Source organism: Bacteroidia bacterium, from assembly GCA_033391075.1.
In the GTDB taxonomy this organism is placed as follows: domain Bacteria; phylum Bacteroidota; class Bacteroidia; order J057; family J057; genus JAWPMV01.
Genome location: JAWPMV010000001.1, coordinates 2,305,106 through 2,362,776 on the forward strand (window position 1 = coordinate 2,305,106; position 57,671 = coordinate 2,362,776).

Sequence of the window (57,671 nt, forward strand, 5' to 3'; positions counted from 1 at the left end):
ATGAAAGCTGCTGTCCGGGCTACTGGCAAAGCGGAGGGGATAGTAGCGATAATGGGAACAGGTAGTAATGCCGCCTACTATAAAAACGATAAAATCCTCCAAAATTATGGGGGACATGGTTATCTGTTGGGAGATGAAGGATCGGGCATGGACCTGGGAAAACAATTGCTCAAGGCTATGCTGGATGGCAAGCTCCCTCGGGAATTGCATGAATACGTACTGGAACGTGAACAGATGGAGCTGGGAGAGCTTAGGACCTCTGTATATCTACATAAACAACCCAACCGCAGATTGGCGGCTTTGGCTCCTTATCTCAAAGAAGGGAATGACTTGCCGGAAGTTCGAAGCCTAATCCGTAATCGATTTGAAAAGTTTATTGAAACCAGCATTCAAAGAGTTGCTAATTATCAGCAATTGCCACTTGATTTTGTTGGAGGAATAGCCTGCCATTTTACTAAAGACCTCCTGTATGTGTGCAAAAAATATGACTTACAGGTCGATAACTTTATCCCGGCTCCTATTGATAAGCTTGTTGAATATCATTCGAATCCTTAGAAATCAGTTAAAATTATCTTGTAAAGTATAAGAATTTTATAATCTTTGGACTATGGAAGTAGGACGCCAAGGACTTCGCCAAGCAAAACGATCTCCACAACTAGTTAAATCCTGGGAACAAGACAATAACAAGTTTTATCTACACTGCCCACAAACCAGTTTGGAGATAATTGTGTGTAGTGCCCGGGTATTCAGATTTCGATTCTCCCCAGAGGGATTCTTCGAACATGATTTTTCCTATGCATTAGAGGTAGAGGAAGGCTATCCTACGGAGGAATGTTACTTCGAATTGGTGGAAGTTCAGGACGAATATCATATCCTTACTGATTGTATTACCTGCAAAATTTCCAAAACCCTCCATATATCCATTTTCAATAAAGAAGGGAAACTCATATCCGAGGATGAAAGAGGCTTTCATTGGGAAAGACATGAAAAATACGGAGGAAACATCGTTTACTCCAGCAAAAAAATTCAGGAACAAGAATCCTTTTTTGGCTTGGGAGATAAACCCAATGTGCTCAATCTGAGAGGACTGAGATTTGAAAATTGGGGGTCGGACACTTATGGTTTTGAGAAAACCTCTGATCCTTTGTATAAGAATATTCCCTTCTTCATGGGTTTGCACAACAAACTCGCCTATGGGATATTTTTTGACAACAGTTTCCGGACACGTTTTGACTTCGGACATGAAAGGGGAGACGTCTGTAGCTTCTGGTCGAAAGGGGGAGAAATGAATTATTACTTCATTTATGGTCCGGAACTGACAGAAGTAGTGGAATCCTTTGCTTTCATAACAGGCAAACCTGAACTGCCTCCTTTATGGTCTCTGGGATATCATCAATCCAAATGGAGTTATTATCCGGAAGAAAGGCTAAAAGAAATTGCTGCCCAACTTCGAGAGGAAAAAATCCCTTGTGATGCGATCCATGTCGATATAGATTATATGGATGGTTTCCGCTGCTTTACCTGGGATACAAAAAGATTTCCTGATCCGGAGCGGATGACAGCGGAGTTGGAAACAGACGGTTTTAAAACGGTAGTCATCATTGATCCGGGGATAAAAATTGACAAAGACTACGATATCTATAAAGAGGCAGTTGAAAATAAATATTTCTGCCGCCGGGCAGATGGCCCTTTGATGCGAGGAGAAGTATGGCCAGGCCTTTGCCATTTCCCTGATTTTACGGACCCCAGAGTTAGAGAATGGTGGTCGGGACTCTTTGAGAAATTTATGGAAGCTGGGATGCATGGCATTTGGAATGACATGAATGAACCAGCCTTGATGGATATCGGTACCTTTCCCAATGATACGCGGCACAATTATGACGGACATTTCTGCAGTCATCGAAAGGCACACAATGTCTATGGAATGCAGATGGCACGTGCTACCTATCATGGAATTAAAAAAGCCATGTTTCCTCGCAGACCCTTTGCATTGAGTCGCTCCGGGTATGCAGGAATTCAGCGTTATGCGGCGGTTTGGACAGGGGATAATCTGGCTACCTGGGAGCATCTTTGGATGGCGAATATTCAGGTGCAAAGACTGAGTATCTCTGGCGTTTCTTTTGCGGGTTCTGATATTGGAGGATTCATTGGGGATTCTAATGGAGAACTTTACACGCGTTGGATGCAGATGGCTGCTTTTCATCCATTTTGCAGAGCTCATTCATCCAAAGACTATACAGATCAGGAACCCTGGTCTTTTGGCCAACCCTATACTGCTGCTATCAAAAAAGCCATAGAATTGAGGTATCAAATTCTTCCCTATCTCTATACTGTATTTTGGAGACATGCGGAAAGTGGAACACCTATGATTCGACCCTTGGTTTTTCTGGATCAGGATGATGAGCAAACCTACCACCGTATGGAGGAATTTGCTTTGGGAAATAACCTCCTGATTTGTCCTATCGCAAGAGCTGGAGCAGATGGAAGATATATGTACCTGCCTAAAGGACAATGGTATAATTACTGGACGGATGAATTGCTGGAAGGAGGCAAAGAAGTTTGGGTAGATTCCGATCTGGAAACATTCCCGTTTTTTGTTCGTGCAGGGACGATTTTGCCTCAATATCCTGTGATGCAATATGTAGGAGAGAAACAGATCGAATCTCTTGACCTGCATGTCTACCTAAGTGAAAACAGCTGCACCAGTGAATTGTATGAAGATGCAGGTGATTTTTATGATTATGATCAGGGAAATTATCGCTTGAGAAGCTTTATTCAACTGACCGAGAAAAATCGTTTATATCTACAACAGCTCAGTCAGGGGCGTTTCAATTCCGAATACTCAACTTATCGAATCATTGTTCATGGCTTGACCTTTACTCCAGCCGGCTTCAAAATTGATGGAAAACAGGAAATGTTTGAAGAAGTCATGGAAGATATTCCAGAAGTCTTTATTTTTGAAGTGGATAAAGGTTTTGAAGAATTAGAGCTGCTGACTTTATCAGGATTCGCAGCAGATTAGTATCCCCTCAACATGCTTTTAAATACAAACTACCAGGGAATGAGAATTCTCTAGAATAACACGCTTGTTTTTTTAATTCATTTTTACTGGATACCTATCCTAAAACACAAATTATGCTTAGAAAGAACGGACCCATTTTTCTGCTTCTAATCTCTATTCAGTTTTTATACTACCCACTTCATGCACAGATAATCAGTATTGATCCGGTATTCCCTACAATGGATGATACCATTACTGTAGTTTATGATGCAACACAGGGAAGCGCAGGATTATTAGGAGTAAATCAAGTCTATGCACATGCCGGACTCATTACAGATCAGAGTACTTCTCCCAGTGATTGGAAGTATGTACAGGGAAATTGGGGTACAGATGACCCGAAAGTGAAAATGACTTTTCTGGGCAACAATAAACATGAGCTTAAATACCATGCAAGGACCTTTTATGGGGTGCCTGCAAACGAGAATGTACAACGTCTTTCATTTGTATTTAGAAATGTAAATGGTAGCAGAGAAGGTAAAACATCCACAGGAGGAGATATTTTCTATGATGTTTTTGATGCTAGCACCTTTAATGTTGCACTTTTGGCTCCTCAAGGGGCCAGTATCATAGAGCCCAGTGAAAGCCTTAGTGTACGCTTTGCTACCTCGGCTAATTCCAGTTTGAGCTTATATAAAAATGGGGCCCTTGTTACCCAGGTAACAGGAAGAGAAATCAACTATACCATACAGGAATCAGTGGCTGGAGATTATTGGTTCAGGGTGGAGGCAGATAATGGAAGTCAGGTCAAAATGGATTCCTTTTTCGTCTCTGTAAGAGAGGCGGTCCAAACCGTCAATCCTCCCGCCAATACGCTTTCCGGAGTAAATTACCTCGATGATAGCACGGTTATTCTTTCTTTGGTCGCACCCTCCAAAAACTACGTTCACCTCATCGGAGAATTTAATAATTGGACCCCATCCAATGCTTCTCAAATGAAAAGAGCCAGTGATGGAAATAGCTGGTGGATTCAGCTAAATGGACTTAGCCCAGGCGAAGAATATGCCTACCAGTTTATGATTGATGGAGATTTGAAAGTGGCTGACCCTTATGCACACAAAGTTTTGGATCCCTGGAATGATAGCTTTATCCCTTCATCTACCTATCCCAATTTAAAAGCATTTCCTTCGGAAGCGGACGGGATCGTATCTGTCCTTCAAACAGCACAAACTCCTTTCAGTTGGCAAAACAATAGTTGGCAGGCTACAGCAAATGAAGATCTGGTCATCTATGAATTGTTGGTGCGAGATTTTCTGGCCCAAAGTGATTTTCAAACTTTATTGGATACCCTGGACTACCTGGAAAACTTAGGAGTCAATGCCATCGAATTCATGCCTACTACAGAGTTTGAAGCCAATGACAGTTGGGGCTACAATCCCAGTTTTATGTTTGCCGTGGATAAATATTATGGTCCTGCCGATGCACTCAAGGCTTTTATTGATGAATGCCATGCTCGTAACATAGTTGTGATTCTGGATATGGTGCTCAACCATCAATTCGGACAATCTCCATTGGTACAGATGTATTGGGATGGTGCGAATAATCGCCCAGCTGCTAATAGTCCCTGGTTCAATCCTATTGCCAAACATCCTTTTAATGTGGGCTATGACATGGATCATGCTTCAACTTTTACCCAGGATTTTGTGGATGATGTACTGGATTACTGGGTGGAAGAATTTCGCTTTGATGGGTATAGAATGGATTTGTCTAAAGGATTCACCCAAACCGACTACGGCGATAATGTAGGTGCATGGAGTAGTTATGATCAGGGGCGAATCAATATCATCAAACGGATGTATGATCAATTGCAAGCCAAGCATCCGGGCAGCTATTTCATCCTGGAGCATTTTGCGGATAACCTGGAAGAAAGAGAATTGGCAGATTATGGGATGATGCTTTGGGGAAATCTGGGTCATGCCTACAATGAAGCAACCATGGGCTACCACGACAATAATAAATCCAATTTCGACTGGATCAGTTATCAACAAAGAGGCTATAATGATCCCCATGTAATTGGCTATATGGAATCGCATGATGAAGAACGCTTGATGTATAAGAACATCACTTTCGGAAACGTAAATGGAAACTATAGTACCAAAGATCTCAATACAGCATTGGAGCGTATGGAAATGGCTGCGACTTTCTTCTTTCCTGTTCCCGGCCCAAAACTTCTCTGGCAATTTGGAGAATTGGGCTATGAGGTAAGCATCGATCAGGGAGGGAGACTTGGGCGAAAACCTATCCGGTGGAACTATTATAATCAGGTTCCTCGTAGACGCTTATTCGAAATCTACAGCGCCCTTATCAAGCTCAAGCAAGAGCATGAAGTCTTCAGAACCCGGAACTTTAGCTTGAATGTAGCATCAGAATTTAAGCGCATTAACCTGGACCATCCGAGCATGAATGTAACCATCATCGGTAACTTTGGGGTTCAGACTCGAAGCGGCAATGCCAATTTCCAAAACACGGGTTGGTGGTACGACTACTTCACTGGAGACAGTATAGAAGTAACTCAAACCAATGCTTCCATCAATTTACAAGCAGGTGAATACCATCTCTATACCGATCAAAGATTAGAAACTCCTCCCGTAAATGTGTCTAGCCGAGATATTGAGCTTGATTTGAGTCTGGACATCTACCCAAACCCTGCACAGGATCAAATCAGTATCGATTTTCTATGGGAGGATAAAGGTACTTTGACTTTGGAAATGATGGATATGACAGGCAGAAAGATTTCAAGCCTTTTGGAAAATGAGTTATTACTGCCCGGGCCTCAAAGCCTGAATTGGACTAGACCAGAAGGACTCAATGCTGGATTGTATATTCTTCGCTTTGTAAGTGAGCGAGGTGTGGCTTCGAGGAAGGTGATTTTGGAGTAAGACGTGTTTGAGTATTTGGGTGTTAGCGTGTTAGGGTAGAAAATTCTCAGGCACACTAACACCCAAACACACTAACACTTATTCCTTTACTTCTCCCCAAACACCTCCCACTTAAAACGCTCTATTTCCGCAGGCACATGTTCCTGCTTTAGAATCTGTTCCATCTGGGCAACTACATCCAGATGCAGATGAGCGACATCGATTTGCTCTGTAGAATCTGTTTCCAGATCATATAGTTCAAGTCGTAGGTTTCCGTCGAACATATCCTTCCTGATGCCTTTCCATTTACCCATGATGAGGGCTTGTTGACCTTTGTATGCAGGAAATTCCCAATACAAAAATTCGGGAGCAGCTTGATTTGCTCCTTTTAAACTGGGAAGAAAACTTTGGCCGTCTATATCCTGAGGAACTGGGGCACCAGTAATTTCTCCTAAAGTAGGCATGACATCATAAAAGCTGGAGGGATGATTACTTTGGGTATTGGGAGAAATGACACCTGGCCAGGAAGCAATCATAGGCACCCGGATTCCTCCTTCATGCACAAAACCCTTGGCGCGTCCATATTCAGTGCTGAAAGGAGAAGCACTTTCGAAGAAAGGCGTATCTGCTCCTCCTACATAAGTAGGTCCATTATCGCTTGAGAAAATGATAAGGGTGTTTTCGTATTGACCAATATCCTTGAGCTTTTGGACCATAGCACCTACTTGTTCATCGAGATAGGAAATCATGGCGGCATATGTAGCTTTGGGGTAACGGCAAGGAAAATAGCCTTTGTCTCCAATGTAAGGTTCTTCATCCCCAAATTTCTTCCGATAGTGATCTACCCATTTTCGGGGTGCCTGTAAAGGGACATGGGGAAGGGGAGAGGCAAAGTAGAGAAAGAAAGGCTCTTCTTTATTTTTATCCATAAAGCCCAATGCCCGATCCAACATAAGCTCGGGAGCATATTCTTTCAATTCATAATCTGCATAACTGCTATCCTGCATGGGATCAGCTCCTTCTGCCAATTTTTGTCTGGGGGGAACCAGTTTATTATCCAGCCAGACTTTCTCTTCATTTTCCCAAAGATGTTTAGGATAAAGGGTATGGGCCTGACGTTGACAATTATATCCAAAGAAATAATCGAAGCCTTTTTTGGTAGGAATTCCTTCTGTCAAAGGCGCTCCAAGCCCCCATTTTCCAACAATGGCTGTTTTGTATCCAACCTTCTGCAGCATACTTCCTACGGTTTCAGTTCCATTAGGAATGGGTCTTTGGCCTTCGAGATTCGGATCCTCTACGGCTTTGGCAAAATTCCAGACTTCTCCCCGGGAAGCCCATTCATCATTTCCACGTATATGTGCATGTCCCGTATGTTTGCCCGTCATCAAAACGCAACGGGAAGGTGCACAGACCGGTGAGCCGGAATAATGCCTGCTAAAACGTAGCCCGTTTTTTGCTAGTTGATCTATGTTGGGAGTCTCTATGTACTTTTGTCCATAAACTCCTAACTCATTATAACCCAAATCGTCAGCCAGCACGTATATGATGTTGGGTCGTGATCTGTCATGAGTCGGTGCTTGCTCGCAAGCAGCGAAAAAGATGAAAATCAATAGGAGAGAAAAGTAGGGTTTTGTAGTAGTCATCCCTCAAACTAAAAAAGCCTGAAAGAAAAGGCAAAAACAGATTTGACCCATCTCGATTCAGCTATTCTATCCAAACAGCAGCTAATCAAAAATTCAGCACTCATTCCAACCCTGTTAAGGACGAGTCGTCCTTAGGTTGACGGAATAAATGTATTCAGGATATCCAAACGAATCCTACTCGAGCAACTCAGAACTTACAAACCTGAATCCTTTATTCACCAGGTAAAAACTCATTCAGCTATCCAAACAAGATAAGCACCCGACGCAGGTACATAGCAGGGAGCTTAGGAAAGACCATTTGCTCAATTTTTTTGGTCTTCCAGGCAAGCTATGTCCATGCGCCTAATGATAAGATATCCTCTTTCCCTTCTCCGAAATATTTTTTTCGGAATGCGTGATAGAAATATGATAGAGATCGCGTGTAGAGGGAAAGATTTGGAAGAAATGAGCACTTAACCCCCTTAACTCGGACATTGGCTATGCCCCAGCGTATCACAATTTTTGCTCCAGGTAATACCGATCTCTGGAACCGATTTTGGAAAGAAGGCGATGTCTCTGCATTGATTAGCTTATTTGAGCACAATAGTCGAGAATTCTCAGCCACCTGTTTTGGTATCCTCAATGAGGACAGAGCTGTTGAGCCTAAAGACCTCATCTCCGAACAAATCTTAAAGTTCATTGAGTACCGGAAACGTGGTAAAGATTATTCTCACCGCAAAGATCCCAAATCCTTCATCAAGGTTTGTCTTTCCAATGCTTGCAAAAGCCATTTAAGAAAAACCAAAATAAAACGCAGCGATGTGGATATACCAGAAAGGGACCCGGATCGAGGAGCTGAATTTCGGCAAATAGAATCCAGAGAATTGATGGAATACCTGCAAGGGATCATTCGCCACATGGAAGACAATGAAACCAAACAATGCAGGGTATTTGTCCTCTACCTCATGGATGTTCCGGTAAGAGAGATTGCTGAAAGAGTAGGAGTAGAAGAGCCCTATGTTCACAACTCCATTTCAAAGATTAGAAAAAAGACCTTCTTCCAACTTATGACAGATTTGAGAGGAAGAGAATTGATAGATACTTATCCCGTATTCTTTAAAAAATATTTCAAAAATGAATACAGATAAACATCCGAATATCAGCTATGAGCGGCTTCTGGCCTATGTGCAGGGAGAGCTTCCGGATGAAATAAGTCTGGAAATTGAAATGCACCTCATGACTCATCCTGAAGACAGAGCAGTAGTGGATGGTATCATAGCCATGCGCAAGCGCTTTGCCAATAATGAGGCCCAAATGGAGGCCTTCATGAACGAGCAAGAGGATGCTGTACGCGAACTGATCCCACAGAATGAGGAGGAGCCTGCCCGCCTGTATGCAATGGCAGGAGCACCTGAACCCGCTGTAGAAAACAAAGTACTTCCCCGCAGAGAAAGGAATAAATCGGACCTGCACCTGCCTGTTCCCCCAAAAAGGGAGCCCATCATTACCCCAAGTATTAGTCCCAACAGACATGAAGCAAAGAGGCTGGAAAATGAATTGACGAGTCGGCAAGCTTCATATCTGAACTATTCAGAATTCAATACCATGAGCGAATCATCTATACCTCCAACGCAGCAAGAAGAAGAAAGCAAGACCATCTCTATACCAGAAACCAATTTAGGTATGCTTTCTCCGCTGGATGAAAATGAATTTTTGCATCAGGTACTTTCCCGCCGGAAAGCTGCCAGTCGTATTCAGAAAGGTGAAAATGACTTTGAGCAGGACCTGGGTGTGAGAACCAGCCTTTCTTTTGACAGTTTTCCCATTGTGCGTCATACCCTTGAACGGATTGAGTGGCTGAAGGAAAGGATAGGCGAAAGAAATGAGCACAGCAATAATGGGATTGTACGCGATGCCCTCGATAAATCTCTAAACGGAGACGGCTGGCTCGAAAAACTGGGTTCAGAATCTGACAATGAAGAAATAAATAAAAACTTTGACAGCGCGGAAAAATACCATAGCTGGAAACGCGAAGTTTTAACCAAATATGTAGGAGAGCAAAAGGAACAATGGGCCAAATTCTTTGCAAGCGATTATTCCCTGCAAGATGAACTTAGGGATCAGGCCATGTACAAAGAGAACAGCGGTAAATTCTTCTGGAACTCTTTCGGACTGGGATTGATTTATGTTTTCTGTTCGGTTTATCTCTGGTCAATGATATCGGCCTTTAGCTTCACCCATCTACTACTGGCTTTAGGCTATGTCTTTATACTGGTCATCTTTCCCGATAGATGGATGCAACAATTATTTGGTAAAGGCCAGGCTCCCATCAGCAATTCCGAAGGGGATATTATGGACGAAACGCCTCCTTCCAAATCACTTTTCTGGGTAAGGTTAATGCTGACCTTCTTCCTGAGTTTATCTCTGATTTATGTTAGCGAAGGTTTGCCGGTTTGGACAGAATATTTCAGCTATTTTGCAGAATACAGTCCTTACTGGCTGATGATCTGGGCCATGAGTTTTGCCCTCCTTCATTTCCTGCCCGCCTATAGAAGGAAAACGACTCTCTTGTATAAGAATACCATCACGCCTTATCGACGCTTTAAAGCCAATGAGCGAAGCCTGCAACAGCAAAGGTTGATGGAATTGCTGGAACAGGGCGACAGATGGAGCAAGGAAATGCTAAGTGATAAAGAAAGGCTCCGCAATGAACGCAATGAAGCCCTCTTCAATGGAGAACTCGTTCGCCGCAAGCGTATGTACGAAACCCAATTGGAACGACTGGGCTATCTCTATGATCTCGGTATGGGAGGAGAAGAAAGTAGCCTGAATGCTTCTTTCCGCAGACCCAGAAGTAGAAGAGCCTATACCCAGGAAGATTCCTTAAGAAGCGAATAGACAAACAACACAGTAAATAATCATGGATAAAATATATCAAATCACCCAACAAGCGGATCAGGAAACCCGTGAAGAGGTTCGCCGCGAAGGGAGTGCACAAGCTGAGCTCTATTATGAGTTGGCAGATCGTAGTCGACCCAGTTTCGAAGCGGTACAAGAGCTCTATTACCTGCTCTCCAAATCTGACTCAGGTGCAGAACTCGAGGAGATGGGGATTGCTTTGCCACCGGATTATTTCCAAAAGCATAAGCAGAAATACCTCCATAAGTTCTATGAGAGCATTCGGATGTCCAAGGATGAAGCCGTGCGCAATGGGGTGAATCCGGACATCGCCAATCTGGAGCATTTCATCAATGGCAAAGAGAATGAATTGCAGTTTCGCAAGAATTACAATAATGATATAGAGGAAGAAAAGAAGAAACTGGAAGCAGATGAATTTTCTGCCAAAAACCTCTGGTTGTACATCGTCTTTGGAATCCTCCTTTGCTCGGGTGATCTCCTGATGGGAGAGTTTCTGGCAAATCAGGTTTTAGGACTTGGAGCCACCTGGTGGGGAGGAATTACCCTGGGGATCTTCGGGATTGCTCTGGGAGTAGTCATGGAGATTGTGTTGAGTATGCTCTATAAGAGTTATAAGTGGTTGGCCAGAACGATTATGAGTAGCAGCCTTGTCTTTACCATTATCATGTTTGTGGCAATGGGAGTACTGCGCTCCAGTCAGTTTGATATGGCTATCAGCGGAACGGCTTCTTTCGATAAAATGTCTCTGATGTTGTTTTTCGTGGGAATGTCCCTGGCAGCTCCGACAGCTTTGGGTTCTGTGCTCTTTATCATACAGAAGAAGTGGGACTGGATGAGGCGAAAGAAAGAATTAAATCTTAAGCAGCAACATCTCGGATGGTTGATGAATCTTGTCGTGCAGTTTAGAGAACAGTGGAATGAATATGAGCAGATTCTGGTTTCAGAATTTATCAATGGATATGTATCACGACTGAGTAGCATCATTAATCCCCCTGCTCCTGAACCCCAAATGCAACAAGTAAGTGGTGGACAACAAGTAGTGGAAAGTGGAGGTGATCTGGTAGCTAGAATGAAAAAGAACGTTCGCCAACATTATAAGTTCTCTATGATCTCTCTCTTGCTCTGTGTGAGTCTGGCTTCTTGCGGCAACTATGTGAAAGGGGAAAGACAGGACAAAGGCATAGACATTTCTTATATCCTAATGCCAGATCAGGATACAGATCAAACCGCTCTGATCAAAAGCCAATTACCTAAAGAAAAAGTGGAGGCTATATCCATTCACCTTCCCTCCGGTAGTGTTGCCAGTTCCTTTGGAGGAGACAAAGAAGTTTCTTTGGTAGCCAGTCATTATGATGAAAGGAAGACCAATCAGGACCTGAATGCCTTTATCCGGGAAGTACAGAATATACGGGAGAATGGTAGTGAGGAATACGATCTCCAACTTTTGGGAACCCTGCTCCACAATGCTTCTGAACAAAGTAATCTGGAAGCCGATCAACGCAAAATCGTGATCTACCTGAATGAAGGCCCAAAGGAAATCCTCAGTCTGACTGACAAGGAGATACAGGAACAAGCGAAGAAAGACGCTTCCATGTTGAAAGAAAGTCGCTCGCTTCAGTTGCACAATCTTATCGGAGCCAAAGCCAATCTGCTCTTGGAGATAGAAGAATTACAGGATTCTTATCCGGTAGCAGAAGTTCTCAGAAAGAACAGACTTTATTTCAGAAGACTCCTGAGCAGTTATCAGGTCTTTCTGGATCAGGTATCAGAATACAATGGCTAGAACATGCTAGACCATCAAAGATATTATCTCATATTACTCGGGGCTTTGGCCCTGATAGGTGGCACGATCTATCTGGCTTTACCCCAACTGAGTTATGCCAGTGGTAAACTGCTGGATGCTGAAAAGGATCGCTGGGAGCGTCATGAATTGGGACCTCGCAATGTCTCTGTACTTCATGTAGACTTTACCCAAAGCGATACCACCATTGCCTTGAAAAATGGCCCCTATCGAAAACTACTGACCCAGGTGCTGAAAAAGGACCTGCATAGTGAAAGGGATGTCATGGCAGCCTATTTGGTACACAATGAAACCCACAACAATCAACCTTTCTATGCAACTCATTCTGTTTTAATGGATGAAGAATTATTAAATGAAAGTGCCGGGAATGTTGTGGCCCAAATCCATCAGGATATGTGTCTGGAGCGCTTTGACTCTCTTTCCAATCTCTATGCACATCAGGAAGCTCTGGTAATCGAAGATTCCAGTCTGATGCGCTACACCAATGTGATTGGAGCATTACAAAATGCGGCAAATTATTTTCGGAGATATGCCATAGACAAGGATCAGAAGAAAGTCTATTTCCTCTCAGATATGCGAGAGAACTCGGTTTTTCTCACTCCAGTTGCGAGGGTAGATAATTTGACGGCCAAAGATCAGATCGATAGTCTCGTTCAGGTTTCCTTACATAGACTCAGTAATCTCACGGATGTGGAAAGCGAACTCGAAGGAGCTGAAATCTATATTCTAACGCCTAATGAACATCTATACAGTTCCAAAGGCAGAAACTTCACCCGCATGTTTTGGGAGAAATTTTTCCTCGAAGAACTTCAATGCAAAAGTGTCTTTTTCCAATAATTCAGAAAGCATTCAAAACGAATATGAAAACCCATAGTCTTCTTATTATTATCCTAAGTATCCTCTGTTTGCCTGTATTCCAGTCTTGTGAATCTCAGGGAGCCAGCGAATCAACAGAGATCGTATGTAATCCGCAGATGGTCTTTCCTGAAGATCATGGAAAGTCCCAAAAGCACAGCCTCGTATTTATAGACCTGACAGATCCCAGCATTTATGGGGAGCAAGCGAGGTCTTACTTGAAAAAAGTAATGGAGCAAAGGCTTTCTACTTCGGAGGATCGTCGTGCAAATACCAAACAAGAGGCGGACAAACTGCAAATCTTCTTTATTACGGCCAATACTGCCACGACCCAAACCATGTCTGCCGCGAATCTTGATCTGCGGACTATGCCATTGGGAGAATTGGTGGAAGGTCAAACCATTATCAATTCCAGCAAGAAGCGCAGATATACCTGTGAATTGCAGGACTTTATTGCAGGAAATTTGGGAGTTGTAGACCAGAAAGTAAAAGCTGCCCAACAGCAGAACGAAGATGTAAATAGTGATGTGCTGGGTATGTTTTATCTGGCTGATCGAGAATTCAAACGCTCAACAGCTGAGGATAAAGCCATTTTCGTGATTTCTGATATGGAGCAGTTTTGCCAGAATGGAGGCTATTTTCAATGCAAGAATACCCGAATTTGCTCTTCGGGATGTAGAGAAGTACATGCGCAGGGAGATGCCAAATCCGATGCAAACATTATCAAAGACAAATTAGGCGCAAAGCTGGCCTTGAATGGAGTGGGTTTCCATTACATGAGAGGTGATCGCGCCATTGGAAATACAAACCAGGGGGTTCTGAATTTTATCCAGGATTACTGGTCAGGCCTTTCCGGAGAATTAGGACTGAAAAGCTATGATAAAATTCATTAGCAGATGAACATACAGCCACTTGATACGCATATTCAATGGGGCTTTTATTCCTCCCTTGCGCCGAAGCGGCAGGGGGGGATGTTCCCTTTTATTCTGAAATTACCTCTGCTCTTTATCCTGATATTCTTCTCCTGCACTAGCGAAGAACCGGTTATGCAGGATCATAGCAAGACCTATTACAATGGAGATATGGGCCTGGTTTCTGAAAACGGGGTCATGCTCTTTGTTCCTTCGGGTACCTTGATGAAAGGAAAAAGTGTTCATGAAGGGCCTTTGTGGGTGGATGTTGCTGAATATGAAAAACTCAAATCCACCTTTGCCCCAGACGATGATCAGTTAATTCAGGCCATACAAAATCCGCGAGACCTTTTTGTGCTACGTTCCCAGAAGGATTCTTTAATCTCGGATTTACACATATCAAATGGCAAGGAAATATTACTTTTTTTGCCCTATCATGGAAAAAGAGGGGATGAATATGAATTGATGACTTCACCCAAAGAGTGGATTGATGATCTCTTTCCGGAAGGCTTCATGGGTTCTGAACATCATTTGAGTGGTTTTAGCATTACGGATCATTCAGAATCCAATCTGGAGCGATTGATTTACCATGCCACAGACAAAGACGAAAAAAGAGCTGCTCGAACTTTTCTTGAGAAAGAAAAAAGTTTCAAGGAATTGCAAAACTTCTTAAGTGCCAATTGGACGCTTGCTCAGCGACGATTTAAGGCCAGCCAGGAAGATTATCAGGACGAAGGAGATGTCCCCAGAGATGTAGGTTATTATGTGCTCTCCATGAACTATCTCCGAGATCCACCTGCTGATTCTACCCTGATCTATGCCTTTCGTGATCATTTGGGAGAAGAGGCTTTTGTGATGATGGACTGGACAGGAAGTATGTATGCCTTTCGGGCGGAATTGACGGAATTCCTTAAGCACAATACAGAAGAAAAAAAGCTGAAATACCTGACTTTTTTCAATGACCGCTACTGTGACTTTCCCCGAGAGCCGGGCAATTTTGAAGGAGTCTTCACCCATGAGGATTCTTTCCCTACTAATTCAGAAGCCAGTCAACTCATGCATCTGTGCGAAACCACCGGAAGTGGAGGAGGGGAGCTGGAAGAAAATGATCTGGAGGCTATTCTTACTTCGATGGAACGTGTGAAAGCGAATCAATACAAGGAAATTGCATTGGTCATCGACAATAATGCACCTCCCAAAGACATGGTCCTATTACCCCGTATCAAACTCCCTAAAGGCATGATATTCAATATGTTTGTCTGTCGGGCGAACTCGATTGATGAAGTACATCCTTCGTACATGGATGTGGCGAGAAAGTTTGGAGGGAATATAATTGTAGTGAGTACAGAAGGTATTGTGAAGAAGTCGATTTTTGAAATCGATTCAGAAGGGATTTAGAGAGATTGGTGTTTAAGTAAAAGAAAGTGCCATGTTTTTTACTCCCGTAAAATCTCAGCAGGATTTCGAGTATTATTGAGGAAAATCTGCATCCCTACAGTAGCAAGTACCAAACTTATCAATCCCAATATGGAAAACAGGAATGCCCAAACGGAAATATCCGTATGGTATGCAAAATTCTCTAACCAGTTTTTTAGTCCCCAATAACTGAAAGGAATTGCAAGCATACTTCCCAATCCCAAGATCAGCACATATTCTTTTCCAATAAGGAGGAGCAAATCGACAAAACCAGCCCCTGTTATCTTTCTGATCGCAATTTCCTTCATTCGGCTTTGCAAAGAGTAAGCTACCAGACTAAAAAGTCCCAGGAAGGCAATGATGATGGCTATCAAACTTAAATAAATCAGCAGGCGTAATTGCACACGTTCCTGTTTATAAAGCTTATTATAAAGCTCATCTACAAATTGATATTCAAAAGGATAAGTGGGAAATAGCTCATTCCAGTTTGATTGAATGCCTGCAAGGGTTTTGGAGACATCTTTCGTTTCCAATTTCAGTAAAAAGGTCCGTAACCAGATAGGCTCCACTACCATGATAGTCGGATCAACTTTATTTTTCAGGCTTTCCTGGTGGACATTTTCTACGATTCCGGTAATAGGACCTTCTTTTAGGTTAAAGCCTCCGATAGACCAGGAAATCTGTTGACCGATTGCTTCTTGAGGATCTTGCCAGCCCAACTGGTTCATGGCTTCTTCATTTATCAAATAGTTTCTCTCCTGACTCGCAAAGTATTGGGCTGGGCTGAACTCTTCGCTGAATTCTGGAGGCCCTGTAAATATAAAATTACCTGAGCGATCCTCTCCGGCCAGAAGCTTTATGCCCATTGTCTCAAAAAAATCCGGGCTGATCACCTGCATATCCAGCATGGGAGCTTTTTGAGGATCCTGATTCCCTCCCACGACCAGAGTAGGGCCTACGTCTCGAATTTCTCGGGAGGGAACTTCCATGCACGCACTAACAGATTTTACTCCTTTTATTTTTTTTGCTTGCTCCCGGAATAACGGGTACTTATCTGTGACTGGATTTGGGACGGCAGGAATGGCTAGCACTTGTTCTGTCTGCATCCCCAATTGCTTATTGTGTAGAAAGCTGACCTGATTATTGGCAATCCAGGTGCTAATGAGCAGCAAAGTCGTAGAGGCAAATTGGATACCGACCAGAAATCTTTTGAAACGGTAAGCAGCTTTGGTTTGGCCAAATTTGATATTTTGACTTGCCCGGAACATGCTTCCCGAATTTGAGTAAGCCAAGACGAATGCAGGGTAAATACCCGCCAATAAACCGCCCATGAAAGCCAATCCCAATAAACTTGCTCCTAAAAACCATGGATTGATAAGTACCGGAATTTCAACTAGGTCGAGGAAGAAAGGCATTACTATCGCACTCAAGCCTATGGTTATGATAGCAGCCAGTAAATTGTAAATGACTGATTCCGCAATAGCGAATAGAATTAAGTTTTTGCGACTTGCACCCAAGACCAATCTTAGTCCAACCTCTTTGCCGCGACTCATGGCCAGGGCACTACTTAGGTTGAGGTAGTTAATGAGGGCAATCAGCAAAATAAAAATCCCTACAAAGAGAAAAACCCGAACATAGAGTTTGTCTCCATTGGGCTTCAATTCCCGGGCAAGATTCGAATTCAGGTGTATATCTTCCAATGCCTGGAATACGATCTCTGTTCGCCCATTTGTATCATCCTGATTATGTCGGGAGAAAAAGTCCTCCATTTTACCTTCCACCTGATGAATGTCGGTGCCTTCTTCAAGCAGGATATACACATAGGCCCACCATCTTCTATCCTCTGGACTTTGGAAAGAGAGGAGGATATCAATTGGCATATGGGTATTATTCGGCAAGTCTTGCATGACTCCTGTAACCGTATAAAGCTCCTCTTCGGTCGTATAATCTCCCACTACATATAATTCTTTGCCAATCGGGTTTTCCTCCCCGAAATATTTACGGGCTATGCTTTCTGTGAGAACAACAGAGCTGGGAGCTTTCAGGGCCTCTGAGGGTTTGCCGTATATGAGCTTGAAATCAAATACTTCGAATACTTCGGCATCCGTAACAAAGGTATTTGGTGCACGAAATTTATTCTGATTTATCCGTATGTAGCGACGCTGGTGGTTTTGAAAGCGAATGAGATGCTTGACCTCAGGCATATCAGTGGGAAGCTCATTGATAATATCCAGATAGGTCCTTGCCCAGTGAGATTCGAAGCCGCCATTTGCATAATAGTGATGGCTGGCTCTATAAATTCGCTTTGATTGTGAGTGAAAGCTTTCAAAAGATGTCTCATGAATCAGGAAGGCTCCTATCAGTAAACAAGAGGTATACCCGATGCTTAATCCCAATAGATTGAGGCTGGCGTATAGCTTGTTTTTGCGGTAATTACGAAAGACGACTTTGAAATAGTTGAGGAGCATGCGTAGATAACTTTTATATACATACAATTTACTCCCCAATCCGTTCAATTTTTCTGTGAATAATTACAGCTATCTATGCTTTAGCAGGAGTGAAGGGATTTTTAGGTACTATTTTTTATTTTAAGCACATGAAAAAACTATTGCTCTTTTTGATTTTGTGGGTCATTTTATCCTCATGTACTCAACCCTCAGAAGTAGAATCGAAACCCAGACCCAATATCCTGTTCGCTATCGCTGACGATCAATCTTTTGGACATGCAGGTGCCTATGGTTGTAACTGGATTAAGACTCCGGCCTTTGATCGGGTCGCAAGAGAAGGCCTCCTTTTCAACAAAGCCTATACTCCCAATGCCAAATGCGCTCCTTCTCGTTCCTCTATTCTGACAGGCAGAAACAGTTGGCAATTGGAAGAAGCCATGAATCACTGGCCCCTCTTTCCGGAGAAGTTTAAAACCGTAGCTGAAGCACTGGCTGATCAGGGATACTGGGTAGGTAAAACCGGCAAGGGCTATGCACCGGGAATATCTCGGAGGAATGGAGAATGGAGAGAGTTATTGGTTAATAATTATTCGGATATAAAATTGACTCCGCCTGCCAGTCATATTTCAGACAATGATTATAGTGCCAATTTCGAAGCTTTCCTCAAAGACAGAAAAGAACAGCAGCCCTTTTTCTTTTGGTATGGGTCAACGGAGCCTCATAGAAGGTATGAGTATGGAGTTGGATTGGCGAAAGGAAATAAAACCCTAAGCGAGGTAGAGGACATCCCTGACTTTTGGCCCGATTCAGATACGGTGAGAACGGATATGCTGGATTATGCCTACGAAATTGAATACTTCGATTCTCATTTGGCAAAAATGCTGGACATGCTTGAAGAAGAGGGCGAACTGGAGAATACCCTCGTAGTAGTAACCTCAGATAATGGTATGCCATTCCCCCGAATCAAAGGACAGATATATGAATATGACAATCATTTACCCCTCGCTATTATGTGGGCGAAAGGATTGAAGGATGCAGGCAGAGAAATCAATGAGTATGTAAATTTTATAGATTTTGCACCAACATTTCTCGAATTGGCAGGGGTGAGCGAAGAGGCTTCAGGGATGGAGAAGATCAGGGGAAAGAGTTTAGTCCCTTATTTGTCTGGAGAATCAAGAGATCCCAATCATTCGGATTTTGTGATCTTGGGGAAAGAAAGGCATGATGTAGGCAGGCCCGATGATCAAGGCTATCCAGTGAGGGCAATTGTTAAGGATGGCTATGCATTAAGTGTGAACTTCGAATCGGATCGATGGCCGGCAGGAGATCCAATTACCGGATACCTGAATTGTGATGGAAGTCCAACCAAAACACAAATACTCAATGAAAGAAGGCGAGAAGGGAAAAGTAATCTATGGGAATTAAACTTTGGGAAACGAGCGGAAATAGAATTGTATGATTTGGAAAATGATCCCTGGTGTGTAAAGAATCTGGCCAGCGAAAGTTCTCAAGAAGACAGGATTGAGTCCCTGAAAACATTGTTATTCTCAGAATTGGAAAAAGATGGGGATCCACGCATACTGGCTAAGTCAGCTTTAATCGATTCTTATAAATACATGGATAAAAATACCACGGATTTCTACAATCGATTTATGTCAGGAGAAAAAATGAAAGCTGGCTGGGTAAATCCTTCAGATTTCGAAGCTACAAATCTTGAAGAGGATGAATAAGTTTTGGCAGAAAACATCAGGAAAATTCAAAACATGATTTCTTTTCCTGATGTTTCCTTTATAATTTATAATCCGAAAAAATGCGTCTTGGCCATCAAGATTCGGTCTTCGAGTCTGATAGGGCCAGACTGTAGAATTTTGACGGTTTCAGGGCAGCGATTTGCCGCCAAAAAGCTGCAAAAGAAAATATAAACCAATTAAGCCTAATGTTTAAGCTACACCCTCTCAGAATCATTATCCTTCTGATTCTCCCCCTAATTTTTTATTCATGTGGTCAAAAAGGCTATGTAGATGAGCCCGAGGATTTCGAAATCCCGGTAGATCTATTGGTCAGTAATTTTGGACTGTATGATCATACCGGTGATTTTCACAACCTCTACTATCATTCAGATGCTGCAGCTATTGTTATCATGATTCAGGGAAATTCCTGTCCTATCGTGAGAAATGCAATTACAGATTACAAAGCTGTCAGAGATCAATTTGCCGATCAGAATGTACTTTTCTATATGCTGAACTCCAATATTCAGGATAATAGAAATAGCATTGCGGTTGAGGCCGCAGACTTTGGAATAGATATACCCATATTGGTAGATGAAACACAATTGGTAGGAGAAAGCCTGGGACTCTTCCGTACGGCAGAGGTGTTGGTCATCAATCCTAAAAATTGGAAGTTGGCTTATCGCGGGCCTGTCAATGACCGTATTGGTTATGAAAGCCAGAGAAATGAAGCCAGTAATAATTACCTGACGACAGCTATCGAAGCTACGATCAAAGGTGAAGAATTGCCTGAAAAAATGATCAAAGGAATGGGCTGTCTCGTCAATTTCCCCAACAGAAATAAAAGAGAACATTCAGAAATTTCTTATGAGCAGGACATCGCTCCTCTGTTGATAGAAAACTGTACCAAATGCCATGTGGAAGGCGGTATTGCTCCCTGGGCCATGACAAGTTATGAAATGGTCCGAGGATGGTCTCCCATGATCAGAGAAGTGCTACGTGTACGCCGTATGCCTCCCTGGCAGGCCGACCCACATTATGGCCAATTTGCCAATGATCTCTCTTTGACAAATGAAGAAATTCAAACCCTGGTACACTGGGTTGAAGCAGGTGCCAAAAAAGGAGAAGGAGAATCTGATCCTTTGAAAGGAGTAGAACAAAACCCTCCTGAGTGGTCCATGGGTGAGCCTGACCTGGTATTTCAATTGGATCCTGAGGTTATTCCTGCTACCGGAGTATTGGACTACCGCTATCAGGAATTCGAGATCTCATCAGATAAAGATCTTTGGGCAAAAGCAGTACAGATCATTCCCGGAAATACCTCTGTTTTACACCACGTTTTGGTAAGTATAACTTATCCCGATGGTTTCAAAGCACCTATGGAAGTGAGAAGTCGCTGGCTGGATGGTCTTTTTGCTTCCTGGGCGCCAGGTGGCGAGGCTGAGGTCTTTCCTGAAGGAACAGGAAGAGTTATCCCTAAAGGTTCCAAAATTCTCTTCCAATTGCACTATACGACTTCGGGTAAAGAAGAAACAGATGCACCTAAATTGGGCATTTATACCCAGGATCATGCACCTGAAAAAGAATACATGATCGTAGGACCTTTCAATACCCGCATCCAGATTCCTCCCTATGAAGGAGATTATCGGGCTGCTGCCAAACAAGTCTTTGAAAAGGACCTTACCCTCTATGGAATGGCTCCTCATATGCATTTCCGCGGAAAGAGTATGAAGTACACAGCCAAATATCCGGATGGTACAACTGAGGTGCTGTTAAATGTTCCGAACTACAATTTCAACTGGCAGCGCTATTATCAGTTGGATGAACCCAAATATATGCCTGCTGGATCCGAAATCATTGTTGAGGCTGTTTATGATAATTCGAAGTTAAACACCTTCAATCCTCATCCTGACCAGACGGTTACCTGGGGAGAGCAATCCTTTGATGAAATGCTGATTGGTTATATGAGTTTCCACTATGGAAAGGCAGTCGACGCTGGTGCTGGTGATGCGATTGCGAGTAAGTAGGAGAGAAGGAAAAATACCTTAAAATATAAAAGGGATCATCCAGACATAAAACTGGATGATCCTTTTGTTTTTATACTAGCTAGCTGGCAGTTAGCAAGTGATTTTAATCTCAATTACCCTCATTACTCTCTTTTCAATTGATTCTGTTGTTCTGTGTCTCAGCATCACTAGCTTAGGTGGCAGATTCAAATAAATTCTGATCTATTCATGTACTAGCCAGAAATTTTGTGCAAATCCAGACAGGCAGAGAAAGAGAGGATAGCTTCGTAATTATGAATTTTCGATTCAAATAGAATGCTCTGCCCGATAGGAGGAAGGGGAGCTCTTGAGTTTCTTTTTAAAGAGTCGGGCAAAATATAAAGGATCCTGAAAACCGACTTCATAGGCGATCTCGCCAATAGGTAAATCGGTAAGCACCAATAATTCTTTTGCCTTTTCAAGTTTTTTCCCTGTGATATAGTTATTGGGACTGTCGGAGTATTCCTTTTTGAATTCCCGCTTGAAGGAGGATAAACTCAGGTTGCAGAGTTTTGCCAACTGCTCCAATTTCAAATTGGAATACAGATGCAATTCAATGACTTTTTTTAATTGAACCTTTCTACTAGAGTATAAATCAGAAACCAGTTCTAAAATAGAATCTATATTTTTCGATTGGACGAGTAAAAGGATCAATTCTTTGATCTTTAGCTCTAAAAGATCATTATTTACCAGAGCCGGATTTTGGAAATAAAACTCAAGGGAATCTATAAACTTTGCAATAACATCGCTAGAGGCTACCACCTGACTTGCTTTGTTCTCACTCTGCTTTTCAATAATGGTTGGTAATTCTTCCAGGTAAAGTTTTTTGAGTATCTCCGGATATAAATGAAAGATGATTACCTCTACTTGTTCATTTTCTTTCTCCTTCAATAAATCGAGGAAGTGAATCCCGCATTTAAGTAAAATCGCTTCCTGACTTTTTACCTGAACCTTATTTTCGGGGGAAAGCAATTGTGGGCCTTTCTCTTTAAAGTATATGAAGCATCCACTATTCTCGAAAACAGTTTCGTACAGCATAGGCGGGGCAATGTTCATTCGCTCTATGAGAACTCTGCCCTGGTAGCTAAAACTTGATTGATCTATAATCATAAGGAGCTAAAATAAGTCCTATCGGATGTTTTTTTATCGGCAAAAGGCCCGGATTTATCCTAAATAATAAGAACTCTCAAAGCTAAGTTAATTTATAGGTCCTTATAAGGATAATCAGTTCAAGATGATGGATTTTGGGCTCGCATCACTTATTGGATAGTTGTTTGCCGGATAAACCTAAATAGATGATTCAGGATGGAAATATTAGACTTTACTGCGACTTTAAGAGGACATTTTTAGGACTATCAGAGCTAATGATTGGATGCTTTTTGCTTATTCTGTATTTTATCTAAGCGTATCATTCTTCTTAGGAAAGCACATAATGAAAATTAAAAATATTCTCATTCTATTTTTGTTTGTCTCTTTTGCATGCGAGGCTGAAAATCCCCCAGAACCTCCCATTCCAGATCCCCAGGACCCTTTTGAAGTAGAAGCTTTCCTTCCCGACAGAAGGCTTGATAAGTATGTCATTTCAGATAAGTTGATTTATCTGGGGATAAAAGACCGTCCGAATAGAAACTATATCGAAGTCTTTGATATCGAATCTGAGCAGTTGATAAAAGAGATTAGTTACGATCCTCCTTTTCATAGATTTTTAGGAAAATATCAGGACACTTTGTACATCAGTGGGCATAGTTGGCAAGCCAATGGAAAGTTAAAGGCTTCCCTCATTCTTCTTGATTTGGAAGGACAGTTACTTGCTGAATACTCTTCTGATAATTCCTGCCTTCCTCCAGGTTATGAATTTGGGGATGCCCGGGCGATTGATGAAAAAGGAAATCTGTGGTTTGATTTGGAAGATTATGATGCGCTTTCCGGCAATCCCCCGATTGGTCCCGAATTGGGCCTACTTCGTTTCCATCCTCAGACCAATACTTGCACTTATTGGAATATTGATAATAGCAATATCCCCGCTAACCATATATTGGAAATCCTGCCTGATAAGGACATGATTTATCTGACAAGCAGAGGAGAAAATGACAGCTTACATAGCTTGTCGAGTTTTGATTTGCAAAATTTCACGCTCATAAGGCAAGCTAGTCCGGATTATCCTTCGATTGAAGATTTACAACTTGGCTCAGATGGATTTTCTTACTATTCACAAAGAGGAGCTTTTGATCAACAGTTGATCCGAGCAGATGGAAGTGAGATTCAAACCGCTTTGTCTGCTGAATACAAGCAAAGATCCATGAGATACTGGCAAGATCCCTCAGGGCAGCTTAGCTATGTTTTTGGTACAGCAGAATTTGATTTTCCTGATGGATCATCTTCAGTTACTTTCCCCTTTTTTAGTAAGAATGGCGAGGTGCTCATCGACTACAGAACGGAATTTCAAGCCTTTACAGGAGGACTAAATGGTGAGATGCATGAGTTCCCTGGCCAAACAAACCAAAGATGGATTATTGGAGGGAATTTTGATGGACTTATTTTGAAATTGACCTTCAATGAATAGGAGATATCCTTTTTCTCTTGATAACATCCAGCTTTCAGATCAATAAATCTCCCAATGGAATCGCAGTTTTTGGCTAAATAGTAAGGACCCTGATTGAACAAGATAAAGCTAAAGGAATGTAAGTCGATGGAATCCAAGACTTGGCCTCCTTCAACAAATCGCCCAATAATTGGCCGCAAGATTTCTTCGCCTTTTCACTCCATATCCAGTATACATCGTAGTTTTTCCTTTCATCCAGGACATCTTATAAGCATTTTCCTTAAGCTCTTTGATTATTAGATGTCCAGAAAATATCTCTTGGTCATTCCTGCAGATTATAACCTCATACTTGCCTGCCAGGCTCTTGCGATTTCGTTTTAACGGTGTAGCGATCTCTATGCCTAAGGTCCCGTCAGAAGTACCAGGAGGATGAGCCTTGTCACTAGCGACTGTCCATTTTCCATGTAGGCTTCCGTTGCGCTTTATCTTATACAGGGCAACTCCAATTGCTGTTGTTTGCATTTTTTATTATTAAAGGATTGTGTGTTTATAATAAGGTAAGCTTTAATTATATGCCTTCATAAGGCATCAAGGAAAATTTTCTGCTCTTGATTAGCGTAGGATGAAGATTAGCAGATGTATCTAATTTATGATTTTTCGCGAAGGCAGGTTTTAAAACTACATACGTCATTCTGGAGGGATTAACTGTATCAAGATTTTTTTTCTTAGATTGCTTCTTATGAAGATGCCATATCTTCCATTGACCTTTTGAATAGCGCCTTGTTGACGTATATGAAACTCAGTAAAAGTTTTTGGGCTTTATTTTTACTACTGCTACCGCTTTTTCTGAAAGCCCAAAAAGTCAATTTCCAATTTTATACCACTGAGGACGGCCTTACCGGCAATTCTTCCAATTCCTTCATGCAAGACTGGAAAGGCTTTCTCTGGCTGATCAATGATAGCAAATTACATCGATTTGACGGAAGGAAGTTTGAAATGCTATTGCCTCCTTCTGATTTGGAAGGGAGCGATGAACCCCTGATTGATGGAAAAATTATCCAGGATTCTCTGCTGGTAGCTTTGGGTAAAAAACATCTCCTGATATTCAATATAGAAAAGGGGAAATGGAAATCCTGTCCTTTGCCCCCTTCAAACAATAGACTTCGCTTTTACAGTCTTCTGCCAGGCAAGGGCCAAAAGAAGCTTTTTCTTCTTGAGTTTTCAGAAGGCCTGGGACAATTTAACATTTGGTCTTTTTCAGGGGATAGACTTGGGGTTTCTCCTGTGCATGTAATTGAAAACCCTGATTTCGATACTCATATTATTGGTTCCGATGGAAGCGTTTATTTTCTAAACGCGAATTTAGAAGGAAAAGGAGGCAATCAGTTTGGAGTTTGGAGACCTAATAGAGATAGTATTAAAAAAAATCAGATTAAAGGACTGGCAAAGGAATCCTATATCAGGGATATCAGCCTTCAAAAAGATGGTTCTTTCCTGTTCAATGTTTTCTACCCTAATGAGGCTTCGGCAGCCGATTCCTTTGGCTACATTAAGTTTTATACCTGGAATCCTGTGACTGATGTTTTAAAAGAACATCCCATAAATCGCTCTATCCATTTTTCTGGTATTTATTTGTTCCGCTTTCTCGCCCTGAATAATGGAGATATTTGGATGTCGGGAAGAAATCGTCAGCTTTTCTGGTACGAGGCTGCGGAGGATTCACTTCACAATTTCACTCCTCAACTGCAGGAAGTTATTTCAAGCAATCTCGATATAAATGAACCTTACGCTGACCATAGCGGATCGATTTGGTTCGGTACACATCTGGGCTTTTTTAAAGCCGACCAACTTGAAACTCCTATCGTTAAATACTTTCATGCATCTTTAGATGTGTGTAAAGGGAATTGTAGTTTTCGAGGAATTGAAGAGGATTCTGTAGGAAATATAGTAGCACAGTTTTATCAAGGCCTGGTATATTTTAATCCAGCAAAAGCAAAGGACGCGCTTTTTTTCGATTATGAGTCATCCAATGTTCCCTTACCTTCGGATGTGGTTCGTTTTAAAAATAAACTTTGGTTACATAATGGTTGCCAACTTGATATTGAGCAGCGGAAAATTATTCCTATTCCAGGGGCTAAAGAAAATCATGTTTGGGAAGAAGGCCTATTTGCCAAAAGCTTGGAAAATCGCTTATGGTGGGTGCAGGCTAATGAATTACTTGTATTGAGCGAAGGAGAAGAAGGTTTTCGTTGGCAAAAAGTAAAAAGCTTTCCGAATCCTGATTTCGCGGCAAACGAAGCTTTTCATTTCGGCAAACAAAGTGGTATGCTATATATCGGCCGTGAAGGCAAACTCTTTCAATATGCCCCCTTAACGAAAGAGGAAAGATGGTTTGATTTTAAACAGATATATGGCAGGGAACTTCGTGTTCTGGCCATTGAAGAAGACAAGCAAAGAAATTTGTGGCTGGCTACCGATGCGGGATTGATGCATTTTAATCCACATACAGAGGATGTAAAGCAATACACAAAACAAGAAGGCTTACCCCACGATTTTGTATGCGGTATGCTCACAGAAGGAGACTCCGCTTTATGGCTCAGCACCAATCACGGCCTTTCCCGTTTTAGCAAAACCAGCGAATCTTTCATCAACTTTTATAAGGAAGATGGATTGACGGATAATGAATTTAACCGTAAATCCTATTTCAAAGCCAAAGATGGGCGAATGTATTTTGGGGGCTTGAAAGGCATCAATGCTTTCTATCCGAATGAATTGCTCCGCAAATTTCAGCAACAAAGTGAGCAGGCCCAACTTTCTCTTGCCTCTTTTGAATATACTGATGAAAAGGAAGGGAAAACGCATCATCAGCTAAATTTCCCCGCAAAAGCTGAAATCGAAATTTACTATCACCACCGATCCTTTACCTTCGAATATACATTGACGGACTATCGAAATGCTTCTGAAGTAGCTTATAGTTATCGGATGAAAGGATATGAAAATACCTGGTCCCTACCTTCAAAATTTAACTTTACCCGATTCAGCAGTTTACCTGTAGGTGAGTATGAGTTTGAAGTAAAGGCCAAAGACAGCCATGGCATCTGGCATCCCAATCAACTAAGCGTAAAGGTCAAAGTTCATCCTCCCTGGTGGGCCAGCTGGTGGGCGTATATGATGTATGCCTTGCTTGTCTTGGGAATCTTGTATACCATTTACACTTTCCTTAGTAAACGCTGGGAACTCCAACAAAAATTGCGGGTAGAACAAGCCGAAGCTATCCGTCTTAAAAACCTGGATAGCTTTAAAAGTAAGTTGTATACCAACCTCACTCATGAATTCAGGACTCCCCTTACCGTCATTCTGGGCATGGCGGATCAAATCAAAAACCAGCCTGAAAAATACTTGGAAAAAGGAACAAATCTCATCAAGTCCAACGGGATGAACCTGCTTCGGCTAATCAATCAATTGCTAGATCTGTCAAAGCTGGAAGATAAATCTTTCCAATTGCGCCTGGAGAATGGAGATTTTGTTTCCTACCTCCGCTACATCACGGAGTCTTTCCAAACCTTTGCAAATACCCAAAATATATCCCTTCGCTTTCAATCCCGGGAAGATGAATTGCTCATGGATTTTGATCCGGAGCAAATCAAACAGGTGATGACCAACCTGATTTCCAATGCCATTAAATTCACGCCTTCAGGTGGCGGAGTCCAGGTAGAACTAATGAAGCTAGATGAACTGGCTACTGCCCAGATCGTGGTAAGGGATAATGGGATAGGCATAGAAAAGAAAAATATCCCCCATATTTTTGATCGTTTCTATCAGGTAGATGGCTCAATTACACGAGAAGGAGAAGGAAGTGGAATTGGGTTGACGCATACGCTCGAATTGGTCAAGTTGATGAATGGAACGATAGAGGTTTCCAGCGAGCCGGACCAGGGAACTTCTTTCATTATCCTGTTTCCAATTCAGGATCGTTTGGAATACAATCCGAACCTGATTCAGAAAGAATTGCGCTCAAAAGTTGATTCGCAAAAAGCTATACATACAGAATTAAACATAGCTGATCCTGTTCCTGATGCTAGTTCTCACCCTTCGATTTTAATTATTGAGGATAATGTAGATGTAGTTGATTACCTGAAAGCTTGTTTGGAAGATCAATTTCAGCTGTCTGTCGCCTTTAATGGCAGGATAGGAATCGAGAAAGCCCTGGAGGAAATTCCCGATCTGATTGTAAGTGATGTAATGATGCCGGAAAAGGATGGTTATGAAGTATGCGACAAATTAAAAAATGATATAAGAACCAGCCATATCCCGATTATCCTTTTGACCGCCAAAGCAGATATTTCTTCCAAGATTTCAGGATTACGCAGAGGTGCAGACGCCTACCTTGCCAAGCCTTTCATAAAAGAAGAGCTCATTGTTCGACTTGAGCAACTTATTGAGCGTCAAGAGCGGATGATCCGACATTTTAGTGCTCAGGTACCTCTTTCATCAAAGACTTTCGGAAATGGACTAAATGAAGCTATACAGCAGGAAGATCTGTTCATTCAAAAAGTCCGAAACATCATAGAAGAAAACTATGCAGATGAGGATTTTGGTTTGCCACAGTTGTGCCGAAAAATTGGGATGAGTCGTTCTCAGCTATATCGCAAAATGAAAGCCCTCATTGATATCCCGCCCTCTGATTTTATCCGTAATTACCGATTAGAACAGGCGAAACTATTACTGCAAACAAGTGAACTTACAGTTTCTGAAGTCGCCTGGAAAGTTGGATTTAAAGACCTTTCCCATTTTTCCAAAGCCTATCAGGCAATGTTTGGGGTTCTGCCTAGTGCAACCAGCAAATAATTGATTGTCAAGTATTTGTTCGCTGATCACGAATTGCGAATGCAACGATTTGACTAATCATAATTCCCCAAACGCTACGAATTTTCGAACATTTGAATCCATTAGACAAAGGCTGATAGGGATTTTGATCCATATTGGGAACATCGATTTTACTTTCTCCTTAGACTAGGTGAATAATTAAATCCCTTGTTTCCCTTACAGCATAAAGAAATCATGAAGAAAATTCTCAAATGGATCAGCCTGGCATTGGTAACACTTGTTTTGGGACTATTCATTTTTATCCAAACGAGCTGGGACAAAAGCTATGATGCGCCTTATCCTAAAATTACAATCAGTATGGACTCGGCAGGTATTGCCAGAGGTAAATACCTGGTGTATGGACCCGGACATTGTGCTACTTGCCATGTGCCACTGGATCAAATGCAGGAGATAGATAAAGGAGTAGAAGCTCCCCTTATAGGAGGCTGGGAAATTTCAATCCCACCTGGAACCTTTAGAGCCCCTAATCTTACGCCTGATAAAGAGACAGGTATTGGAAACATGAGTGATGAAGAACTTGCCAGATCGCTAAGGCATCAGGTGGCTGCAGATGGAGGTCTGGTTTTTGGATTTATGCAATACCAGAATATGAGTGAAGAGGACCTTGGTGCCATAATTTCCTATTTGAGATCTACACCGGCTGTAAGCCATGAAGTGGCTCCTTCAGAGCTTTCATTTTTAGGCAAGGCTTTGATAGCCTTTGGTATGATCAAACCGGAAGGACCCAAGAAAGTTCCTCCTAAATCAGTTGAGAAAGGAATATCAATAGACTACGGAGCTTATATAGCCAATGATGTTGCCGCTTGTAAAGGTTGCCATACCAAAAGAGATATGTCGGGTGCCTTCATAGGCGAGGATTATGCAGGAGGTGAAGTTTTCCCGCAAGATGACATATTCAAGGGATATGGTTTCATTAGTCCCAATTTGACCTTTGATTCTGAGACAGGCCTAATGGCTAATTGGACAGAAGAACATTTTATTGAACGCTTTCGTGCTGGAAGGGTCCATAAAAATTCTCCCATGGCCTGGGGTTCCTATGCGAATATGGATGAGCTTGAGCTTAAAGCTGTGTATAAATACCTGAGATCTATAGAAGCGGTACAAAACCTGATTAGTAGATCCGTTTATGAGCCGGGCGAGAAAATGCCTGAATAGATTATCCGTTCAATTTAAGGCTTAGCAACTTAATCCCATGAATTTCTTAAATCTTCAGACTAAACAAACAACTGACTCACCTAGCACTGAGCAAATTATCAGGGAGGAACAGTTGCGGGGTGACAAATTGGCAAATAGGTTTCGATACCTATTGTTCATGCTCATGCTTCCTACCTATAGCCTGGCCGTTGTTGGGCAGACATGGATACTGGTCTTTAACGTTGGCATGTTATCAGCTTTCCTTCTGATCACTATTTTACATAGCTGGGTGATTTTGAAAGGGAATGATTCGCAAAGAAACAGCATGAGTTATGTAGTGGTGATCTTTGATTTTCTGATGATATTTGGATCCGGGGTGTACTATGCATACACATCTAGTCCTGATAATTTGACCATTTATTTCAAGATACCTGCGATATGGTTTTTTATTATCATCGGATCTATCGCGGCCCTCCAATTCCGTAAAGAGCATATTTTAATCTTGGGGGCTTTGACTTTCCTGGGAGTAGGGCTGATGTCCTACATTGGTTTGACAGGGAATGTGAGACTAACCAATGATTGGGTAGAATATGGATTGGGCGATGCGATCATTTTCCCCGCCTTCATAAGTTCCTTTATTTTGGTTATGCTCTCCTTTTTCCTGACGATTTGGTACATCATTAAAAGGGTCCAGAGGATGACTCAGAAAATTGCGAATCTTGAGGTGCAAAAGAGCTCTTTGAGTCGATATTTCCCGCGTGCTATCGCAGAAGAAATCATTAAAGATCCAGAGAAGCTTAATCGGGGCCAACGCCTTAGGGCTGCGGTGCTGTATTGTGATATTCGTGATTTTACGAGGAAATCAGAGCTTCTTTCGACGGAAGAATTGGTGGAACATCTTTCCGAATTCAGGAAAATAATGGTCGATGAGATTTTTCGGAATAATGGTACGGTAGAAAAATTTATAGGAGATGCAATTATGGCAGTTTTTGGTGCGCCTACTCCTTCGAAGCACGCACAGCAAGATTCATTAAATGCACTAATTGCTGCCAAAGGCATGCTGGAAAGAATTAATCAATTCAATCATAACAGGCAACTTGAGGGGGAGGACAGATGGGAGATTGGCATTGGTTTGCATATCGGGCAGGTGTTTGTGGGCAATATTGGACATGAATCAACCTTTGAGTATTCGGTAATCGGAGATGCAGTAAATACCGCAGCCCGGATTGAAGGACTTTGCAAACCCCTTAATGCAAAGCTCTTGATTTCAGATGAGGTATATCATGAATTTGAGGAAGAACCCCAGGTATTACGGACCGGGGATTACGAGCTAAAAGGCAAGGCAAAGGCCTTAAAGATTCATCAATTGATATGAGTAAAATAGAAAGCTTTTGAAAATTTCCTGATTTCATCCAGGCGCTTATTTATAAAAAGTATGCGAGAGGAATCCACAGGATTTGGTTCCACATAAATTTCAGGAAAAAGTGGATAGCTTGCTGAAGGATGGCATAACAAAAGATTGGACGGATGAGGAAATAAGAGGGAGATGAGGGTTATGTAGACCCTATACTTTATTCCCCTTTTTTATCAAATTTATCGAAACAAATATCAAGAGAATTCCCATTTTTATGTATGCAGGCGCAAAAATCCAGACAAGGAGTGTCATCTTCATTTTTACATTGGTTCCTACAATCAGAAAGGGTATTTCTAGGCATAATGTCATAGAATATCCTCGTATGAAAGGCCACAAAAATGACGATCGCAACAACTCCTGCAAAAAACCTGCTGGGAAATTTATTTGTCAATTCATCTGCTTGAGGTAATACAGAATTGGAAGGGCTTTGCTTGAAGGGGAAAATACCTTTGAATTTGTGGTAGTCCCAGGCTAATAGATACAATACAGCCAATACCATCAAAGGGGAAGTGATTTGAGACCCGTCAAACCTGACTGCAAAAGATAAAATGCAAATGTTGAGAATTATGGGCAAATAAATGAATGCTCCGAGGGTTACGGTTCTGGGGATCAGCAAAAGGACAGCTGCCAAGACCTGGAGAAGACCCACAAAGGTGTAATAATAGCCGGTATGGTAAAAGGCCTCCAAAAAATTGCCCATGGGATGATTCACTGCCAGAACCGTAAATCTTTCTCCCAAAACTTTCTGCATGCCTGAGGGAATGAAGCCAGCCGCTAAACTTATCCGGCAAAAGATGGCAAAATAAGCATGCCACTTGTTCTGCCTGACTTTGAAATGCAAGCGGTCAAGCTTTTCAGCTACCTTCATATGGGGATAAGTTTAGGGGCTAATTTTCCTAATTATTAACTGCCTGCCGAAATAGAAAACCAGAAAGCACAAACAAAGACGCAAAAAATCCACTCATGATAAATATGCCCAATACGCTAGGCGACCAGGAAGTTTCAGGAGGAGACCAGATGAAATAAGCCGCTACGGGAACCAGCATTTGAACGGCTGCAGCAATAAATAAGGTTATGGACATGCCTCGAGCCTTAAAACGAGAAATGATTGCTCCAATTAATCCAACTACAAATACTGCCCCATATAATAAGTTTGCATCCTGTCCCTCATTTCCAATGATTCCTACTGCTGCATTTACCCAAAAAAGCAGGAAGGCTCCCAACAGCCCAATAGCAAATGCTGCTTTGTAAACCGTATTCTCAGATCGCTGGGCGATAAATTCATATAAGAGCCCCAGCCCTAAAAGGACAGCGCCCATGATGAGGAAGTCTCCCAATTGCCAGTTGACCTCTTCGGTAAATTGCATGGCAATCAAGGGGATCGATAGAAGGCCTCCAATTCCGGCCAGCATCCATAAGATTCTTTTCCTTTGTACTAGCATATGTGTATAAATTTAGTACTCAAATTCTGTGATAAAAAGTACTTTGTATTGCAAAGTTAAAAGAATATTCCTTAAATCCAAGCAAGCTCTCTTGGAAGTATCTATCTGAGATGAAAGAATTTAGGGGGTAAATGCTTAGCTGGGAGGCTTATTCGTGGAGCTTACATTCTCGATTTTCCATCCTTCAGCTGTTTTTCTATATATAGCCGTCCATGCAAAATGGGTTTCTCCTTCTATTTCTTCTCCTGTCCCATTGTTATATCGGGTTCTGACAATTTTATCAACGATAGTATATGCCAAACTTCCGTCTTCTGAGAATTTTATGATAGGCTCATTCACATCATCCCATTTTACAAATTCGACAGAGGAGAAATAGGCATGATAGCGGGAAAGGGTTTCGGCTTTTTTGGGATGTGTAATTTCGCCTCGATTGACAGAGATGAAATTCTCCGACATCTGATTTACAAAGGCATTAGAATCTTTATTGAAATGGTAATCTCTTTGAAGATTATGCAATTTTAGAATTGCTGCTGTCTCTTTGAGCTCGTCAAAAGAAGTTTGGCTATTACATGCAAAGAGTAGAATACTTGCAATTATAAAGGAGAAAAGTAGGCTTAGTAGTTTTTTCATGTGATGGAGTTTTGTAATCCTACCTTCCCATACGAATTGCATCCATACTTGTTAGTTGAGCAATTCCAAATTTATGATATTCGATAGTTTATCATCATCCAGGCGTATTGATTTCCGACTTTTTAAATCAAATACCAAAAACTTTAGGAGCGACTCCGCCAAAATAATGTCTTGATCCGGATATTTCATGATTTGTTTCAGGCTCATTACTTTGGCATTCCTTTCCACAATTTCACCAAAGATCTCAATTTCTTCTCCTTCAAAACATTCTTTTAAATACCGATGATTGAATTCTAAATAAGCTACTCCTAAATCTATTTTGAATAATACAGCATCCCCTAATCCTATTTTCGGAAGAAAAACATCAGCGGCTGCATAGAATTTATCTATGTACTTGAGCGTATTCATGTGGCCGTAGAGGTCACAGTCTTCTTTGTTTATTCTGCCTACGTATGTTTTAATGAGTTTCATTGGTTTGATTTTATGTAGTGTTTCTTCTTTTCCCTTGATGGAAAAGAAGCAAAAAATCAAGCTGCTGCAAAGCCTGCGCACTGTCCGGCCCCCGCACCCGATGCAGCAGCCTGGCCCCGTCGCGCGAAAGGAAGGTGTTGGTGTGTTTGAGTGTTAGGGTGGGCGTGCATAGAATAGTTGCCCTTACAAGTACTAACCAGGCGCGTAGGCCCTGCAGAGCCCATAGGGAGCTGGGGCAGTGTGTGCGGTTGGCTTTGGGCTCTGCGATTTTTGACTCCATCTTTTTCTAAAAAAGATGGAAAAACAACCCTGAAAATTAATTAAAAATCATTATGCCCCAGGAGGTCCCATCAAATGAAATCCACCATCAACCGGTATAACCGTCCCATTCACATAAGCACCGGCAGGAGAAGATAAAAAGAGGGCTATTCCCCCCATATCACCAGGAGCACCAATACGACGCATCGGATTCATCTGCTCTACTTGCTGCTGAAATTTGTCCAGCATAAATTCAGTCATTTTACTAGGAAAAGGCCCAGGAGCAATTGCATTAACCGTGATGCCTTTGCCCGCAAATTTCATGGCCAGCACTTTACTCATATGATGTACGGCAGCTTTACTAAATGCATAAGGAACATTGTCCATACCCGGTACTCTGATTCCGTCTATAGAACCAATATTGATAATTCTTGCAGGATCTTCATTCGATGCACTTTCCTTGATCAATGGCATCAATGCCTGAGTCAGGTAGAAGACGGATTTAACATTAAGATCCATGACTTTGTCGTATCCATTTTCTGGAAACTGTTCAAAAGGAGCGCCCCAGGCAGCACCGGCGTTGTTGATAAGAACATCAAGTCGGGATTCACGATTGGACAATTCCTCAGATAGGAGCTGAATGCCTGCTTTGGTAGAGAGGTCAGCAGGAATGGCTGTACAAGATCCAATCTTTGATAGTTCGGCAGCTACCTCAGCACAAACGGCAGCCTTTCGAGAGGAGATATATACTTTAGCTCCGTTTTCAACAAAAGTACTGGCGATCATCAGACCGATTCCCCGGGAACCACCCGTTACCAAAACGACTTTGTCTTTTACAGAGAATAATTGATCGAGAAGTAGTTGGGACATATTATAATTGTATTAGAGGACTAATTGTGTGTTATCATTATGATGGAACCAAAATTACACTAATTTTGCTCAGGTTTATTCTGACTTTCGGAATAAGCCGAAAATATAGTTAGAAAGACATAACATCAGCATTTTGGCCACTGAAATCCTTATAAATATTGCTCGGGCTCTCTTTGGAATGATCGTTCTGATTGGCTTAGCTTACCTATTGTCAAATAATAGAGCAAAGATTGATTGGTCATTGGTCTGGAAAGGCCTGATGATACAGTTGGCTATAGGTCTGGCTATTCTGATTGGTGGTCCGGGCAAACAAGTCATGGAGGGGATCAATGCTGGCATCACTTCTTTGGTAAATATGTCGAGCGTAGGGTCTGAATTTATGTTCGGGACTTTTAAGATTGTTCCTGTAGCACTTTCTGTGAGTGCTACCATCATCTTTTTCTCCTCCTTTATGGCTATGCTCTTCTATTTTGGTGTGATACAGTTTGTGGTGAAATGGATGTCGAAAGGAATCATCAAGGTGCTTTCTGTCTCAGGAGCTGAAGCTCTGGCAGCCTGTGCCAATGTATTTATCGGCCAAACAGAGGCTCCTTTAGTCGTCAAACCTTACCTGCCAAAGATGACAAAATCTGAGTTGATGGCCATGATGGTAGGTGGAATGGCAACCATCAGCGGAGGCATGCTGGCTATTTATGTAAGTATCGGCGCAGATGCAGGACATTTGGTTGCTGCATCGATTATGGCGGCACCCGCTTCTTTGGTAGTTGCTAAAATCCTTTTTCCCGAAACGGAAGAACCAGAGACGAAAGGGCTAGTTAGCTCAAGCATCAAATTTGAGGATGTGAATGTATTTCAGGCTATGAGTAGAGGAGCAGTAGAAGGATTACAGCTTTCATTAAATGTAGTAGCTGTAATCGTTGCATTCGTCTCTATTGCCGCCTTATTTAATCTCTTTCTGGGATACTTACCAGAAGTTGCAGGAGCGCCCTTAAGTTTTGAGCGGATATTGGGATGGGTGTTTGCACCTCTCGCTTATGTGATCGGAGTTGATTTTGCAGATGCTTCTATAGTAGGAGGGATGCTGGGGAAAAAGATGTTCCTCAATGAGTTTTTGGCCTATCTGGATTTAGTTCCCTTGGAAGGCACCATTTCTGAACGCTCCTATATGATTACAACCTTTGCGCTCTGTGGTTTTGCCAATTTTGCTTCTATCGGAATTCAAATTGGAGGTATAGGTTCATTAGCCGAAAGCCGAAAAACGGAAATTGCCAAACTTAGCCTTAAGGCCATGTTTGGGGGAGCGATTGTGAGTTTACTCAATGCGAGTGTGGCGGGAATGTTTTTTATAGGAGGCTAAGTATTTTTTTCGAAACCTGGTGCAATACTTAAAGTCTATCCCATAGATAAAATTTTGATGACCTGTTTTGAGAATTTGCCAGGTCCATTTTTATTTTCCTTCTTTAGCGGGAACCAGGGAACTTATCCCCCAAAATATAAGTAAGGCCCAGGGAAATCCATGGAGAACTACGTCCCACCAATCCATGAGTCCCATTCCTTCAGCACCGCCTGCGATCCATTTTAGTTTCCCCCAGATATGAGGCTCCGGACTGAAAGGAGCCAGGCCCAAAGTGAGGCAGAGGAGTAGTATGATGCGGATATCTTTGATAGATTTCATGTGAGTAAATTAGAAAAAAGCCTGAATTATATAAGAAAATCCAGGCTTTAAATCCGTACAATATGTCTTCTTATACAAGACTGTTTACTGATCGCCAACTTCCACCGTTGATACAATCAATGCCTTTAGATTTTAGAAATTTTACTGCTTGTCCACTTCGGTTACCGGAGGCACAACAAAGAACTGGAGCCTTATCCAGTTTTTTGATATTATCCATATATCGTTCAAGATCCTGCAAAGGATAATTCACAGATCCAGCTACATGCCCTCCCTGAAATTCTCCTACGGTTCTCACATCGATAACACTTGAACCATTCTGAAGCATTTCCTTTACTTTGTCGCTTTGCTGAAAATTGCCAAATATAGAATCTAAAATTCCCATGATCTTTGTTTTTAGTTTAGTGAAAGAGTCTTTTTCTCCCTTTCTAATACAAGGATCGGGAATTAGTTTGAGACCTTCCGTTACTTGAGTTACATAAGGGGGACTTAGTTGATCATTTCCAGAAATTCGATTCGATTTCTATGTTGCCGAATCTTTCCATCTATTTCCAGTTTTTTCATCAGGCGAGAAATAACAACCCGGGAGGAATGCAGATCATTGGCGATTTCTAAATGGGGGACATGCAAATCCGGATTCCCGTTTACCATGACTTTATTTTTTAGGTATTTATAAAGCCTTTCTTCCATATTCTCGAATGCAAGGGTGTCAACGGCTTTCAACATTTCCCCTAATCTCTCATGATAACTTTGTAGAATAAAATTGCGCCAACTTTTAAAGCTGACCATCCATTCCTCTAGTTTTTCTGCCGGGATAAAGACCAATTGACAATCGGTTTCGCAGGTTGCGCGGATGGTACTATTACTGGCTTTAGAACAACAGTTTAAGGTAACTGCACAGGTGTCACCCAATTCGAGGTAATATAAGAGTAACTCATTTCCCTCCTTATCTTCTGTCATGATCTTGATGGAGCCAGAAAGAATAAGGGGGATATACTCTATCTTTTGACCCAGATCAATAAGCATATCTCCCGCTGAGAAATTTCCCAGCTTTCCACTTAAACAGATCTCTTCAATCAATGCTTCCTCAAAAATAAAGGAGAATTTCTCCGAGAGCATTTTCATGAAATCCTTCTCAGATCGCTCTTGCTGCATAACTTAATTTGCGAAAAATTCCTGAGTTTTTCCTAGGATTCCTGAGCATGAATAGCAGCAATACCCACCATATCAATGATTTGTCTCACACTAGCTCCCAACTGAAGGATATGAACCGGTTTTTTCATGCCTAAAAGAACCGGGCCAATGATATCCATTTCCGCAGCTGTATTCAGAAGGTTGTAGCTGATGTTAGCAGAGGAAAGATTGGGGAAAATGAGAACATTTGCACTATGTCCTGCCAGTTTTGAAAAGGGATAAAACTGTTCTAAGCCCTCTTTATTCAAGGCCAAATGTGCCTGCATTTCTCCATCAGCCAACCAGTCCGGATGTCTTTGGTGAAGGATTCTTGTTGCTTCCCGCATCAGCATAGCTGATTCACCATACGGAACCGATCCAAAGTTTGAATAGGTAACAAAAGCTATACGAGGCTCTATATTAAATGCCCGAACCTGCTCGGCTACCAATTCGGCGATGCTGGCAATGTCCTCTGCATCGAGGTGATGATTGACCGTGGTATCTGCCAGGAACAAAGGACCTGACTTGGTCATGAGGATGTGGGTAGAAGCCACCTTTTTGACTCCTTCCTTCGCTCCGATGATTTGAAGTGCAGGCCTGACAGTATAGGGATATTTTTTTGTCAATCCCCCGATCATCGCATCTGCATCATTCATCTCCACCATCATAGCTCCATAATAGCTATTGCGGACCATGATATCCTGTGAGTCTCTGACCGTAACTCCCTTTCTTTTCCGCTTTTCATAAAACTTCTGCATATAGCCTTTGAGGGTTTCTTCCTCGGCTTCATTGGCAGGAGCTTTAGGATTGATAATTCGAACTCCGGGAAGGCTAAGTTTTTGTTCTGCCAAAATCCGTTCGATCACAGCCGGACGTCCAATAAGGATAGGATGTGCTATTTTTTCTTCTAATACTACCTGAGCTGCTTTCAGAACAGAAACATCTTCCGCATCTGCAAAGACCACACGTTTTACGTCCTGTTTGGCTTTGGTCTCAATGATCTTGGAAAGGCTTCTGTCCAGTCCAAGTCTTTTGGATAATTCGTCCTCATAGGTTTCCCAGTTTTTGATGGGATGTTTAGCCACTTTTGAATCCATGGCTGCTTTGGCAACAGCAGGAGCCACTGTGGTAATCAAACGTGGATCGACCGGTTTAGGAATTATATAGTTTTTGCCAAAACTGAGGTTTACATTGTTGTATGCCATGTTTACGATATCCGGGACCGGTTTTTTTGCCAGTTCCGCCAGGGCATAAACAGCTGCGCACTTCATTTCTTCATTGATCTCAGTAGCTCCGACATCCAAAGCGCCTCTGAAAATGAAGGGGAAGCCCAAAACATTATTGACCTGATTGGGATAGTCTGAGCGACCCGTCGCCATGATGCAATCTGGCCGGGCATCTTTCGCATCTTCATAGCTGATTTCAGGTGTTGGATTGGCCATGGCAAAGATCACAGGTTGATCCCCCATAGATCGAACCATGTCTTTACTCAAAACATTTCCCCTTGAAAGTCCTATAAATACATCTGCATCTTTCAGGATATCTTCGAGTGAAGTGTCAGCTGAAACCGAATTATTGATAAACTCAGGTTTCTTTCCATTTAGGTTGTCCCTGTCTCCATGGATCAAGCCTTTGCTGTCATACATAAAGACATTTTCCTTTTTCGCTCCCAGCGAAACATAGATACGGGTACAGGATATAGCTGAAGCTCCTGCTCCATTTACCACAATTTTCACATCTGCTATATTCTTCCCAACAATCTCCAGTGCATTGAGGAGGGCAGCTCCACTGATGATGGCAGTCCCATGCTGATCATCATGCATGACTGGGATATTCAATTCTTTTTTCAGCCGTTCTTCAATTTCGAAACAGGCGGGAGCGGAAATATCTTCCAGGTTTACCCCACCGAAAGTAGGTTCAAGAATCTTTACAGTTCGGATAAACTCATCTACATTTTTGGTATCCAATTCCAGATCAAAGCAGTCAATGTCTGCATAAATCTTAAACAGGAGACCTTTTCCTTCCATCACTGGCTTGCTGGCCAAGGCTCCTATATCACCCAATCCCAGAACAGCTGTTCCATTACTGATTACCGCAACCAGATTACCCTTGGCAGTATATCGATAGGCATCATCTGCATTTTCATGGATGGCCAGACAAGGGTCTGCTACTCCTGGAGAATAGGCCAATGAAAGATCTCTTTGGTTAGAGGTTGCCTTGGTTGGGATTACCTCGATCTTACCGGGTCTACCATCACTATGGTACTTGAGGGCTTCTTCGCGTAAGGATTTTTTGCTCATAACAGCGGTCTAAAATTTTGGCCATCTAATGGGGCCTCAAAAAGAAGGGCGAATATTACGAAGAAAAAATGATTTGATAGGCAAAGGAATAGACAATATGCCTTTCTTTTTGAAACAGATTGTACAGGGAATATTTTTGCCTCAATTGGGTTTCAATCGCAAAAGCTTTTCTATCTTTATGTATAGCCAATTATCAATCTGAAAGTCATGTCTATTTCTACTGCTAATCTTGTCAATGAACTCATCAAGGAAAACAAAGATCACAGTTTTTTTTCCTGGGCGATTCAAGGAATACATAATCCTACCTTGATTGATCATGCCAAAGGAGTTTATCTCTATGCTAAGGAGGGGAAACGATACCTTGATTTCTCATCTCAATTGATGAATGTAAATATTGGGCATGGTAGGGAAGAAGTGACGCAGGCGGTTATCGATCAGATGAATAAGTTTAGTTATTTGGCTCCCAGTTTTGCGACCGATGCAAGAGGAAAACTGGCCAAAAAACTGGCAGAGATCAGTCCGGGAAATTTGACGAAAACATTCTTTACTCTAGGAGGAGCTGAAGCGATAGAGAATGCGATCAAATTGGCAAGGGTCTATTCGGGAAAGCATAAGATCATTACCCAATACAGGTCTTATCATGGTTCGACCATGGGAGCTATTTCAGCAGGAGGAGACCCTCGCAAACATCTGGTCGATCAACAGCAATTGAATAATATAGTAAGGGTAGAAAATCCTTATGCGTATCGTTGTCCCTGGGGAACTGATTCAGCAGAAGCATGTGGCGAAAGAGCGATAGCTAACCTCAGACAGGTCATACAATACGAAGGCCCTCAGAATATAGCAGGCATTCTTATGGAAGGAGAGTCCGGGACTTCGGGTTGTATAAAATATCCTCCTTTTTATTTGAAGAAAGTAAAGGCTCTCTGTGAGGAATTCGACCTTCTTTTTATTGCAGACGAAGTGATGAGTGGCTTTTGCAGAACGGGAAATTGGTTTGGGGTAAATAACCATGAAGTGGAACCGGATATTCTGGTTTTTGCCAAAGGAGTTACAGCCGGTTATATTCCCTTGGGAGGCCTAATCGCCAGTAAAGAAATTGCGAACTACTTTGATGATAAATTCCTTCCTCTTGGATTGACCTATTCTGCGCATACGGTTTCCTGCGCAGCTGCTTTGGCTGTAATAGATATTTATGAAAAGGAGAATTTGAATGAAAGAGCTCGGGAGATGGGTGCTTATATCGATCAGAAAGTTGAAGCTTTAGCAGCTAAACACAATTCTATAGGAGACTGGCGAAATACAGGCATGTTGGGTTGTATAGAATTGGTGAAAAATCGGGATACGAAAGAGCCTATGAGTCCCTGGAATGCTCCTTTAAGTGAAGCCATGCAAAAAGTCAAAGCCAAAATCCATGAACTGGGTATGTTCACCTTTGCCAAATGGAATTTCATCTTTGTAGCTCCTCCATTGACCATCACAAAGGAAGAAATAGATGAGGGTATGGAGATTATTAGTCTGGCTATTGCTGAGGCGGATGCTTACTGTGTGTAGGGGAAAGATTACAGTTCTACTGTCATTGCGAGCCTGTAATGCAGGCGAAACAATCTCCTTGGCTATAAAGGATTATTTGATTTTAAGGAGATTGCTTCGCCGGAAATTCCGGCTCACAATGACAGCGATGCTGATGGTATGGTTCCCTCTTAATGACATGCGTTTTGTTGCACCTTAATACTCCAACACAATCTTGCCGAAATGCTTCCCGGACTCCTGATGGCGAAAGGCATCGGCCAATTGATCGAATGAAAAGCTTTTGTCTATGATAGGTTTAAATCCACTCTGATTAATAGCTTTCACCATTCTTTCCTGCATAACTCTACTTCCGACTGCAATTCCTGAGACTTTGATATGTTTGAAGAATAGCTTGGGGAAGGTGATTTCTCCTTTTCGTCCTCCTCCAAGAATCCCAATAGAAACAACATGTCCACCTATAGCGGCAGCTTCTATTGACTGAACCATAGTACTTCCTCCGCCTACATCCAGGACATGATCAATTCCACCAGTCATTTTGAAAAGGGTCTTACCCCAACGGCTATCTTCTTTGTAATTAACTACCGCTTCGGCTCCCAAGCTCTTGAGCCTTTCTGCTTTTTCCTCTGAAGAAGTCGTAGCAAAAACCCGGGCTCCAGCAGCAAGTGCGAGTTGCATGCCGAAAATAGACATACCTCCGCTTCCTTCGATAAGCACGCTTTCTCCAGCCGTCAAATTTCCTTCTTCCATCAATCCTCTCCAGGCAGTCAGGGCTGCGCAGGGGAGGGTCGCTGCTTCTGCATAGCTATAGGTATCAGGTATTCTGCTTATGGCTTCCTGGGAAATACAGGACATTTCAGTGATATATCCATCAAAGCTTTCGCCTGATATAGATCGGGTTTTGGCTAAGCTGGCTTTTCCTTCTATCCAGTTGGGAAAGAACAATGACATTACTTTATCGCCTTCCTTCCATTTACTGACCCCTTCTCCAATGGCTACAACTTCACCTGCACCATCAGACATAGGAATTCTTCCATCAGGAACGGGAATGCCTCCTATGGCTACGAGGTAATCATGAAAATTGAGTGAGGTCGCATGCCAGCGGACCAGGACTTCACCTGCAGCGGGTTGAGGATCATTACTTTCAATGATGGCCAATTTATCCAGGCCACCGGGCTGCTTTACTACAACTGATTTCATATTGATTTTGGGAAAGGGTTATTAAGGGCGTTTTATCTATGGTCTTCGAAATTTCCTTCGCGTTTTTGCATGGAGGCAAAGACGGCTTCCATTTGATTCTTTTTCATGATGATTTTATCCTGTTCTACAGACTCCAACATCAGCCCTTCTTCTACATTCAAATAAGGAGCTTGATTGAGGACCTTTTTTGCAGTTACGATTGCGCTGGGGCTTTTTGATGCGATCTCTTTTGCCAGGGTCAAGGCATCCGCCAATGGATTTTCTGAAAGGTGGGTCGCAAAACCATATTCGACAGCCTGCTCACCAGAAAAAATACGATGTGTATAGGTTAATTCACGAATGATATCATCCCGCACGCTATGACGCATCAGTTGCGTTCCTGCCATATCCGGAATGATGCCCCATTTGGTTTCCATTACACTCAATTTGGTATCCGCTGTAATGTATTTGATGTCGGCTCCCAGCATGATTTGTAAGCCTCCTCCAAATGCAACTCCATGAACTGCAGCGATGACAGGCACAGATAATTCACGCCAGGCCCAGACTGCCTGTTGCCACATATTGGCGATGCCATGAGTCCGGGTCGCTAAAGTCGCATTTCCCGGGTTTTGTCCATTGCCAGCGCTCAAACTTGCCAAATCAAGACCAGCACAAAAAGCTCTTCCTTCACCTGTAATTACTACCACCCTGCAAGAACTATCTTGTTCTACTTTTTCAGCAGCTTCAATGATCCCCTCAAACATGGCTTTGTCCAGGGCATTCATTTTGTCCGGACGACTGAGTTTTACTATGGATATATGTCCTTGTTTTTCTATCGTTACTCGCTGTTCCATTGCTTTGTTATGTAAAGGTGAAAGAGGGAAGAATATAGCTAAATTCGATTCGATTTGGCAAAGTATACTTCTCCCTATCCTGATTTATGCTTTTTTATTAAACCGGTATATCTGTCTCTTGTTTAGCTAGCTAAAGTTTTCCTCATTCCAGCGCAATTCCTTTTTGATAGCTTCCAGTCTGCTATCCTGATTGATCAGGATAGATTCAATACCTGCTATTTCGGCAAAATCCTGAAGGTATTCTGCATCTAGTGATTCAGAGTAGCAGGTATGATGCGCTCCTCCGGAAAGTATCCAGGCAGTAGCAGCCGTCTCAAGATTTGGGAGAGGTTTCCAAAGAGCTCTGGCTACCGGAAGTTTGGGCATGTCTTCTTTGATTTCTATGGCTTCGACTTCATTTATTAGCAGACGAAATCGGTGACCCAGGTCGATCATGGAAGCATTTAATGCTTTGCCAGCTTTAGCGTTGAAAACCAATCTCAGAGGATCTTCCTTTCCCCCGATTCCCAAAGGATGAATTTCGCAGGAAGGCTTGCCACTAGCTATTGAAGGACAAATCTCCAGCATATGTGCTCCCAATACCAAATCCTGCTTTGGGTGAAAATGGTAGGTGTAATCTTCCATGAAGGAATTTCCTCCCGCTAGTCCGGTTCCCATAACTTTCATCGCACGAACCAATGCAGCAGTTTTCCAATCTCCTTCCGCTCCAAATCCATAACCTTGGGCCATGAGTCTTTGTACTGCCAAACCCGGTAATTGTGCCAGACCATGAAGATTTTCAAAGGTATCTGTAAAGGCTTTAAAGCCGCCCGCTTCCAGAAAATTTTTCAAGCCCAATTCTATGCGCGCAGCCTCCATCAGAGACGCTCTTTGAGCTCCTCCTTTCTGAATTCCGGGAGTCAGCTCATAGGAAGTTTCATATTCTTCTAAAAGCTCATTGATCTCTTGGTCCTTTACTGTATCTAAGAAATCCTTAAGATCTCCCAGTCCATAGCCATTTACAGCATATCCAAACTGAATCTGAGCGCTGACTTTATTCCCTTCGGTTACAGCAACCTCCCGCATATTATCTCCAAGTCGAGCTATTTTGAGATTTTGTGAGTCTTCCCATGCACTAGCGACTCGACACCATTTATCCAGCTTTTTGTGAAGATTACTATCTTTCCAATGAGCACTCAGAACCTTTCTTTTAATCCCCATTCTGCTACAAATAAAGCCGAACTCTCTCCCACCATGTGCAGATTGATTGAGATTCATGAAATCCATGTCTATGTCTGACCAGGGGATTTCCTGATTGAATTGAGTGTGAAGATGAAGCAAAGGTTTTTGGAGTGCCCGCAATCCTCTGATCCACATTTTTGCAGGGGAAAAGGTATGCATCCAGGCAATAATTCCAATGCAATTCTCAGCCGCATTGGCTTGAAGGATGCTGCGGTATATTTCATCAGGAGCTGTCAGTACTTGCTTGAAGACAATACGAACAGAGATGTTTTCAGAAGCATTAAGCTCCTGGCTTATGACTTCCGCATGCTTTTTTACCTGAATAAGGGTTTCTTCTCCGTATAAATGCTGGCTTCCACACAGAAACCAGACTTCATATTTTCCCATGTCGTTCATGGGAGGAATTTACACTTTTTCCAGAATGATGGCATAACCCTGCCCAACTCCTATACACATAGTTGCCAATCCGTACTGGACATCTTTCTCATGCAATTCGAGGGCAAGGCTGTGGGTGATACGTGTGCCAGAAACTCCCAGCGGATGTCCGATGGCTATGGCTCCTCCATTAGGATTTACTCTTTCATCATCATCTGCTAATCCCAACTCTCGGGTGCAAGCCAGACTTTGGGCTGAGAAGGCTTCATTGAGTTCAATAAGCCCAATGTCATCCAGACTCAAGCCTGCTTTTTTTAAGGCTTTTTTCGAAGCTTTCACCGGACCGATACCCATGATGCGAGGCTCTACGCCAACCACGGCCGAACTGACAATTCTTGCCAATGGTTTTAGCTTGTATTTCTTTACAGCATCTTCAGAAGCTACAATAACGGCAGCAGCACCATCATTGAGTCCACTGGCGTTTCCGGCTGTAACCGTTCCGTTTTCCTTGAAAACTGTACGAAGCTTACCTAAAGCTTCCATTGAGGTATCGTGGCGTATGAATTCATCCTGATCAAAAAGCAAAGGATCTTGCTTCCTTCTTGGGATATCCAGGGCCACAATTTCTTTGGCCAGTCTTCCACTTTTTTGAGCATGCGAAGCTTTCTGTTGGGACCACATGGCAAATTTATCCTGATCTTCCCGATTTATATTAAACATCTCTGCGAGATTCTCCGCCGTATTTCCCATGGCTTCTGTTCCATAAAGCTTTGCCATTTTCGGATTGATAAAGCGCCATCCGAAACTGCTATCATAGACTTTCATGTCTCCTCCAAAGGCTTTGCCGGATTTGGACATAGCTAAAGGAGCCCGAGTCATATGTTCGATTCCGCCACTAATCATGAGGTCTGCATCACCAGCCTTGATCGCGCGATTTGCATGAACAATAGAAGACATACCCGATGAACAAAGGCGATTGATGGTCTCTCCGGGAACTGACCAGGGCAATCCTGCTAACAAAAGCGCCATGCGAGCTACATTTCTATTGTCTTCTCCCGCCTGATTGGCACAACCCATGATGACGTCATCATAGGCATCTGCTGGAATGTTTCCATTTCTTTCAACCAATGCTTTAATAACATGGGCCAGTAAATCATCTGTTCGTATGCTGGATAGACTGCCTCTGAATTTCCCAAAAGCTGTCCGCAATCCATCTATTATATATGCTTCTTTCATAATCTGTTAAATCGGTATAAACAAAGGTATTAATTCCTCCGTTTTAGCAAACCCCAATAAGCTCCAGATAGAATACAGTAAATGATTTCGAAGAAAAAACAGAATAAAATTCTGTAATAGCACAACTTAGTCAAAGTTTAAGCGTAAGCTTAAAACAATTGATTTAAACACTTGTTTAAAATCGCTGTTTCATTTAACTTGCACTCAAAGAATGAATGAACATGAGTGAAATACAGCTTGACAGTACAGAGCAAAAGATAAAGGAAACGGCAAGAGTTCTTTTTCTGGAAAAGGGGCTGAGGGGAACTACCATACGAGAAGTGGCAGAAAAAGCAGGGGTAAATGTGGCTTTAGTTAACTATTACTTTCGAACAAAGAATAAGCTCTTTATTGCCATTTTCAAGGAGAAGTTTTTAACCTTTAATGAAGCGGGTTATCACATTTTAACCAATGAAGCGAAACCTTTTCTGGAAAGGATAGAAGAGTTTATTGATCATTACATTGAAGTAACACTAGCTCAACCCAATCTGCCAATTTTTGTCTTGAGTGAGCTGCATTTCAATGATGAATTGAAGGAGGTTCTTGCCAATATTAAAACGGAGACTAAGGGGAAATATCTGGGGGTTTTGCAAAAAAATATTGATCAGGAAGTCGCAGCTGGAAATATCAGGCCTGTCAATTTTATGAATTTGGAGATAAGCATGATGTCAATGATGACCTTTCCTTTTCTGACCCGAAAGATGATTACGCGGATAGAGGGATTTTCTGAAGAAGCCTTTCGAGCATTTGTGCTCAACTGGAAAGAGCATATCAAGACCATGATCTTTACTTTTTTAAAACCTGAAACACCTTAAGTTTTTTATATAGAACAGATTCTACACTCTTACTTAACGCAAATTCACTTTACAAACGCTATGTTACCTATGCGAATAAAAAGCATAAGAGACAAAAGCAAGGAGTACCAGAAGCCCGTCTTCCTCTTACTTCTTTGTTTATGCCTCTTTTATCCAGCCGTCCAGGCACAGGATAGACCCGACTATCAAATTGGTATTCTTTTAGAAGAACGGAGTGCAGAAATTGAAGCCCTCCTTCCTCAACTGCAAAAAGAGATTATTGCAGTTGTTGGAGAAGATGCCGATGTCAGTTTTCCAGAAAAATGGATCCTTTCCAATAATAATGATCTGGATCAGGCTGGCAAAAATCTGGAAATCCTAAATGGAGGACCAAATATGATCCTCGCTTTCGGAGCCATAAACAGTGTGGTTGTGACTCGACAGCAAAGTTTTCCCAAACCTACCTTACTTTTCGGAGCAGTACCCGCAGATTTTATTAGCATCGAGGAAAGAAGAGAAACTTCCGGAATCAACAATTTCGTCTATTTGGTTACCAGCCATTCTTTGAGAGAAGACCTGGATTCATTTAGGGATCTCTATGATTTCAAGGATTTAGGAATCGCTGTCAATCGAACCATCACGGAAAACCTGGAGGTGGAAAATTACCTGCAAAACATTTTCTCAGATTCTAGCCAGGGGTATACATTGATCCCTTTTTATGAGGTGAGTGATATCATTGCCGAGTTGGATGAGATCGATGCGCTCTATATTGAAGGGGGAGATTTCTTTAGTTCGGAGGAATTAGAATTGCTGGTTGGAGAATTGAATCTCAAAAAGATTCCCTCTATGACAGCAACTGCCCAACAAGATGTCGAGGCGGGTATTCTGGCAACGAAACAGAGTCGTTCAAACGTAGAGCAGCTTTTTCGAAGAATAGCCCTGAGTGTTGAAGCCGTGATAAATGGGACCAATCCTTCAGAATTGCCTCTGTATTTTGAACCACGAGAAGAACTCACGATTAATTTCAATACAGCCGAGACCTTAGGAATACCGATTCGCTACAGTCAAATCGCGCGGACCAATTTAGTCGGCGATTTGGATAAGCTGGGTGCGGAGAAGAAGTATGACCTGAAAATGTTGATGGAGGAAGTTCTGCTTTCCAATTTGGGTCTGAAGGTTAGTCAATTAGGGGTGGATTTAGTGGATCAGGATGTGCGCCTGGCTAAAAGCAATTATTTGCCAAATGTAGAAGTATCAGCTTCGGGAACCAATGTGGATCCTGCTTTAGCAGAGGTTTCCAATGGACAAAATCCTGAATTCTCTACTGCAGCCAATGCAACCCTTAGTCAGATAATTTATGCTCCGGGTGCAAGTGCAAATATCAAAATTCAGAAAGAATTGCTGGAAGCGGAAAAAGAAAACCTGAATACGGACAAGTTGAATATTATTTTCGATGCATCTACGCTGTATTTCAATACCCTTCTGGTCAAGGCAAATCTTCAGATCACCAAAAGCAATATGGATCTGACAGAAGAGAACCTGAAGTTAGCCCAACAAAGATTTGAATCCGGCCAAACCGGTAAATCAGATGTTTTGCGTTTTCAAAGTCAACTTGCTCAGAATACCCAGCAGTTTGTGGAAGGGTATAACCAGCTTCAGCAAGCCTATTTCACCATCAATCAAGTACTTAATCAACCTATCAGGAGGAGAATAGATGTATTGGATGCGAGTCTGGATGATGGCATTTACTCAGAATATAATTATGACAGAATAAAGGATATCCTGGATGATCCGAATTTGATTGAGCCATTTATCTCATTTTTGATAAATGAAGCCAAGAAAAATTCTCCAGAATTGAAATCTCTGAATTACAATCTCCAGGCAAACAATCACAATATCTGGTTGAATAAGCAGGGACGATTTCTGCCCACCGTGGCCTTGCAGGGGCAAGTACAGAGAAATATATCGAGAAGCGGAGCCGGTAGCGAATTCCCTCCTGGATTTGGAGCGATTCCCAATTCCTATTATACACTCGGCGTAAATGTATCGATTCCAATCTTTCAGCAAAATCAGCGAAATATCAATCGGCAGTCAGCCATTATCCAAAGAGAACAGCTCCTGGCGAATCAGGATAATCTGGCTTTGAATATCGATCAAAGTGTAAGTAGTGCTGTCTTGCAGGTGATCAATCAAATTGCCAATCTGGAACTTTCGAAAGTCTCTGAATCCACGGCCAAGGAAAGTCTTGAGCTTACCCAGGAGGCATATCGTCAAGGAGGGGTGACCTGGGTACAATTGATCGATGCTCAGAACAACTTTTTCCAGGCACAGCTTGCAAATGCTACTGCCGTTTACAATTTCTTAAGCAGCTCCTTAAATCTGGAGCGTAATATAGGGTATTTCTTTATCCTGAATTCATCGGAAAAGAACGAAGATTTCCGTCAAAGATTCCGCGCTTATTTCGAAAATGACTATTAATCCAAGGATCATGAAAAAAATATTGCAAATCAGCAGCCTACTATATATCGCACTTTTTCTTTCCTCCTGTGCAGAGGAAGTAAAGACTAAAAAGAAAGTTCTTCGTCCGGTTTTGTACCAGGAAGTAGGATTTGGAGATGGAGGTAGTAAACGTACCTTTAATGGAACAGCTCAGACTGATAAAGTAATCGGCTTGAGTTTTAGAAGCGGAGGAATCATCACCCTATACAATTTGAAAATCGGTCAGAAAGTTCGCAAAGGAGAATTACTGGCAAGGCTGGATAATGTTCAGGCCCGTTTGGCCTATGAGCAAGCGGTAGCCTCTTTAAATATCGCTGAGTCGCAGGAAAAAACTGCAAAATTGAGTTTGAACAGGATTCGCTCCTTGTATGAAAAGGGGAGTGCTGCTTTGAGTGATTATGAAAGTGTGAAAAACTCATATCAAAATGCCATCAATAGTTTGGAGTCTGCCAAGAGGAGTGTAGGCATTCAAAAAGAACAGATCAATTATGGCTATATATATGCCCCCCAATCGGGCGTGATCGCCAGTGTTTCTTCAGAACTGGGAGAGAATGTAAACCCGGGACAATCAGTAGCCATCCTGAATGCAGGGAGCAAGATTACCATCCAATTGGGGATTCCTGAAAGCGTAATCAATAGTGTAAAACTGGGGATGAAAGTAGGGATAGATTTTCCTGCAATTTCCGTAAAATCCTTTGAAGGAAAAGTAGCCGAACTTTCCCCTGCCTTAGACAGATCTACCTCAACATATCCTGTAGAAGTGGAGGTTCTGAATGTGAGTGAAGAGGTAAAATCAGGAATGGCAGCCAATGTCAATTTCTCTTTTGGTGCCAAGGAAGAAAAATCCCTGATGATTCCAGCAAAGTCAGTCGGAGAAGATAGTAAAGGTCGTTTTGTCTTTTTGGTGAATGATGGAGAAGCCTCAGCGACTGTCCAGAAGCAGCATATTAAAATTGGCCCCTTGCATAGCGGCGGATTTGAAGTCCTGGAAGGATTGGAAGCAGGGCAAAAAATTGCAGTAGCAGGATTACAAACCCTGCTTGATGGACAGGAAGTAAAATTATCCCATTAATCACCAAAGCCAGAAATACATGAACCTTGCAAAATTTTCGATAGAGAAAAACAGGATCACCTTTATGGTCCTGGCGACGGTGATCATCCTGGGAATATCAATGTATAATTCTCTTTCCCGGGACAGCATGCCCCCTTATACAGTACGTGTGGCAACTGTAGTAACTCAATTTCCAGGAGCCAGTCCAGAACGGGTTGAGCAATTGGTTACAGACCGATTGGAGAAAGTTGCTCAGGAATTGCCTGAACTTAAGGAAGTAAATAGTACTTCCCGAACAGGGCTTTCGGTTGTATCCGTTATCCTCAAGGATGAAGTCGGGCCGGAAGAATTACAAGCTGTTTGGGACAGATTAAGAAGGAAACTGAATGCCCTCAAAGGCTTACCCTCCAATGTAAAGCCTCGCTTGAATGATGATGGAGTAGGGGAAGTCTATGGAATTCTTCTGGGCCTCTATAGTTCAGAAGTCTCCTATGCAGACATGAAGGAATATGCGGATGATTTGCTAGATGACCTGGTTAGTTTGCCGGATGCTGCCAAAGTAGTAATTGGAGGCGCTCAGGAAGAACGGGTGTTTGTCGAGTTTGACAATGCGGTTTTGAAAGAATATGGTTTGACCTCTCAGATGCTGCAGGGAATTATTGGTTCTCTCAATATTTTAAGCTCAGGAGGCCAGGTCAATTTAGAGGACGAAAGAATCATCCTTGAACCTACGGGTAATTTCAATGATTTGGCAGACCTGGAAAATACCCTGATTCCGGTTGGGAATTCTGGTCAGTTGATCAGTCTGAAAGACATCACCAACATCCGCAAAGGATATATTGATCCTCCGGATCAATTGATACGCGTAAACGGACAGAATGCCTTGAGTCTTTATGTCAACCTCAAGGATGGAGCCAATGTAATCAAGCTCGGAGAGGATGTAGATAAAGTAGTAGAACGTTGGGAGGGGAAATTGCCCATCGGTTTGGAACTTACTCGTCTGGCCTCTTTGGATACCTATATCGACTTTAAAATCAATGATTTCATCAATAACCTCATTCAGTCGATTCTTATCGTGCTTGCAGTTATGCTCATCTTTCTGGGAGTCCGAACCGGTAGTATCATCGCCAGTTTGATTCCTACCGTAACGATAGCGACTCTGATGTTGATGGGAATCATCAATATGGGATTGAATCAGGTTACCCTGGCCGCTTTGATTATGGCACTGGGGATGATGGTGGATAATGCCATAGTGGTTGCGGAGACCGTCATGGTGAAGATGGAGAATGGAATCAAGGCAAAGGATGCGGCCATTCAGGCTTGTTCTGAGCTTTTTACTCCTCTCTTGATTTCTACGCTTACCACTTCTGCAGCTTTTCTTGCCTTTTATCTGGCAGAAACGACAATGGGTGATATCGTAGGGCCCATCTTTGTTGTAATCTCATTGGCATTGCTTTCTTCCTGGTTTATTGCCCTGACCGTAATTACTCTCTTTTGTTACCTTTTCCTGAAGGTAAAACCGAAAGGGGAATCAAAGCCGGGCCTCGTTGATCGGGTGATTACCAGCTTGAAAAGTTATTACCAGAAACTGATAATGGTAGCGCTTAGAGCAAAATACCTGGTGCTATTTTTAATTCTGGGAGCATTTATGCTTTCTCTCTATGGTTTCACCAAAATCGAATTCCTGTTTTTCCCGGATAGTGATCGAAATATGATTACGGTGGACATCAATTTGCCGCTGGGTACAAGAATTGAAAGTACGCGACAATTGATCCTGGAGCTTGAAGAGTATATGGAAGATTCATTGCGGGTAGGGGAAAATAGAGTCCATGGACTCAGGGATTGGTCTAGCTATATCGGAAAAGGTCCGGAATCCTATGACCTTGGATACACCCCTGATGAAGCCAATTCCAGTTATGCACATATGCTGGTCAACACCTCTTCTGCGGAATACAACATTGAGATGATCAGTAAAATTGATGCTTTTTGTTTCAATCATTTCCCAAATGCAGACATCAAAGTATCAGCTCTTGCTGCAGGTGGAGGAGGAACTCCCATTGAGATCAAGATATCCGGGGATGAGCCAGATAAATTGACAGAGATAGCGGAAAGTGTAAAACTGAAATTGAGCAGTGTATCGGGAACCAAGAATGTTAAAGATGACTGGGGCCCAAAGAGCAAAAAGTTTGTAGTCAATATTGATCAGAATCGGGCACAGGCAGCTGGGATCAGTAGCCAGGATATCGCTACTTCCTTACAAACCGTTTTGGATGGATTTCAGACCGGAGAATTTCGGGAAGATGATAAGTCCATTCCCATTATCATGCGGGGACAGGGATCACAACAGCAAAGTTTGGAAAGTTTGGAAACCCTCAATGTTTATGGTCAAAGTAGTGGGCGAAATGTCCCCCTCATTCAGGTGGCCGACATCATTCCGGAATGGCAATATGCCAAGATCAAACGTTCGGATCTGGAACGCACGATCAATATTTCCTCTGAGCTACGTGCAGATGGAAATGCAGCGGCCATCACAAATGTAATCACACCCTGGTTGGAGGCTGAGCAAGCCAATTGGGACGAAGGATATGAGTATAAGCTGGGAGGTGATGCAGAGAACACTGCTGAAAACATGGGAGCTGTAATAAAATACCTCCCGATCTCAGGCTTCATCATTGTCCTGCTGCTAATTATTCAATTCAACTCCTTTCGGAAAATGGCTTTGGTGGTTTCTACCATTCCTTTGGGAGTAATAGGAGTAGTGATTGGTTTGTTGATCTTTCAAAAGCCCTTTGGTTTTATGCCATTTCTGGGAGTTATCTCTCTGGCGGGAATTGTGATTAATAATGCCATCGTACTGATAGATCGAATAGAAATTGAACAGAGAGAATTCAAACGATCGATTCATGACTCTGTAATTGTCGCATGTCTGCAACGCTTCCGTCCCATTTTGCTAGCAACTTTTACCACCGTACTCGGATTGATTCCCTTGTACATCAGCGGAGGAGCTATGTGGGAAGGAATGGCAATTTCAATTATGATTGGACTACTTTTCGGAACTATAATAACCCTGCTGTTTATTCCTTCATTCTATAGCATACTGTTTCGCGTAAGCTATAAGGAGTACAGCTTCAATGAAGAATTACTCGATGTCTGAGAATAGTTTATATGAGCGCTTGTATTCGCATCGCTTTGAATTATTTTTTGTCAGTCAGTTAAGTATTTTATTTGGATCTCTGGTGGTACCACTGGAGATCCATATAAATTACCTTTCCCCCATTTTATTTTTATTCAACCTCTTATGCGGGGTATTACTCATTTCCAAAAACAGAAAGCTCTTTAGAATCTTTGTGGTTTTATTTGGGATGGGAATTCTTGTTACGGGTGGAAATCCATTATTGGGCCCGAAATTTTTTGAAGAAACCAAGTTTACAGAGTTTTCGATTTACTTCATATTCTATTTCATAGTCACTATCCAGATCATCAAGCAGGTCTGGAATACGGTGGAGGTAGACAAAAATGTGATCATGGGTCTGATGTGTGGCTATATTTCATTGGGATTGCTTGCCTTTTTTCTCTTTTTCAGCATTGAACTGGCAAATCCCGGCTCCTTCAAGGGCATCAATATGTATAATGAAAGTGGAATGGCAAAAGCAGATTCCCTGTTGTACTATAGCTATATCACCCTCTTAACTATCGGATATGGAGAAATATTCCCCATTTCGCCCGTAGCACAAAAGGCTGCCATCCTGATCGGATTAGTAGGACAATTTTACTTTGTAATTATTACAGCAGTGGTGGTGGAGAAATATATCCGCCACATTCATGAGAATAAGGAGGAATAAGCTAAAAACTCTCCCACCATTTGTTCCGATCATCCTTGGTATAATCCAGCAATTCACCAATTTGAGGGTGGTGAATTTTCAAACCTGATTTGTCTGCTTCAGATACAAACCTTGTAATCGGATCGGTCCAGCTATGTAGAGCCAGGGCAAAACCTCCCCAATGAACAGGCATGGCTTTTTTTACTTTTGCGTCCAGGGCAGCCTGAACACTTTCTTCGGGATACATATGGATTTGGTGCCAGTTTTCATTGTATTGGCCGCATTCCATCCAGGCAAAATCAAAGGGACCAAGTTTTTCGCCTACTTCCAGAAAATGCTTACCATAACCCCCATCTCCACTAAAATATAGATTTTCCTCAGGGGTTCTAAATACCCAACCTCCCCAGAGAGATTTAGCACGATCCGTTAAGCCTCTACCTGAGAAATGTCGACTAGGGGTAAATGTGATTCTGATTTCCTGGAAGTTTTCGGCATCCCACCAGTCAAATTCCTTGATGTTTTCTTTAGGAATGCCCCATTCCACCAAATGTCTTCCTACTCCCAAAGCGACAAAATACTGCTTTACTTTTCCCTTGAGTTTTTTGATGCTGGCGTAATCCAGATGATCATAGTGATCATGAGTTATCAAGACCAAATCTATTTCCGGTAACTCCTCTATAAGTGCCAGACTTTCTTTAGAAAACCGCTGGGTTTTAAAGGGAGCAATAGGAGAAGCATTATCCCCCAACATTGGATCAATGAGGATATTGTAATTCATGATCTTCATCAACAATGCGGAATGTCCATACCAAATGGCTTTTGAAGTTGAAGAAGTTTGAAGAAAATCTTCTTTCTGAAATGCTTGTATCGGGAGAGCAGCTGCTGGTTCGCGATTTTCTTTCTCAAAGAATTGCTTGCGAAGAAATTCAGGGAGATTCGACCAACTGAATTCCATGGTGGTTTCCTCCAGATTGAGAAATTTCTTTCCGTCCCATTGGGGGGATTGGGCATAAAGCGCTCTTTGTGCTTTGCTCGGGCTTGCGCCAAATTGCTTGAGATATTCCATAAGAAAAATTCGAATTTCTGAGGCAAGTTAAAATCGCCGGACCTTTCTCTTGTATCGATTTTACTTGTACTTGAATATATTTTCCGGCTGTCTAACTGAAATGCTATAAAACAGGAAGAATTTTGATCAAATATAGATTCTTGCAAAATTTTCTCTCTTAAAACATAGAGATTTTAGCATGATATCGATTTTGAAAGGGAAATGGTCTATAAATAATCCGATTACCAAAAGAATTTTCTATATTTTGGCTTAGCTATGTTTATTTAACACTACCAAATTCACCTTAACATTATGGCTACGTTTAATCTGAAGGTTAACGGAAAAGAACATCAGGTAGAAGTTGCGCCCGATACCCCGGTTCTGTGGGTATTAAGAGATCATCTACAACTGGTGGGAACCAAATTCGGTTGTGGTATGGCTCAATGTGGAGCTTGTACTATACATGTAGACGGAAATGCAATGCGTTCATGTTCCGTTCCGGTTCAATCTGTTGCCGATAAGTCTCTGACTACAATTGAAGGTCTTTCCGATAAGGGAGATCATCCTTTACAAGAAGCATGGATCGAGCATGATGTACCGCAGTGTGGCTATTGCCAGGCGGGACAAATCATGAATGCTGCAGCTTTTCTCAAGGAAAACCCCAATCCAACTGATGAAGAAATTGCAACTGCGATGAATGGAAACATTTGCCGTTGCGGAACTTATCTACGAATCAAGGCTGCTATAAAAACTGCTGCCAAAAATATGAGCTAAATCCTCCGCTTTCTTTATCATTTTCATCAACATGACATTAGTAAAAACATCAGTAAACCGTAGATCCTTTTTAAAGGCTTCCGCTATGGCTAGTGGCGGAATGGTGCTCGGATTTAGTTGGTTAGCTTCCTGCGCGCCTACCCCTGAGCAAATAAAAAGCCCTCCTAAAGAGTGGTTCAATATAAATGGCTTTTTGAAGGTGGGAGATAATGGTATGGTTACCATTATGTCTCCAAATCCAGAAATTGGCCAAAATGTAAAAACCTCCATGCCTATGATCATAGCCGAAGAGCTGGATGTAGACTGGAGAGATGTAGTTGTAAAACAAGCAGGCCTGGATAAGGTCAATTTCAGTCGTCAGCTGGCTGGTGGTAGTCAATCTATCCGTCAAGGCTGGCAAAGCCTCCGTATGGCAGGTGCTACTGCAAGACGGATGCTGATGGAAGCAGCTGCTCAACAAATGCAAGTACCAGTTGCTGAATTGAGTACAAATGCAGGCACAATTTCCCATGAAAAAAGTGGAAAGTCTGTAGGATACGGAGAAGTAGCTTCCCTGGCAGGGACTATGACCGTTCCGGAAGAAATAGAACTTAAAGATCCTAAGGATTTCAAAATTATCGGAACCAGCCGCAAAAATGTGGATGGGAAAGATATCGTAACGGGCAAGCCTTTGTATGGCTTAGATGTCCAGCGGGATGGAATGAAAATCGCAATGATTGCTCATCCTCCGGCATTTGGATTGAAATTGAAATCTTTCGATGCCAGCAAAGCCAAAGCAATGCCCGGTATCCTGGATGT

Annotated in this window: 42 protein-coding genes (2 of these 42 running past the window's edge); 24 read left to right on the top strand and 18 right to left on the bottom strand. The window is 42.2% G+C overall.

Annotated elements, in window-relative coordinates; translation table 11 throughout:
- The 3 genes from R8P61_09445 to R8P61_09455 all read left to right on the top strand — a co-directional run.
- Nucleotides 1–555, top strand: the 3' portion of a protein-coding gene (locus R8P61_09445) for a hypothetical protein (protein ID MDW3647277.1). It extends 297 nt beyond the left edge of the window; only the last 555 of its 852 coding nucleotides appear in the window; its start codon lies beyond the left edge, outside the window; its stop codon occupies nt 553–555.
- A 52-nt stretch (nt 556–607) separates the two neighbouring features.
- Nucleotides 608–3,022: a glycoside hydrolase family 31 protein gene (locus R8P61_09450; protein MDW3647278.1), complete on the top strand. Its 2,415-nt coding sequence runs from the start codon at nt 608–610 to the stop codon at nt 3,020–3,022.
- Nucleotides 3,023–3,135: 113 nt separating this feature from the next.
- Entirely contained in the window at nt 3,136–5,937 is a 2,802-nt protein-coding gene (locus R8P61_09455; protein ID MDW3647279.1) for an alpha-amylase family glycosyl hydrolase, read from the top strand.
- 86 nt (nt 5,938–6,023) lie between these two features.
- Here R8P61_09455 and R8P61_09460 read toward each other — a convergent pair whose 3' ends face one another.
- Nucleotides 6,024–7,562, bottom strand: coding sequence for an arylsulfatase (locus R8P61_09460; protein MDW3647280.1), 1,539 nt, complete (start codon nt 7,560–7,562; stop codon nt 6,024–6,026).
- A 479-nt stretch (nt 7,563–8,041) separates the two neighbouring features.
- Here R8P61_09460 and R8P61_09465 point away from each other — a divergent pair, with 479 nt between their 5' ends.
- Genes R8P61_09465 through R8P61_09490 form a run of 6 tightly spaced genes read left to right on the top strand, consistent with a single transcriptional unit; the run spans nt 8,042 to nt 15,425 of the window.
- On the top strand, nt 8,042–8,689 hold the full coding sequence (locus R8P61_09465; GenBank protein MDW3647281.1) for a sigma-70 family RNA polymerase sigma factor: 648 nt from the start codon (nt 8,042–8,044) through the stop codon (nt 8,687–8,689).
- Nucleotides 8,676–10,439: a hypothetical protein gene (locus tag R8P61_09470; protein MDW3647282.1), complete on the top strand. Its 1,764-nt coding sequence runs from the start codon at nt 8,676–8,678 to the stop codon at nt 10,437–10,439. The genes R8P61_09465 and R8P61_09470 overlap by 14 nt, the downstream gene beginning before the upstream one ends.
- A 22-nt stretch (nt 10,440–10,461) precedes the next feature.
- On the top strand, nt 10,462–12,243 hold the full coding sequence (locus R8P61_09475; GenBank protein ID MDW3647283.1) for a hypothetical protein: 1,782 nt from the start codon (nt 10,462–10,464) through the stop codon (nt 12,241–12,243).
- Between the two features lie 3 nt (nt 12,244–12,246).
- The gene (locus R8P61_09480; GenBank protein MDW3647284.1) at nt 12,247–13,098 is read left to right on the top strand and encodes a hypothetical protein; all 852 of its coding nucleotides are present in this window, start codon (nt 12,247–12,249) and stop codon (nt 13,096–13,098) included.
- Between the two features lie 23 nt (nt 13,099–13,121).
- Nucleotides 13,122–14,009 (top strand): hypothetical protein, encoded by an 888-nt coding sequence (locus R8P61_09485; GenBank protein MDW3647285.1) that lies wholly within the window; start codon nt 13,122–13,124, stop codon nt 14,007–14,009.
- Between the two features lie 3 nt (nt 14,010–14,012).
- A complete protein-coding gene (locus R8P61_09490; GenBank protein ID MDW3647286.1) occupies nt 14,013–15,425 on the top strand; it encodes a hypothetical protein in 1,413 nt (470 codons plus the stop codon).
- 38 nt (nt 15,426–15,463) lie between these two features.
- Here the strand turns inward: R8P61_09490 and R8P61_09495 are convergent, their stop codons facing one another.
- A complete protein-coding gene (locus R8P61_09495; GenBank protein ID MDW3647287.1) occupies nt 15,464–17,911 on the bottom strand; it encodes an ABC transporter permease in 2,448 nt (815 codons plus the stop codon).
- A 128-nt stretch (nt 17,912–18,039) separates the two neighbouring features.
- On the opposite strand from R8P61_09495, the gene R8P61_09500 reads away from it, so the two are divergent.
- Together R8P61_09500 and R8P61_09505 are read left to right on the top strand one after the other, a co-directional pair.
- Nucleotides 18,040–19,620 (top strand): sulfatase, encoded by a 1,581-nt coding sequence (locus tag R8P61_09500; protein ID MDW3647288.1) that lies wholly within the window; start codon nt 18,040–18,042, stop codon nt 19,618–19,620.
- 206 nt (nt 19,621–19,826) lie between these two features.
- Nucleotides 19,827–21,644, top strand: a complete 1,818-nt coding sequence (locus tag R8P61_09505) for a redoxin domain-containing protein (GenBank protein ID MDW3647289.1) — start codon at nt 19,827–19,829, stop codon at nt 21,642–21,644.
- A gap of 285 nt (nt 21,645–21,929) precedes the next feature.
- Here R8P61_09505 and R8P61_09510 read toward each other — a convergent pair whose 3' ends face one another.
- On the bottom strand, nt 21,930–22,718 hold the full coding sequence (locus tag R8P61_09510) for an AraC family transcriptional regulator (protein MDW3647290.1): 789 nt from the start codon (nt 22,716–22,718) through the stop codon (nt 21,930–21,932).
- A 376-nt stretch (nt 22,719–23,094) separates the two neighbouring features.
- On the opposite strand from R8P61_09510, the gene R8P61_09515 reads away from it, so the two are divergent.
- Nucleotides 23,095–24,225 (top strand): hypothetical protein, encoded by a 1,131-nt coding sequence (locus R8P61_09515; protein MDW3647291.1) that lies wholly within the window; start codon nt 23,095–23,097, stop codon nt 24,223–24,225.
- Nucleotides 24,226–24,375: 150 nt separating this feature from the next.
- Here R8P61_09515 and R8P61_09520 read toward each other — a convergent pair whose 3' ends face one another.
- Nucleotides 24,376–24,726, bottom strand: coding sequence for a hypothetical protein (locus R8P61_09520; protein MDW3647292.1), 351 nt, complete (start codon nt 24,724–24,726; stop codon nt 24,376–24,378).
- A gap of 270 nt (nt 24,727–24,996) precedes the next feature.
- Here R8P61_09520 and R8P61_09525 point away from each other — a divergent pair, with 270 nt between their 5' ends.
- From R8P61_09525 to R8P61_09535, 3 genes are all read left to right on the top strand, one after another.
- Entirely contained in the window at nt 24,997–29,052 is a 4,056-nt protein-coding gene (locus R8P61_09525; GenBank protein ID MDW3647293.1) for an ATP-binding protein, read from the top strand.
- 213 nt (nt 29,053–29,265) lie between these two features.
- Complete coding sequence (locus tag R8P61_09530) at nt 29,266–30,246, top strand: cytochrome c (protein MDW3647294.1); 981 nt, start codon at nt 29,266–29,268, stop codon at nt 30,244–30,246.
- Nucleotides 30,247–30,409: 163 nt separating this feature from the next.
- Nucleotides 30,410–31,600: an adenylate/guanylate cyclase domain-containing protein gene (locus tag R8P61_09535; GenBank protein MDW3647295.1), complete on the top strand. Its 1,191-nt coding sequence runs from the start codon at nt 30,410–30,412 to the stop codon at nt 31,598–31,600.
- A gap of 196 nt (nt 31,601–31,796) precedes the next feature.
- Here R8P61_09535 and R8P61_09540 read toward each other — a convergent pair whose 3' ends face one another.
- From R8P61_09540 to R8P61_09560, 5 genes are all read right to left on the bottom strand, one after another.
- Nucleotides 31,797–32,507: a DoxX family protein gene (locus R8P61_09540; GenBank protein MDW3647296.1), complete on the bottom strand. Its 711-nt coding sequence runs from the start codon at nt 32,505–32,507 to the stop codon at nt 31,797–31,799.
- Nucleotides 32,508–32,535: 28 nt separating this feature from the next.
- Nucleotides 32,536–33,081 (bottom strand): hypothetical protein, encoded by a 546-nt coding sequence (locus R8P61_09545; GenBank protein ID MDW3647297.1) that lies wholly within the window; start codon nt 33,079–33,081, stop codon nt 32,536–32,538.
- A 135-nt stretch (nt 33,082–33,216) separates the two neighbouring features.
- Nucleotides 33,217–33,711, bottom strand: a complete 495-nt coding sequence (locus R8P61_09550; GenBank protein MDW3647298.1) for a nuclear transport factor 2 family protein — start codon at nt 33,709–33,711, stop codon at nt 33,217–33,219.
- Between the two features lie 51 nt (nt 33,712–33,762).
- On the bottom strand, nt 33,763–34,182 hold the full coding sequence (locus tag R8P61_09555; GenBank protein MDW3647299.1) for a thioesterase family protein: 420 nt from the start codon (nt 34,180–34,182) through the stop codon (nt 33,763–33,765).
- 330 nt (nt 34,183–34,512) lie between these two features.
- On the bottom strand, nt 34,513–35,310 hold the full coding sequence (locus tag R8P61_09560) for an SDR family oxidoreductase (protein ID MDW3647300.1): 798 nt from the start codon (nt 35,308–35,310) through the stop codon (nt 34,513–34,515).
- A gap of 133 nt (nt 35,311–35,443) precedes the next feature.
- On the opposite strand from R8P61_09560, the gene R8P61_09565 reads away from it, so the two are divergent.
- Complete coding sequence (locus tag R8P61_09565; GenBank protein ID MDW3647301.1) at nt 35,444–36,667, top strand: nucleoside transporter C-terminal domain-containing protein; 1,224 nt, start codon at nt 35,444–35,446, stop codon at nt 36,665–36,667.
- 90 nt (nt 36,668–36,757) lie between these two features.
- Here the strand turns inward: R8P61_09565 and R8P61_09570 are convergent, their stop codons facing one another.
- The 4 genes from R8P61_09570 to R8P61_09585 form a co-directional block, all read right to left on the bottom strand.
- Nucleotides 36,758–36,985 carry a hypothetical protein gene (locus tag R8P61_09570; GenBank protein MDW3647302.1) on the bottom strand — a complete coding sequence of 76 codons (228 nt, stop codon included), beginning with the start codon at nt 36,983–36,985 and terminating at the stop codon, nt 36,758–36,760.
- A gap of 70 nt (nt 36,986–37,055) precedes the next feature.
- A complete protein-coding gene (locus R8P61_09575; GenBank protein ID MDW3647303.1) occupies nt 37,056–37,367 on the bottom strand; it encodes a rhodanese-like domain-containing protein in 312 nt (103 codons plus the stop codon).
- 104 nt (nt 37,368–37,471) lie between these two features.
- Nucleotides 37,472–38,137 (bottom strand): Crp/Fnr family transcriptional regulator, encoded by a 666-nt coding sequence (locus tag R8P61_09580; GenBank protein MDW3647304.1) that lies wholly within the window; start codon nt 38,135–38,137, stop codon nt 37,472–37,474.
- Between the two features lie 32 nt (nt 38,138–38,169).
- Nucleotides 38,170–40,455 carry an NADP-dependent malic enzyme gene (locus R8P61_09585; GenBank protein MDW3647305.1) on the bottom strand — a complete coding sequence of 762 codons (2,286 nt, stop codon included), beginning with the start codon at nt 40,453–40,455 and terminating at the stop codon, nt 38,170–38,172.
- A gap of 207 nt (nt 40,456–40,662) precedes the next feature.
- On the opposite strand from R8P61_09585, the gene R8P61_09590 reads away from it, so the two are divergent.
- Entirely contained in the window at nt 40,663–42,009 is a 1,347-nt protein-coding gene (locus tag R8P61_09590) for an aminotransferase class III-fold pyridoxal phosphate-dependent enzyme (protein MDW3647306.1), read from the top strand.
- A gap of 174 nt (nt 42,010–42,183) precedes the next feature.
- On the opposite strand, the gene R8P61_09595 is transcribed toward R8P61_09590, so the two are convergent.
- The 4 genes from R8P61_09595 to pcaF all read right to left on the bottom strand — a co-directional run bounded on the left by R8P61_09595 (nt 42,184) and on the right by pcaF (nt 46,850).
- Nucleotides 42,184–43,185: an NAD(P)-dependent alcohol dehydrogenase gene (locus R8P61_09595; protein ID MDW3647307.1), complete on the bottom strand. Its 1,002-nt coding sequence runs from the start codon at nt 43,183–43,185 to the stop codon at nt 42,184–42,186.
- Nucleotides 43,186–43,217: 32 nt separating this feature from the next.
- Nucleotides 43,218–44,018 carry a crotonase/enoyl-CoA hydratase family protein gene (locus tag R8P61_09600; GenBank protein MDW3647308.1) on the bottom strand — a complete coding sequence of 267 codons (801 nt, stop codon included), beginning with the start codon at nt 44,016–44,018 and terminating at the stop codon, nt 43,218–43,220.
- 126 nt (nt 44,019–44,144) lie between these two features.
- On the bottom strand, nt 44,145–45,635 hold the full coding sequence (gene araA / locus R8P61_09605) for an L-arabinose isomerase (protein ID MDW3647309.1): 1,491 nt from the start codon (nt 45,633–45,635) through the stop codon (nt 44,145–44,147).
- A gap of 9 nt (nt 45,636–45,644) precedes the next feature.
- Nucleotides 45,645–46,850 carry a 3-oxoadipyl-CoA thiolase gene (gene pcaF / locus R8P61_09610; protein ID MDW3647310.1) on the bottom strand — a complete coding sequence of 402 codons (1,206 nt, stop codon included), beginning with the start codon at nt 46,848–46,850 and terminating at the stop codon, nt 45,645–45,647.
- A 221-nt stretch (nt 46,851–47,071) separates the two neighbouring features.
- On the opposite strand from pcaF, the gene R8P61_09615 reads away from it, so the two are divergent.
- From R8P61_09615 to R8P61_09635, 5 genes are all read left to right on the top strand, one after another.
- On the top strand, nt 47,072–47,704 hold the full coding sequence (locus tag R8P61_09615; protein ID MDW3647311.1) for a TetR/AcrR family transcriptional regulator: 633 nt from the start codon (nt 47,072–47,074) through the stop codon (nt 47,702–47,704).
- A 69-nt stretch (nt 47,705–47,773) separates the two neighbouring features.
- On the top strand, nt 47,774–50,161 hold the full coding sequence (locus R8P61_09620; GenBank protein MDW3647312.1) for a TolC family protein: 2,388 nt from the start codon (nt 47,774–47,776) through the stop codon (nt 50,159–50,161).
- Nucleotides 50,162–50,171: 10 nt separating this feature from the next.
- Nucleotides 50,172–51,254 (top strand): efflux RND transporter periplasmic adaptor subunit, encoded by a 1,083-nt coding sequence (locus R8P61_09625; protein MDW3647313.1) that lies wholly within the window; start codon nt 50,172–50,174, stop codon nt 51,252–51,254.
- A gap of 19 nt (nt 51,255–51,273) precedes the next feature.
- The gene (locus R8P61_09630) at nt 51,274–54,387 is read left to right on the top strand and encodes an efflux RND transporter permease subunit (GenBank protein ID MDW3647314.1); all 3,114 of its coding nucleotides are present in this window, start codon (nt 51,274–51,276) and stop codon (nt 54,385–54,387) included.
- Nucleotides 54,380–55,075 carry a potassium channel family protein gene (locus R8P61_09635; protein ID MDW3647315.1) on the top strand — a complete coding sequence of 232 codons (696 nt, stop codon included), beginning with the start codon at nt 54,380–54,382 and terminating at the stop codon, nt 55,073–55,075. Before R8P61_09630 ends, R8P61_09635 begins: the two co-directional genes overlap by 8 nt.
- Nucleotide 55,076: 1 nt before the next feature.
- Here the strand turns inward: R8P61_09635 and R8P61_09640 are convergent, their stop codons facing one another.
- Entirely contained in the window at nt 55,077–56,120 is a 1,044-nt protein-coding gene (locus R8P61_09640) for an MBL fold metallo-hydrolase (GenBank protein ID MDW3647316.1), read from the bottom strand.
- Nucleotides 56,121–56,411: 291 nt separating this feature from the next.
- On the opposite strand from R8P61_09640, the gene R8P61_09645 reads away from it, so the two are divergent.
- Together R8P61_09645 and R8P61_09650 are read left to right on the top strand one after the other, a co-directional pair.
- Entirely contained in the window at nt 56,412–56,873 is a 462-nt protein-coding gene (locus R8P61_09645) for a (2Fe-2S)-binding protein (protein MDW3647317.1), read from the top strand.
- 31 nt (nt 56,874–56,904) lie between these two features.
- On the top strand, nt 56,905–57,671 hold the beginning of the coding sequence (locus R8P61_09650) for a molybdopterin cofactor-binding domain-containing protein (protein ID MDW3647318.1). The gene runs 1,444 nt beyond the window's last position; only the first 767 of its 2,211 coding nucleotides appear in the window; its start codon is at nt 56,905–56,907; its stop codon lies beyond the right edge, outside the window.

Coding starts and splice junctions, on each gene's coding strand:
- R8P61_09620 (MDW3647312.1), top strand. CDS start 47,774: ATGCGAATAAAAAGCATAAGAGACAAAAGCAAGGAGTACCAGAAGCCC.
- R8P61_09630 (MDW3647314.1), top strand. CDS start 51,274: ATGAACCTTGCAAAATTTTCGATAGAGAAAAACAGGATCACCTTTATG.
- R8P61_09465 (MDW3647281.1), top strand. CDS start 8,042: ATGCCCCAGCGTATCACAATTTTTGCTCCAGGTAATACCGATCTCTGG.
- R8P61_09595 (MDW3647307.1), bottom strand. CDS start 43,185: ATGAAATCAGTTGTAGTAAAGCAGCCCGGTGGCCTGGATAAATTGGCC.
- R8P61_09530 (MDW3647294.1), top strand. CDS start 29,266: ATGAAGAAAATTCTCAAATGGATCAGCCTGGCATTGGTAACACTTGTT.
- R8P61_09525 (MDW3647293.1), top strand. CDS start 24,997: ATGAAACTCAGTAAAAGTTTTTGGGCTTTATTTTTACTACTGCTACCG.
- araA (MDW3647309.1), bottom strand. CDS start 45,635: ATGAACGACATGGGAAAATATGAAGTCTGGTTTCTGTGTGGAAGCCAG.
- R8P61_09450 (MDW3647278.1), top strand. CDS start 608: ATGGAAGTAGGACGCCAAGGACTTCGCCAAGCAAAACGATCTCCACAA.
- R8P61_09455 (MDW3647279.1), top strand. CDS start 3,136: ATGCTTAGAAAGAACGGACCCATTTTTCTGCTTCTAATCTCTATTCAG.
- R8P61_09485 (MDW3647285.1), top strand. CDS start 13,122: ATGAAAACCCATAGTCTTCTTATTATTATCCTAAGTATCCTCTGTTTG.
- R8P61_09585 (MDW3647305.1), bottom strand. CDS start 40,455: ATGAGCAAAAAATCCTTACGCGAAGAAGCCCTCAAGTACCATAGTGAT.
- R8P61_09535 (MDW3647295.1), top strand. CDS start 30,410: ATGCTTCCTACCTATAGCCTGGCCGTTGTTGGGCAGACATGGATACTG.
- R8P61_09470 (MDW3647282.1), top strand. CDS start 8,676: ATGAATACAGATAAACATCCGAATATCAGCTATGAGCGGCTTCTGGCC.
- R8P61_09475 (MDW3647283.1), top strand. CDS start 10,462: ATGGATAAAATATATCAAATCACCCAACAAGCGGATCAGGAAACCCGT.
- R8P61_09505 (MDW3647289.1), top strand. CDS start 19,827: ATGTTTAAGCTACACCCTCTCAGAATCATTATCCTTCTGATTCTCCCC.
- R8P61_09515 (MDW3647291.1), top strand. CDS start 23,095: ATGAAAATTAAAAATATTCTCATTCTATTTTTGTTTGTCTCTTTTGCA.
- R8P61_09560 (MDW3647300.1), bottom strand. CDS start 35,310: ATGTCCCAACTACTTCTCGATCAATTATTCTCTGTAAAAGACAAAGTC.
- R8P61_09540 (MDW3647296.1), bottom strand. CDS start 32,507: ATGAAGGTAGCTGAAAAGCTTGACCGCTTGCATTTCAAAGTCAGGCAG.
- R8P61_09600 (MDW3647308.1), bottom strand. CDS start 44,018: ATGGAACAGCGAGTAACGATAGAAAAACAAGGACATATATCCATAGTA.
- R8P61_09460 (MDW3647280.1), bottom strand. CDS start 7,562: ATGACTACTACAAAACCCTACTTTTCTCTCCTATTGATTTTCATCTTT.
- R8P61_09510 (MDW3647290.1), bottom strand. CDS start 22,718: ATGAACATTGCCCCGCCTATGCTGTACGAAACTGTTTTCGAGAATAGT.
- R8P61_09550 (MDW3647298.1), bottom strand. CDS start 33,711: ATGAAAAAACTACTAAGCCTACTTTTCTCCTTTATAATTGCAAGTATT.
- R8P61_09500 (MDW3647288.1), top strand. CDS start 18,040: ATGAAAAAACTATTGCTCTTTTTGATTTTGTGGGTCATTTTATCCTCA.
- pcaF (MDW3647310.1), bottom strand. CDS start 46,850: ATGAAAGAAGCATATATAATAGATGGATTGCGGACAGCTTTTGGGAAA.
- R8P61_09520 (MDW3647292.1), bottom strand. CDS start 24,726: ATGCAAACAACAGCAATTGGAGTTGCCCTGTATAAGATAAAGCGCAAC.
- R8P61_09545 (MDW3647297.1), bottom strand. CDS start 33,081: ATGCTAGTACAAAGGAAAAGAATCTTATGGATGCTGGCCGGAATTGGA.
- R8P61_09615 (MDW3647311.1), top strand. CDS start 47,072: ATGAGTGAAATACAGCTTGACAGTACAGAGCAAAAGATAAAGGAAACG.
- R8P61_09555 (MDW3647299.1), bottom strand. CDS start 34,182: ATGAAACTCATTAAAACATACGTAGGCAGAATAAACAAAGAAGACTGT.
- R8P61_09495 (MDW3647287.1), bottom strand. CDS start 17,911: ATGCTCCTCAACTATTTCAAAGTCGTCTTTCGTAATTACCGCAAAAAC.
- R8P61_09645 (MDW3647317.1), top strand. CDS start 56,412: ATGGCTACGTTTAATCTGAAGGTTAACGGAAAAGAACATCAGGTAGAA.
- R8P61_09625 (MDW3647313.1), top strand. CDS start 50,172: ATGAAAAAAATATTGCAAATCAGCAGCCTACTATATATCGCACTTTTT.
- R8P61_09580 (MDW3647304.1), bottom strand. CDS start 38,137: ATGCAGCAAGAGCGATCTGAGAAGGATTTCATGAAAATGCTCTCGGAG.
- R8P61_09575 (MDW3647303.1), bottom strand. CDS start 37,367: ATGGGAATTTTAGATTCTATATTTGGCAATTTTCAGCAAAGCGACAAA.
- R8P61_09490 (MDW3647286.1), top strand. CDS start 14,013: ATGAACATACAGCCACTTGATACGCATATTCAATGGGGCTTTTATTCC.
- R8P61_09640 (MDW3647316.1), bottom strand. CDS start 56,120: ATGGAATATCTCAAGCAATTTGGCGCAAGCCCGAGCAAAGCACAAAGA.
- R8P61_09570 (MDW3647302.1), bottom strand. CDS start 36,985: ATGAAATCTATCAAAGATATCCGCATCATACTACTCCTCTGCCTCACT.
- R8P61_09635 (MDW3647315.1), top strand. CDS start 54,380: ATGTCTGAGAATAGTTTATATGAGCGCTTGTATTCGCATCGCTTTGAA.
- R8P61_09590 (MDW3647306.1), top strand. CDS start 40,663: ATGTCTATTTCTACTGCTAATCTTGTCAATGAACTCATCAAGGAAAAC.
- R8P61_09480 (MDW3647284.1), top strand. CDS start 12,247: ATGCTAGACCATCAAAGATATTATCTCATATTACTCGGGGCTTTGGCC.